Annotated in this window: 59 protein-coding genes and 1 tRNA gene (2 of these 60 only partly in view); 38 read left to right on the top strand and 22 right to left on the bottom strand. The window is 62.4% G+C overall.

Annotation, left to right across the window (positions count from 1 at the left end; genetic code table 11):
* The 3 genes from hflK to NKH59_RS16655 form a co-directional block, all read left to right on the top strand.
* Nucleotides 1–1043, top strand: the 3' portion of a protein-coding gene (gene hflK / locus NKH59_RS16665; RefSeq protein WP_352471619.1) for an FtsH protease activity modulator HflK. It extends 52 nt beyond the left edge of the window; 1043 of the gene's 1095 nt are visible here — the last part of the coding sequence; its start codon lies beyond the left edge, outside the window; the stop codon is at nucleotides 1041–1043.
* The gene (gene hflC / locus NKH59_RS16660) at nucleotides 1043–2005 is read left to right on the top strand and encodes a protease modulator HflC (RefSeq protein WP_352539565.1); all 963 of its coding nucleotides are present in this window, start codon (nucleotides 1043–1045) and stop codon (nucleotides 2003–2005) included. The genes hflK and hflC overlap by 1 nt, the downstream gene beginning before the upstream one ends.
* A 145-nt stretch (nucleotides 2006–2150) precedes the next feature.
* Nucleotides 2151–3668 (top strand): DegQ family serine endoprotease, encoded by a 1518-nt coding sequence (locus NKH59_RS16655; protein WP_352539566.1) that lies wholly within the window; start codon nucleotides 2151–2153, stop codon nucleotides 3666–3668.
* Nucleotides 3669–3715: 47 nt separating this feature from the next.
* Here NKH59_RS16655 and NKH59_RS16650 read toward each other — a convergent pair whose 3' ends face one another.
* Both NKH59_RS16650 and serB read right to left on the bottom strand, forming a co-directional pair.
* A complete protein-coding gene (locus NKH59_RS16650) occupies nucleotides 3716–4288 on the bottom strand; it encodes a GNAT family N-acetyltransferase (RefSeq protein WP_352539567.1) in 573 nt (190 codons plus the stop codon).
* Nucleotides 4285–5172, bottom strand: a complete 888-nt coding sequence (serB, locus tag NKH59_RS16645) for a phosphoserine phosphatase SerB (protein WP_353022391.1) — start codon at nucleotides 5170–5172, stop codon at nucleotides 4285–4287. Before serB ends, NKH59_RS16650 begins: the two co-directional genes overlap by 4 nt.
* On the opposite strand from serB, the gene miaA reads away from it, so the two are divergent.
* The 3 genes from miaA to NKH59_RS16630 all read left to right on the top strand — a co-directional run bounded on the left by miaA (nucleotide 5162) and on the right by NKH59_RS16630 (nucleotide 7547).
* A complete protein-coding gene (gene miaA / locus NKH59_RS16640) occupies nucleotides 5162–6130 on the top strand; it encodes a tRNA (adenosine(37)-N6)-dimethylallyltransferase MiaA (protein WP_352539757.1) in 969 nt (322 codons plus the stop codon). The genes serB and miaA overlap by 11 nt on opposite strands.
* Before the next feature lie 104 nt (nucleotides 6131–6234).
* Nucleotides 6235–7029 (top strand): GGDEF domain-containing protein, encoded by a 795-nt coding sequence (locus tag NKH59_RS16635; RefSeq protein ID WP_352501016.1) that lies wholly within the window; start codon nucleotides 6235–6237, stop codon nucleotides 7027–7029.
* Between the two features lie 131 nt (nucleotides 7030–7160).
* On the top strand, nucleotides 7161–7547 hold the full coding sequence (locus NKH59_RS16630; RefSeq protein WP_352539569.1) for an ester cyclase: 387 nt from the start codon (nucleotides 7161–7163) through the stop codon (nucleotides 7545–7547).
* Between the two features lie 36 nt (nucleotides 7548–7583).
* Here the strand turns inward: NKH59_RS16630 and NKH59_RS16625 are convergent, their stop codons facing one another.
* A complete protein-coding gene (locus NKH59_RS16625) occupies nucleotides 7584–9410 on the bottom strand; it encodes an ATP-binding protein (protein WP_352539570.1) in 1827 nt (608 codons plus the stop codon).
* Nucleotides 9411–9560: 150 nt separating this feature from the next.
* Between NKH59_RS16625 and NKH59_RS16620 the strand changes: the two genes are divergently transcribed.
* From NKH59_RS16620 to NKH59_RS16590, 7 genes are all read left to right on the top strand, one after another.
* Nucleotides 9561–10127, top strand: coding sequence for a helix-turn-helix domain-containing protein (locus NKH59_RS16620; protein ID WP_352539571.1), 567 nt, complete (start codon nucleotides 9561–9563; stop codon nucleotides 10125–10127).
* Between the two features lies 1 nt (nucleotide 10128).
* Nucleotides 10129–10440: a hypothetical protein gene (locus NKH59_RS16615; protein ID WP_352471626.1), complete on the top strand. Its 312-nt coding sequence runs from the start codon at nucleotides 10129–10131 to the stop codon at nucleotides 10438–10440.
* A gap of 22 nt (nucleotides 10441–10462) precedes the next feature.
* Nucleotides 10463–10990 (top strand): GNAT family N-acetyltransferase, encoded by a 528-nt coding sequence (locus NKH59_RS16610; protein WP_352471627.1) that lies wholly within the window; start codon nucleotides 10463–10465, stop codon nucleotides 10988–10990.
* A gap of 219 nt (nucleotides 10991–11209) precedes the next feature.
* The gene (locus NKH59_RS16605) at nucleotides 11210–12370 is read left to right on the top strand and encodes a PcfJ domain-containing protein (RefSeq protein ID WP_352539572.1); all 1161 of its coding nucleotides are present in this window, start codon (nucleotides 11210–11212) and stop codon (nucleotides 12368–12370) included.
* A gap of 352 nt (nucleotides 12371–12722) precedes the next feature.
* Nucleotides 12723–14474: an acetolactate synthase 3 large subunit gene (locus NKH59_RS16600; protein WP_352471629.1), complete on the top strand. Its 1752-nt coding sequence runs from the start codon at nucleotides 12723–12725 to the stop codon at nucleotides 14472–14474.
* A gap of 66 nt (nucleotides 14475–14540) precedes the next feature.
* Nucleotides 14541–15113, top strand: coding sequence for an acetolactate synthase small subunit (gene ilvN, locus NKH59_RS16595; protein ID WP_023676680.1), 573 nt, complete (start codon nucleotides 14541–14543; stop codon nucleotides 15111–15113).
* A gap of 542 nt (nucleotides 15114–15655) precedes the next feature.
* The gene (locus NKH59_RS16590; protein ID WP_352539573.1) at nucleotides 15656–15805 is read left to right on the top strand and encodes a hypothetical protein; all 150 of its coding nucleotides are present in this window, start codon (nucleotides 15656–15658) and stop codon (nucleotides 15803–15805) included.
* Here NKH59_RS16590 and NKH59_RS16585 read toward each other — a convergent pair.
* Complete coding sequence (locus NKH59_RS16585; RefSeq protein ID WP_352539574.1) at nucleotides 15802–16206, bottom strand: metalloregulator ArsR/SmtB family transcription factor; 405 nt, start codon at nucleotides 16204–16206, stop codon at nucleotides 15802–15804. The genes NKH59_RS16590 and NKH59_RS16585 overlap by 4 nt on opposite strands.
* A gap of 186 nt (nucleotides 16207–16392) precedes the next feature.
* Here NKH59_RS16585 and NKH59_RS16580 point away from each other — a divergent pair, with 186 nt between their 5' ends.
* The 8 genes from NKH59_RS16580 (at nucleotide 16393) to NKH59_RS16545 (ending at nucleotide 25593) form a co-directional block, all read left to right on the top strand.
* Nucleotides 16393–17349: an acyl-CoA desaturase gene (locus tag NKH59_RS16580; protein ID WP_352539575.1), complete on the top strand. Its 957-nt coding sequence runs from the start codon at nucleotides 16393–16395 to the stop codon at nucleotides 17347–17349.
* A 131-nt stretch (nucleotides 17350–17480) separates the two neighbouring features.
* Entirely contained in the window at nucleotides 17481–18077 is a 597-nt protein-coding gene (locus NKH59_RS16575; RefSeq protein WP_352539576.1) for a LysE family translocator, read from the top strand.
* A gap of 168 nt (nucleotides 18078–18245) precedes the next feature.
* A complete protein-coding gene (locus NKH59_RS16570) occupies nucleotides 18246–19493 on the top strand; it encodes an efflux RND transporter periplasmic adaptor subunit (protein ID WP_352501010.1) in 1248 nt (415 codons plus the stop codon).
* The gene (locus tag NKH59_RS16565) at nucleotides 19490–22648 is read left to right on the top strand and encodes an efflux RND transporter permease subunit (RefSeq protein WP_352539577.1); all 3159 of its coding nucleotides are present in this window, start codon (nucleotides 19490–19492) and stop codon (nucleotides 22646–22648) included. Before NKH59_RS16570 ends, NKH59_RS16565 begins: the two co-directional genes overlap by 4 nt.
* 56 nt (nucleotides 22649–22704) lie before the next feature.
* Entirely contained in the window at nucleotides 22705–23310 is a 606-nt protein-coding gene (nthA, locus tag NKH59_RS16560; protein ID WP_352501008.1) for a nitrile hydratase subunit alpha, read from the top strand.
* Complete coding sequence (nthB, locus tag NKH59_RS16555) at nucleotides 23307–23966, top strand: nitrile hydratase subunit beta (RefSeq protein ID WP_352539578.1); 660 nt, start codon at nucleotides 23307–23309, stop codon at nucleotides 23964–23966. The genes nthA and nthB overlap by 4 nt, the downstream gene beginning before the upstream one ends.
* A 19-nt stretch (nucleotides 23967–23985) precedes the next feature.
* Nucleotides 23986–24318 carry a nitrile hydratase accessory protein gene (locus tag NKH59_RS16550; protein WP_352539758.1) on the top strand — a complete coding sequence of 111 codons (333 nt, stop codon included), beginning with the start codon at nucleotides 23986–23988 and terminating at the stop codon, nucleotides 24316–24318.
* Nucleotides 24319–24465: 147 nt separating this feature from the next.
* Nucleotides 24466–25593, top strand: a complete 1128-nt coding sequence (locus NKH59_RS16545; RefSeq protein ID WP_023720791.1) for an ATP-dependent DNA helicase — start codon at nucleotides 24466–24468, stop codon at nucleotides 25591–25593.
* A gap of 19 nt (nucleotides 25594–25612) precedes the next feature.
* On the opposite strand, the gene NKH59_RS16540 is transcribed toward NKH59_RS16545, so the two are convergent.
* Nucleotides 25613–26017 carry a SpoIIAA family protein gene (locus tag NKH59_RS16540; protein WP_352450052.1) on the bottom strand — a complete coding sequence of 135 codons (405 nt, stop codon included), beginning with the start codon at nucleotides 26015–26017 and terminating at the stop codon, nucleotides 25613–25615.
* A gap of 115 nt (nucleotides 26018–26132) precedes the next feature.
* Here NKH59_RS16540 and NKH59_RS16535 point away from each other — a divergent pair, with 115 nt between their 5' ends.
* The 3 genes from NKH59_RS16535 (at nucleotide 26133) to NKH59_RS16525 (ending at nucleotide 30961) form a co-directional block, all read left to right on the top strand.
* Entirely contained in the window at nucleotides 26133–26873 is a 741-nt protein-coding gene (locus tag NKH59_RS16535; protein ID WP_352539579.1) for a pyridoxine 5'-phosphate synthase, read from the top strand.
* A gap of 96 nt (nucleotides 26874–26969) precedes the next feature.
* The gene (locus NKH59_RS16530) at nucleotides 26970–28883 is read left to right on the top strand and encodes a potassium transporter Kup (RefSeq protein ID WP_352539580.1); all 1914 of its coding nucleotides are present in this window, start codon (nucleotides 26970–26972) and stop codon (nucleotides 28881–28883) included.
* A gap of 158 nt (nucleotides 28884–29041) precedes the next feature.
* Nucleotides 29042–30961 carry a potassium transporter Kup gene (locus tag NKH59_RS16525; RefSeq protein WP_352539581.1) on the top strand — a complete coding sequence of 640 codons (1920 nt, stop codon included), beginning with the start codon at nucleotides 29042–29044 and terminating at the stop codon, nucleotides 30959–30961.
* Between the two features lie 43 nt (nucleotides 30962–31004).
* Here NKH59_RS16525 and NKH59_RS16520 read toward each other — a convergent pair whose 3' ends face one another.
* Nucleotides 31005–31895, bottom strand: a complete 891-nt coding sequence (locus NKH59_RS16520) for an SDR family oxidoreductase (RefSeq protein WP_352470195.1) — start codon at nucleotides 31893–31895, stop codon at nucleotides 31005–31007.
* A gap of 136 nt (nucleotides 31896–32031) precedes the next feature.
* Between NKH59_RS16520 and NKH59_RS16515 the strand changes: the two genes are divergently transcribed.
* Together NKH59_RS16515 and NKH59_RS16510 are read left to right on the top strand one after the other, a co-directional pair.
* Nucleotides 32032–32442, top strand: coding sequence for a winged helix-turn-helix transcriptional regulator (locus tag NKH59_RS16515; protein ID WP_352466906.1), 411 nt, complete (start codon nucleotides 32032–32034; stop codon nucleotides 32440–32442).
* Between the two features lie 74 nt (nucleotides 32443–32516).
* Nucleotides 32517–33755, top strand: coding sequence for an FAD-dependent oxidoreductase (locus tag NKH59_RS16510; protein ID WP_352539582.1), 1239 nt, complete (start codon nucleotides 32517–32519; stop codon nucleotides 33753–33755).
* On the opposite strand, the gene NKH59_RS16505 is transcribed toward NKH59_RS16510, so the two are convergent.
* Nucleotides 33703–34428: a glutathione S-transferase family protein gene (locus NKH59_RS16505; RefSeq protein ID WP_352539583.1), complete on the bottom strand. Its 726-nt coding sequence runs from the start codon at nucleotides 34426–34428 to the stop codon at nucleotides 33703–33705. The two genes, NKH59_RS16510 and NKH59_RS16505, sit on opposite strands and share 53 nt — an antisense overlap.
* 1 nt (nucleotide 34429) lies before the next feature.
* The gene (locus NKH59_RS16500) at nucleotides 34430–34735 is read right to left on the bottom strand and encodes a Rieske (2Fe-2S) protein (RefSeq protein ID WP_352470198.1); all 306 of its coding nucleotides are present in this window, start codon (nucleotides 34733–34735) and stop codon (nucleotides 34430–34432) included.
* A gap of 100 nt (nucleotides 34736–34835) precedes the next feature.
* Here NKH59_RS16500 and NKH59_RS16495 point away from each other — a divergent pair, with 100 nt between their 5' ends.
* Nucleotides 34836–35288, top strand: a complete 453-nt coding sequence (locus NKH59_RS16495) for a MarR family winged helix-turn-helix transcriptional regulator (protein ID WP_353022387.1) — start codon at nucleotides 34836–34838, stop codon at nucleotides 35286–35288.
* Nucleotides 35289–35326: 38 nt separating this feature from the next.
* Here NKH59_RS16495 and NKH59_RS16490 read toward each other — a convergent pair whose 3' ends face one another.
* Nucleotides 35327–35755 carry an anthrone oxygenase family protein gene (locus tag NKH59_RS16490; protein ID WP_352539586.1) on the bottom strand — a complete coding sequence of 143 codons (429 nt, stop codon included), beginning with the start codon at nucleotides 35753–35755 and terminating at the stop codon, nucleotides 35327–35329.
* 154 nt (nucleotides 35756–35909) lie between these two features.
* Between NKH59_RS16490 and NKH59_RS16485 the strand changes: the two genes are divergently transcribed.
* From NKH59_RS16485 to NKH59_RS16465, 5 genes are all read left to right on the top strand, one after another.
* Nucleotides 35910–36563, top strand: coding sequence for a TetR/AcrR family transcriptional regulator (locus NKH59_RS16485; RefSeq protein WP_352539587.1), 654 nt, complete (start codon nucleotides 35910–35912; stop codon nucleotides 36561–36563).
* Nucleotides 36564–36586: 23 nt separating this feature from the next.
* Nucleotides 36587–37606, top strand: a complete 1020-nt coding sequence (ilvC, locus tag NKH59_RS16480; protein ID WP_023676662.1) for a ketol-acid reductoisomerase — start codon at nucleotides 36587–36589, stop codon at nucleotides 37604–37606.
* Between the two features lie 257 nt (nucleotides 37607–37863).
* Nucleotides 37864–38841, top strand: coding sequence for a DUF3592 domain-containing protein (locus NKH59_RS16475; RefSeq protein WP_352539588.1), 978 nt, complete (start codon nucleotides 37864–37866; stop codon nucleotides 38839–38841).
* A gap of 494 nt (nucleotides 38842–39335) precedes the next feature.
* Nucleotides 39336–39857 (top strand): hypothetical protein, encoded by a 522-nt coding sequence (locus NKH59_RS16470; protein ID WP_352539589.1) that lies wholly within the window; start codon nucleotides 39336–39338, stop codon nucleotides 39855–39857.
* Nucleotides 39850–40473 (top strand): hypothetical protein, encoded by a 624-nt coding sequence (locus tag NKH59_RS16465; protein ID WP_352539590.1) that lies wholly within the window; start codon nucleotides 39850–39852, stop codon nucleotides 40471–40473. The genes NKH59_RS16470 and NKH59_RS16465 overlap by 8 nt, the downstream gene beginning before the upstream one ends.
* A gap of 10 nt (nucleotides 40474–40483) precedes the next feature.
* Here NKH59_RS16465 and NKH59_RS16460 read toward each other — a convergent pair whose 3' ends face one another.
* From NKH59_RS16460 to NKH59_RS16450, 3 genes are all read right to left on the bottom strand, one after another.
* The gene (locus tag NKH59_RS16460) at nucleotides 40484–40768 is read right to left on the bottom strand and encodes a PilZ domain-containing protein (protein WP_352470452.1); all 285 of its coding nucleotides are present in this window, start codon (nucleotides 40766–40768) and stop codon (nucleotides 40484–40486) included.
* Nucleotides 40769–40943: 175 nt separating this feature from the next.
* Entirely contained in the window at nucleotides 40944–41528 is a 585-nt protein-coding gene (locus NKH59_RS16455; protein ID WP_352539591.1) for a BA14K family protein, read from the bottom strand.
* A 49-nt stretch (nucleotides 41529–41577) separates the two neighbouring features.
* Entirely contained in the window at nucleotides 41578–41715 is a 138-nt protein-coding gene (locus tag NKH59_RS16450; RefSeq protein ID WP_352470206.1) for a hypothetical protein, read from the bottom strand.
* Between NKH59_RS16450 and NKH59_RS16445 the strand changes: the two genes are divergently transcribed.
* Together NKH59_RS16445 and NKH59_RS16440 are read left to right on the top strand one after the other, a co-directional pair.
* Nucleotides 41714–42826, top strand: a complete 1113-nt coding sequence (locus NKH59_RS16445; RefSeq protein ID WP_352539592.1) for an endonuclease/exonuclease/phosphatase family protein — start codon at nucleotides 41714–41716, stop codon at nucleotides 42824–42826. The genes NKH59_RS16450 and NKH59_RS16445 overlap by 2 nt on opposite strands.
* 7 nt (nucleotides 42827–42833) lie before the next feature.
* Nucleotides 42834–43562 (top strand): hypothetical protein, encoded by a 729-nt coding sequence (locus NKH59_RS16440; protein WP_352539593.1) that lies wholly within the window; start codon nucleotides 42834–42836, stop codon nucleotides 43560–43562.
* On the opposite strand, the gene NKH59_RS16435 is transcribed toward NKH59_RS16440, so the two are convergent.
* The 4 genes from NKH59_RS16435 to NKH59_RS16420 all read right to left on the bottom strand — a co-directional run bounded on the left by NKH59_RS16435 (nucleotide 43559) and on the right by NKH59_RS16420 (nucleotide 47141).
* On the bottom strand, nucleotides 43559–43801 hold the full coding sequence (locus NKH59_RS16435; protein WP_023720771.1) for a hypothetical protein: 243 nt from the start codon (nucleotides 43799–43801) through the stop codon (nucleotides 43559–43561). The two genes, NKH59_RS16440 and NKH59_RS16435, sit on opposite strands and share 4 nt — an antisense overlap.
* A gap of 114 nt (nucleotides 43802–43915) precedes the next feature.
* Nucleotides 43916–45133, bottom strand: coding sequence for an ABC transporter permease (locus NKH59_RS16430; RefSeq protein ID WP_352539594.1), 1218 nt, complete (start codon nucleotides 45131–45133; stop codon nucleotides 43916–43918).
* 2 nt (nucleotides 45134–45135) lie between these two features.
* A complete protein-coding gene (locus tag NKH59_RS16425; RefSeq protein WP_352539595.1) occupies nucleotides 45136–45846 on the bottom strand; it encodes an ABC transporter ATP-binding protein in 711 nt (236 codons plus the stop codon).
* Nucleotides 45847–45848: 2 nt separating this feature from the next.
* Nucleotides 45849–47141, bottom strand: coding sequence for an efflux RND transporter periplasmic adaptor subunit (locus NKH59_RS16420; RefSeq protein WP_352539596.1), 1293 nt, complete (start codon nucleotides 47139–47141; stop codon nucleotides 45849–45851).
* 111 nt (nucleotides 47142–47252) lie between these two features.
* On the opposite strand from NKH59_RS16420, the gene NKH59_RS16415 reads away from it, so the two are divergent.
* The 4 genes from NKH59_RS16415 to NKH59_RS16400 all read left to right on the top strand — a co-directional run bounded on the left by NKH59_RS16415 (nucleotide 47253) and on the right by NKH59_RS16400 (nucleotide 49542).
* Complete coding sequence (locus tag NKH59_RS16415; RefSeq protein ID WP_352539597.1) at nucleotides 47253–48158, top strand: PhzF family phenazine biosynthesis protein; 906 nt, start codon at nucleotides 47253–47255, stop codon at nucleotides 48156–48158.
* A gap of 105 nt (nucleotides 48159–48263) precedes the next feature.
* Nucleotides 48264–48339: transfer RNA gene (locus NKH59_RS16410), tRNA-Lys, on the top strand.
* Between the two features lie 162 nt (nucleotides 48340–48501).
* Nucleotides 48502–49308: a DUF4062 domain-containing protein gene (locus NKH59_RS16405; protein ID WP_352539598.1), complete on the top strand. Its 807-nt coding sequence runs from the start codon at nucleotides 48502–48504 to the stop codon at nucleotides 49306–49308.
* Nucleotides 49309–49347: 39 nt separating this feature from the next.
* Nucleotides 49348–49542, top strand: a complete 195-nt coding sequence (locus tag NKH59_RS16400) for a hypothetical protein (RefSeq protein WP_353022385.1) — start codon at nucleotides 49348–49350, stop codon at nucleotides 49540–49542.
* Nucleotides 49543–49902: 360 nt separating this feature from the next.
* On the opposite strand, the gene cobT is transcribed toward NKH59_RS16400, so the two are convergent.
* The 6 genes in view from cobT to NKH59_RS16370 are tightly spaced (at most 24 nt apart) and all read right to left on the bottom strand, a layout consistent with a single transcriptional unit that may run on beyond the window.
* Nucleotides 49903–50913, bottom strand: coding sequence for a nicotinate-nucleotide--dimethylbenzimidazole phosphoribosyltransferase (gene cobT, locus NKH59_RS16395; RefSeq protein ID WP_352539599.1), 1011 nt, complete (start codon nucleotides 50911–50913; stop codon nucleotides 49903–49905).
* Nucleotides 50914–50937: 24 nt separating this feature from the next.
* Complete coding sequence (locus NKH59_RS16390; RefSeq protein WP_352539600.1) at nucleotides 50938–51699, bottom strand: adenosylcobinamide-GDP ribazoletransferase; 762 nt, start codon at nucleotides 51697–51699, stop codon at nucleotides 50938–50940.
* Nucleotides 51696–53009, bottom strand: coding sequence for a cobyrinic acid a,c-diamide synthase CobB (locus NKH59_RS16385; protein ID WP_353022383.1), 1314 nt, complete (start codon nucleotides 53007–53009; stop codon nucleotides 51696–51698). The genes NKH59_RS16390 and NKH59_RS16385 overlap by 4 nt, the downstream gene beginning before the upstream one ends.
* Nucleotides 53006–53812, bottom strand: coding sequence for a uroporphyrinogen-III C-methyltransferase (gene cobA / locus NKH59_RS16380; RefSeq protein ID WP_352539602.1), 807 nt, complete (start codon nucleotides 53810–53812; stop codon nucleotides 53006–53008). The genes NKH59_RS16385 and cobA overlap by 4 nt, the downstream gene beginning before the upstream one ends.
* Nucleotides 53809–54573 (bottom strand): precorrin-4 C(11)-methyltransferase, encoded by a 765-nt coding sequence (cobM, locus tag NKH59_RS16375; protein ID WP_352539603.1) that lies wholly within the window; start codon nucleotides 54571–54573, stop codon nucleotides 53809–53811. Before cobM ends, cobA begins: the two co-directional genes overlap by 4 nt.
* A protein-coding gene (locus NKH59_RS16370; protein ID WP_352539604.1) for a cobalamin biosynthesis protein crosses the window boundary here: on the bottom strand, nucleotides 54570–54877 show its 3' portion. The gene runs 73 nt beyond the window's last position; 308 of the gene's 381 nt are visible here — the last part of the coding sequence; the start codon falls outside the window, past its right edge; its stop codon occupies nucleotides 54570–54572. The genes cobM and NKH59_RS16370 overlap by 4 nt, the downstream gene beginning before the upstream one ends.

The following is a 54877-nucleotide window of genomic DNA, read 5'->3' as shown; positions in this document are numbered from 1 at the left end:
ATCAGGGGCCTTGGGGTCAGGGACCAAAAGGACCCAGCGGCCCGCAGGGCTCGCCTCCCGATCTCGAGGATATCATCCGGCGCGGGCAGGACCGGTTGCGGCGCGCGCTGCCGGGCGGCGGTGGCGCGAGCCCTGCCGTGTTCGGGCTGATTGCCGCGGCGCTGGTGGTGCTATGGGCGTTCAAGGCAGTGTACACCGTCCAGCCAGATGAAGTTGCGGTGGAGCTCAGGTTCGGCAAGCCGAAGGCGGAGCTGTCGCAGCCGGGCCTGCATTTCCATTGGTGGCCCATCGAAACGGTCGAGACCGCTAACATCGCCGAGCAGCTTGTCAGCATCGGCGGCGGCAGCACCAGCGGCGATGGCCTGATGCTTTCCGGCGACCAGAACATCGTCAACGTGCAATTCTCGGTGGCCTATCAGGTTTCCGACCCGAAGGCCTATCTGTTCGACGTGTCCGACCCGGGCGGCATGCTGCAGCAGGTCGCCGAAAGCGCGATGCGCGAAGCGGTCGGCCGGCGCCCGGCGCAGGACATTTTCCGCGACGACCGGCAAGGCATTGCGGCGTCGGTGCGTGAGATCATCCAGACGACGCTGGACGGCTACAAGGCCGGCCTCAACGTCAACGCAATTTCCATCGAGGACGCCGCGCCGCCGCGCGAGGTGGCAGACGCGTTCGACGAGGTGCAGCGGGCCGAACAGGACGAGGACAAGTTCGTCGAGCAGGCCAATCAGTATTCCAATCAGAAGCTCGGCCAGGCGCGCGGTGCGGCCGCACAGATCCGCGAAGACGCGGCCGCCTACAAGAACCGGGTCGTGCAGGAGGCCGAAGGCGAGGCGCAGCGCTTCATCTCGGTCTATGACGAATATGCAAAGGCGCCGGAAGTGACGCGCAAGCGGCTCTACCTGGAGACGATGGAGAGGGTGCTGAAGGATTCGAGCAAGGTCATCGTCGAGCAAGGCAACGGGCAAGGGGTGGTTCCCTACCTGCCGCTGCCGGCATTGCAGCAGAAGGCGCCGGCACCGGCCACCGGAGGAAACCAGTGATGGCCAACCGTCTTCCCGTCATTGCGGTCATCGCCGCGGTCATCCTGTTCCTGCTCTATTCGTCGGTCTTCGTCGTCAATGCGCGCCAGCAGGCGCTGGTGCTCAGGTTCGGCGAAATCGTCGACGTCAAGAACCAGCCGGGCATCTATTTCAAGGCGCCATTCTCCTTCTTCGATGCCGACACCGTCCAGCTGATCGAAAACAGGGTCCTGCGCTTCGACCTCGACAACATCCGTGTCCAGGTTTCGGGCGGCAAATTCTATGAGGTCGATGCCTTTATCGCCTATCGTATCTCGGACCCGCGTGTGTTCCGCGCCGCGGTTTCCGGCCAGATCGAACTGGCCGAGGCCCGGCTGAGGACGCGTCTCGACGCTGCCTTGCGCCGCGTCTACGGCCTGCGCGACTTCGAGGCGGCACTCTCGGAAGAGCGCGCCGTGATGATGCGCGAGGTGCGCGATCAGCTGAGGCCTGATGCCACCTCGCTTGGCCTGCAGATCGAGGATGTCCGCATCCGCCGCACCGATCTCACGGCCGAAGTCTCGCAGCAGACCTTCGACCGCATGAAGGCCGAACGTCTCGCCGAAGCCGAGCGGCTGAGGGCGCGCGGCAACGAGGCAGCGCAGCGGATCAGGGCTCGCGCCGACCGCGAAGTGGTCGAAATCGTCGCCGAAGCGCAGAAAGAGTCTGAAATCCTGCGCGGTGAAGGTGAAGCCCAGCGCAGCGCGACGTTTGCCGGGGCCTATCAGCGCGATCCGGCCTTCTTCGATTTCTACCGGTCGATGAATGCCTATGGCACGGCGCTGAACAGCGCAGGAACGACGATGGTGCTGTCGCCGAATTCCGAGTTCTTCCGCTTCTTCCGCGACCCGGACAGCAAGGAAACGCCTGCGGCACCGGCGGCAGCACCGCCAGCACCTGCCGCTCCCGCGCCACCGGCGGCTCAGCCAAGCACCGGCCAGTAGGGCCGGTGCAGGGATAGCCGGCGTAACAGAGGATTTATTCTCTGGCGGTAGCCATAGCCGCAAACGTGCCTTATTTCTTGCCAACATGACGCGACGCGGCGTTTTTTGCCGAAGCGCTTTTTTCAGAACACCCGGAGGCCTTTCGATGACATCCACCACCCTTCTGCGTGCAGCGAGGCGGACGTTCATCGCCGGGGCCGCTGCGCTTCTGGTCGGCGCCATTGCCGTTCCGTCGTTCGTGGCGCCGACGATGGCAGCCGACGGGCCGCCCTCGGTTGCCGATCTCGCCGCCGGCCTGCTTGGCGCCGTGGTCAACATCTCGACGTCGCAGACTGTTAAAGGCACTGAAGGGCCGGGCGCAGTGCCGATGCCGCAGCTGCCGGAGGGCTCGCCCTTCCAGGACTTCTTCGACGATTTCTTCAAGAACCGTGGCGGCGACAAGGGCGGCGGCGGGCAAAAGGTGCAGTCGCTGGGCTCCGGCTTCGTGGTCGACGCCGAGCAGGGCATCGTGGTGACCAACAACCACGTCATTGCCGATGCCGACGACATCGAGGTGAATTTCTCCGATGGGGTGACGCTCAAGGCGACGCTGGTCGGCACCGACACCAAGACCGATGTCGCGGTGCTGAAGGTCGATCCGAAAGGGCACAAGCTGACGGCGGTGAAGTTCGGCGATTCCAACACGATGCGTGTCGGCGACTGGGTGATGGCGATCGGCAATCCGTTCGGTCTCGGCGGCACGGTGACGGTCGGCATCGTCTCGGCACGCAATCGCGACATCAATTCCGGCCCGTATGACGACTTCATCCAGACCGATGCCGCGATCAACCGCGGCAATTCCGGCGGACCGCTGTTCAACAGCAGCGGCGAGGTCATCGGCATCAACACGGCAATCATCTCGCCATCGGGCGGCTCGATCGGCATCGGCTTCTCGATCCCGTCGCAGCTTGCCTCGGGCGTCGTCGACCAGCTTCGCCAGTTCGGCGAGACGCGGCGCGGCTGGCTCGGCGTGCGCATCCAGCCGGTGACCGACGACATTGCCGAAAGCCTGGGCATGGCGACCGCCAAGGGCGCGCTGGTCGCCGGCGTCATCAAGGGCGGGCCGGTCGACAACGGCACAATCCAGGCCGGCGACGTCATCATCAAATTCGACGGCAAGGACATCCATGAAATGCGCGACCTGCCGCGCGTCGTGGCGGAGAGCCCGGTCGGCAAGGCGGTCGACGTGATCATCGTGCGCAAAGGGGTCGAGCAGACCGTCAAGGTGACGCTCGGCCGGCTCGAGGACGGCGAAAAGCTTGCCAGCGGCGGTGAAAACGGCAACGCCGACCAGGACGATGCCGACAAGGCGCCTGCGGTTTCGACGGCTGCCGTGCTCGGCATGACGATCGGCGAGCTCAATGAGGAGACGCGCACGAAATTCGGCATCGCCGCCGACGTCTCCGGCGTCGTCGTGACCGACGTCTCCAAGGATTCGGCGGCTGCCGAACGCGGCATCCAGCCGGGCGAGGTGATCACCGAGATCGCGCAGGAATCGGTCGCAACGCCCAAGGACGTCATGGACCGGATCGGCGCGCTGAAGGAGCAGGGGCGCAAGAACGCGCTGTTGATGCTGGCGTCGAAGACCGGCGAGCTGAGGTTTGTGACAATCCGGATGGATTGAGTCCGGAGGAGCCTGCAATGCTCTGATCTTGAAACGAAAAAGGGCGGCTAGCGGGCCGCTCTTTTTCTTGCCTGCCAGTCTGTGCGTGACAGCCTGTAGAAGACATGTCGCCTGAGTGCGGTGTGGCTGTCCGGAACACCGGGATGGTCGAAATCGGAGGCGGGGTCGGCGATCATGCCCAGGCGCTCCATAACGGCAGTGGACCGGCTGTTATCCTTGACTGCGAAGGACACGATTTCGTCGAGGCCAAGTCTTTCAAAGCCATAGGTGAGCCAGGCTTCGGCTGCTTCGGTGACATAGCCGCGGCCCCAGAATTCGGGTGCCAGCCGCCAGCCGATCTCGATCGTGCCGCGCGGCAGGAATGGCAAATGATCGGTTCCGGTTATGCCGACGAAGCCGATGCATTCACCTGTGGCTGCGATCTCAGCGGCCGCGAAGCCGAAGCCGTCGCGATCGATAGCCGCGCGCAACTCCTCCATCTTGGCGTCAGCCTGGGCGCGGTCGCGGCGAAACGGAAAGAATTCCATGACCAACTCGTCGGAATTGATGCGATGGAAGAGCTCGCGGTCACGATCTCCCCAGTTGCGCAGGATCAGGCGCTCGGTGCGGATCGGCGTCATTCGACAAATTCCTCCCGGCGATAACCCTGCAGATAAAGCAAGGCGGTGAGGTCGCCGTGGTCGATACGGATCTTTGCCTCGGCTGCCACGGCCGGCTTGGCATGCAAGGCGACGCCGATGCCGGCAAGACGGATCATGTCGAGATCGTTGGCGCCGTCACCGACGGCAATGGCATCGGCAGGCGTCAGGCCGAGGCGGGCGGAAATCTCGATAAGGGCTTCGGCCTTGGCGGCGCGGCCGAGGATCGGTTCGGCGACCAGGCCGGTGAAGCGGCGATCCTGCTCGATCAGGCGGTTGGCGCGATTTTCGTGAAAGCCGAGCAATGCTGCGATGCGGGTGGTGAAGATGTCGAAACCACCGGAGATCAGCGCCGTCCAGGCGCCATTGGCCGCCATTGTCTGGACGAGCGTGCGGCCGCCGGAGGCTAGCGTCAGGCGATTGTCGATGATGCGGTCGATGATTGCGGCATCGAGACCCTTGAGCAGCGCCACGCGCTCGCGCAAGGCCGGCTCGAATGCGATCTCGCCGTTCATCGATCGCGCCGTGATGGCGGCGACGCGATCCTTGACGCCGATCTCGTCGGCAAGCTCGTCGATGCATTCCTGGTCGATCATCGTCGAATCCATGTCGGCGATCAGGATCTTCTTGCGCCTGTTCTCGGCCGGCTGGACGGCCACGTCGATCGGTTCGGAAGCCAGCGCGGCACGCAGGCGCGCCGTTATTTCGGAAGCGTCGGCGGTCTCCGGCAAGTCGAGCTCGCAGGCGATGCCTTCGGCCAGCCAGCGAACAGCGCTTGCGCCGACCGACCGCGAGGCCATATTCGCTAGCGTCGACGTCAATGCGCGGCCGGCGGGATGGGATAGAAGCGTGGCGATCAGCGGCATCGAAAATTCCAGCGGACGGGCGGGCGAAGGCCGCCTGAAGAACGCGATCCTGATAGCCGGGCCGACCGCCAGCGGCAAGTCGGCGCTCGCACTCGACCTCGCCGAGCGCAATGGCGGTGTCATCGTCAACACCGATTCCATGCAAGGCTATTCGGTGCTCGACGTGCTGACGGCGCGGCCTGGTCCTGCCGAACTCGCCCGCGTCCCCCACTTTCTTTATGGACACGTCGATCCGTCCACCGCCTATTCAACCGGCGCCTGGTTGCGTGATGTCATAAAGCTGATCGACGACGGCACGCTTTCGGAGCGGCCAGTGATTTTCGTCGGCGGAACCGGGCTTTATTTCCGGGCGCTCACGGAAGGTATCTCGGAGATGCCCGACATTCCGAAGTCGATCCGCGACCGCTGGCGCTACGAGCTCCAGGAACAGGGCGCAGTGAGATTGCACCGCATCCTGTTGCGCGAGGATTCTGCGGCCGGCATGATGCTGAAGCCGACGGATGGCCAGCGCATCGTGCGGGCGCTGGAGGTGCTCGACGCGTCGGGCCGTTCCATCCTGGACTGGCAGGCCGCGCGTGGCCGGCCGTTGATCGACGGCAGCAGCGCGCGTTTTTTCGTCATCGAGCCGGAGCGAGCGGCTCTGGTGGAGCGGATCGATGCCCGCTTCGACCGCATGCTGGATGAGGGGGCACTGGACGAGGTGAAACAGCTTTCAGCGCTCGGCCTCGATCCCGACCTGCCGGCGATGAAAGCAATCGGTGTTCGCGAGCTTCAGGCCGCGCTGGCCGGCGCCTTCAGTTTTCCCGAGGCCATCGAGCGCGCGAAAATCGCGACGCGGCAATATGCCAAACGGCAGGCGACCTGGTTCAGGCACCAATTGGGCCCGGAATGGCAGAGATTGCGTCCTGATGGGGGGATCGACTCGATGCTCTCACTCCCTCCTTCGAGCGCAACCTGAAAAGTCGACACCGAGGGGACATTTCGCGTTGAAGTTGTCCAGGTTAACTGTCCGTAAGTTCCCGCATGCCATAAGATCGCTACGAACTTTCCAACGGGGAGCAGATGCGTTTCCACAAGGCGGAATCAGCCTTTTTCGTCTTTATTTTTGTGATCCTGGCCGCCGGCCTGGTGACGCTTTACGCCTATGGGCTCCTGCAAACCCTGGCCGCCGACATTAGCAATACGCCTTCAAAACTCGATGAAATCGTCTATCTCAACAAGCTGCTGTTTGCGACGGGCGTGCTGTTGGCGACTGCGCTGTTCTTCGGCATTTTCTTCATCTACCCGCTGATCCGAAAGCAGGCGACGGAAGAAGGCAAGCTGCGCGCCATGACCGTTTCGCTCAGCGCGCGTTCGGAGACGCTGGAGCATGCGGCGCTCACCGACAGCCTCACCGGCATGCAGAACCGGCGTTATTTCGACGATGCGCTGAAGGAATATCTCGAAGAGTTCCGCCGCATCGAGAAACCAGTAGGGCTGATGATCCTCGACCTCGACCATTTCAAGCAGGTCAACGACAGCCACGGCCACGATGTCGGCGACGAGGTGTTGCGGGCGGTCGCCAACTGTCTCAAGGACATGACACGCTATCACGACGTGGTGGCGCGCCTGGGCGGCGAGGAGTTCGCGGTGGTCACGCCCAATATGGACGCCGAGCTGCTATCCAAATTCGCCGAGCGCATCCGCAAGGCGATCGCCAACATGTCGGTGCTGACGGGCAATGTCCGACTGAAAATCACCACCAGCGTCGGGCTTGCCGTCTGGGATCGCAAGGAAACCGCCGAGGAGTTCTATCGCCGCGCCGATCGCCAGCTCTATGAGGCGAAGAGGCAAGGGCGCAACCGCGTCTGTGCCTGAATTCCGTCATTGAATTCGTGATTCCGGCCGTCTGGTATCGTTTTCTTCGTTTCCGGTGCACGCAGACCGACATCACCCCGTCAAGCTGAGATGCTGCCTTTGCGGGGCTTGCCGGAAATAGAGGTGTTGCCGTGACTAAATCCGATCTCTCCGGTCTTTACCGAGGCTATATTGCATGCCTGAACAAGCAGGATTGGCCAAATCTGGGGAGGTTTGTTCATGATGAAGTGACCCACAACGGTCGCAAGCTCGGATTGTCCGGCTATCTCGAGATGTTGGTGAGAGACTTCGACGAAATTCCGGACCTTTATTTCAACATTCAGCTATTGGTTGCCGATCCGCCTTATGTAGCGAGCCGGCTAAGCTTCGACTGCGCGCCAAGGGGAACGTTCCTTGGGCTCGATGTAAGCGGGAAGAGAATTTCGTTTGCCGAGAACGTATTTTATGAGCTTCAGAGAGGGAAAATTCGCCAGGTGTGGTCAGTTATAGACAAGACAGCCATCGAAACTCAGCTTTGATATCTGCGAGCGCTGCCTAAAAGTCGCTCGGCTCAATCATTCTGGGGGACGCAGGCCGAAGGTCGCCGGCTTGAGGCCGTAGCGCAAGTCGAAATCGTCGTTTCGCTGGGTGCGTGCGGCCGACCGCTTGCGATAGTCCGAATCGCCGGCCTGCCGGCCCGGATCGACGACTTCCGCGAAAGGCATTGCCTGTTGTGATTTCGGCACGTTGCGCAGCCGTTCGACGATCGCCACGAGGTCGACCTCGTCGCCGGTTTCGGACGGCAAGGCATTCTCGCGTTTGGCGGTGCCGGGGATCAAATCCTCGGAGAGCTTTTCGAACTTCATCCGCATCGTCGTCGCCACGCCTTCCCCGAAGGCGATAGCCTCGCGCTGGCCCATGGAAGACAGGAACGCGAGCGTCGAAGCCGAGGAATCGGCGATCGCCGAGCGGATGATCGCCTGGTCCTGCTCGTTGGCGAGCCGCATGGCAAAGAACGTCGAGCACTGCGACAGGATGGTCGGGTCGAGTTCGCCCGGGCGCTGGGTGACGACGCCGAGATAACAGCCATATTTGCGGCCTTCCTTGGCGATGCGCGACAGCGCGTGCCGCGTCGGCGCGAAACCGAGGCGCGGATCGGCCGGCATATAGCGATGCGCTTCCTCGCACAGGAAGAGCAGCCGCAGGCGGCCTTCGCTCCACAACGCCAGGTCGAAGGCCAGCCGCGCCAGGACCGAGCAAACGGAATTGACCACCTCGGACGGCATGCCGGCCATTTCGAAGCAGGTCACCGGGCGGCCGTGATGCGGCACGCGGAAGATGTTGCCGATCGTCTCGTGGATGGTGTCCTCGATCAGGCGCGAGTTGAACATGAAACGGTAGCGCGGATCGGATGCCGCCGATTCGATACGTGTCTTCAGTGACCTGAGGGTCGGGCGATCGTTCTTGCTTTCCAGCAGCCCCATGCGCTCGTCGACCAGCTTGATGAGGTCGGCAATGCGATAGGGCACCGGCGCGTCTGCGGTCAGCGCATCGGTGCTGCGCCGTAGATAGTTGCCGGAGTTCGGATTGCGGTAGAGGTTCTTGGCCGCGGGGATGAGATCGCGCAAGGCGTCGACCTCTTCCGGGACCGTCTCGCGGCCGCGAAACAGCACCTCGGCAAATTCCTCTAGCTTGAACATCCAGAAGGGCAGGTCGAGCGTCGTCGAATCGACCCTGACGCAATATTCGGGCAACGACGCGGCGAACTCGTTGTGTGGATCGAGGATGAGCACGCGCAGGTCGGGCCGGGCGGCGATCGACTTGCGCAAGAGCAGCGACACGGCGGTCGATTTGCCGACCCCGGTGGTGCCGACAATGGCGAAATGCCGCGCCAGCGTATCGTCGATGGCGATATTGGCGTCGATCGCCTCGTCCTGCGACAGCGTGCCGATGGTGATCGAATGACGACCTGCGAGATCGTAGACGGCCTGCAGGTCGCGGCTGCGGATACGATGGGCAATGGCGCCGATATGCGGGTAGGTTGTGATGCCACGGTCGAAGATCGGCTTCGCGCCGGGTTCGGCCCCGTCGCGCACCTCGCCGATCAATTCGATGCTGACCTCGATCGGATTCTGGCCCTCGCTGCTCCACGCACGATCCGACTTGCCGATTTCATAGACCAGGCCGACGGTTCGTGATGTACCGAGATTGATCGAGATCATCTTGCCGACGCTCCACAGGCCGGTGACCGTGCCTTCGATATCGTCGGCATAGGCGCTGATGGTGGCGCGCGCGCCGTCGCATTGCACGACATTGCCCAGAATGCGCTTGTCGTTCTGCTCCGCCCTGCGGCGCTCCAGCAAAGTCGGTTCCCCAATGGAGGCTTCGCGTTCAACGAGCATGGATACGCCGGTCCCTTTTCCCAAGCGATGAGCCTAGGCGAACGGGGTTAAGGTGGGATGAGGCCGGATGGTTTAGCGGACATTAAGGTGTTTGCGAAAACTGGATGAAACGGCCGTTGCTCTGTAGAAGAATTTCGATATATTGGATTAATGGATGATATAGCGAACGACATCTCCTCGACCATCGGCAGAAGAATACATACCGAAAGAGTGGCTCGAGGCTGGTCCCTGGCAGAGCTGGCGGAGCGGTCCAATGTTTCGAAAGCCATGCTGAGCACGGTAGAACGCGGCATGACCAGCCCGACGGCGGCACTCCTTGTGCGTATTGCGGCCGCCTTCGGCATGACGCTGTCCACATTGATCGCAAGGGCGGAATTGCAGGGCGGTGGCCTGCTTCGCGAACGTGACCAGCCGCTCTGGCGCGATCCGGCTACGGGTTATGTGCGGCGGCATCTTTCGCCGGTCTCCGACATACCCCTCGAACTGATCCGGATCCAGTTGCCGGCCGGCGCCAAGGTAAGTTTCCCGGCGGCGTCTTATGCCTTCATCAGGCAACAGATATGGCTGATCTCCGGGCGGCTGGAATTCACAGAGGGAGACATCGTTCACCGGCTCGAACCGGGCGACTGCCTGGCGCTCGGCGCGCCATCCGATTGCGTCTTTCACGCTCCGGGGCCGGACGCCGCCGACTATCTGGTTGCGTTGGCCAGGAGCTGAGGTGAAGGCGCGCCGTCCAAAACGCTGCGACAATGGCGGTCCGCCGCTCGACGACTATGACGGTCCGCCCTGGGGCAAGGGCGACCCCTATGTGTTTCTTGCCTGGCAGACCGCCCATGCCCAGGCATGGAAAGTGCCGAGCCGCGAGATCATGCTGATGCGGCTGCACAAGGCCGAGCGGCTGGGCCTGACCTATGAGGAATACACGCTCGAACTGCTGGAACGCGGGCGACATCTGCAAGAGGAAGACGCCGATCGCATCGCGGAAATCCGGCGGGCCAGGAAGCGGAAGCGGACCAGTCGTTTCGACTGACGGACGGCGACAGGGGAACGACATGAGTTCGATCGAAATCAGGCCACTCAGCAATGCTGACGGAACGCAAAAAATGCTGACGGAACTGCTGATCGGGACAGTCGCTGCCGGCGGCTCGGTCAGCTTCATGCATCCGTTGGTGCCGGAGATGGCCGCGGCCTTCTGGAACAAGTCGCTTCAGGCGGCCGCCAGAGGCGAAAGGGCGGTGCTTGGGGCCTGGAACGGCGAGGCTCTGGTCGGCACCATCACCTTGCTGCTCGACTGCCCTCCCAACCAGCCGCACCGGGCCGAGATCGCCAAGCTGATGATCCGCCTCGATTACCGCGGCAAGGGCATCGCAACCCGCCTGATGGAGGCGGCGGAAGCCGTTGCTGTGGAGAAAGGCCGCACGCTGTTGGTCCTCGACACGGCAAAAGAGGAGGGGGCTTCCGGGCTCTATGAAAAGCTCGGCTTCACGCTGGCCGGCGAAATACCGGATTATGCGCTGAAGCCGCATGGCGGGCTCACAGGCACCCTCATCTACTGGAAACGCGTCGGCCGGACACGCTGATGGCGACAACGATGCACCTTTGCAACACCCGTCAGACCATCGCGGGCGTGGAAAGAATAGCTCTTGCGTCAAATTGGCGGCGAGCTTAGAGAAGCCGCCCATTCTGATCCGTCGTCCTGAAAGGAGACCTGTCAATGACCCGGCGATCCAGATCGACACATTCCGTGCCGACGCTGGAATTGCGTGCGGCTGACAGGGTTCCAATCAGGAAGAACGGCCATGGCAAAGTCCATGATCCAGCGCAGGCAGGATGCCGAGCGCGAACGCATTGAAGCATATGCCGTAACGCTGCGGCGGGTTTTTCCTGTCCCGCGTCCCGCTCCGGATTTCGAGCGGGCGCTCGACGAGGCACGTCGGGGCTTTGCCGGCATGGCGATCCGCGACGGCGCGCTGTGGCGTCCAAAGCTGAAGACGCGCGACCCCGCGCGGCTGCGGCTGGCCGCGGCGCGCCATCTCTATGCGCGCTACCCGGTTACAGCCGCGCTCGAGGGGATCTGGCTGGACAGCTCGGGGTTGAATGCCGGCGAGATTGCGCTTCGCAAGGCTTGGTATACCGCAGTGGCACGTGGTGACTCGCTTTACAAGGCGGGCGCCTGTGCGTGGCTGTCTCGCAAGGAGGTGCATTGCTTCTTGAACTTGCCCGGCGATTTCACGTTCGACGAGGCATTTTGGGTGGTGATCGCCCGGTCCTACACGGATGATTCCGGGTTGGCGGCCCGACTTGCCAAGTCGAAAATCGCGCGCACGCCACGTAACGATCTGGCCTTCTGGCGCGAGGTGACACGGTTCTTCTGCGGGCAACCCGCGTCGAAGGAGGAGATCGACGATCTTTGCGACTATATCGGCGCCGTGCACCAGCGCGATGCGGCGTACAGCCTGAAGGGTCGCACGCTTGCCTCGCTGCGTCGGCAGATGCTGGAATGGCATCGAGACATTGCCGCGATCGAACGCATCGAGGCAATGCGCCGCCGCGCTGCCGGGCGGACCACGCGTACTGCCGGGACGCAGTCGCAGGGTCGCGCCTGGGACGGCTCGTGCCTGGACGACTGGGACTGGCAGCCGTCGACCAAGGAGGCAAAGGCGCATGGCGAGCGTTTCTTCGTCCGTCAGTTGAAGACAGCCGAGGATCTGGTCGCCGAGAGCCGGGCGATGCATCATTGCGTCTCGATATACGCGGCCAAATGCATCGCCGGCAATGCCTCGATCTGGGTGCTGCGGCGCTCGGCGCTGGGCAAGATCGAGCGGTTGCTGACGATCGAACTCGACCCGCAAAACCGTGCGGTGCAGGTGCGCGGTTTCGGCAATCGTCTCGCCTCGCTCGAGGAGCGCAAGATCATCGAGCGCTGGGCCAAGGCGAGGGGTGTGGTGCTCTGCGCCTGAAACGGAACACCCGCGCGGCGGAAAGGCGGCGCGGGTGCATAATGGGCGGATGTGCCGACGTCGGGCCAAGTGCACATTCGCCGTTGACAGCGGCGTCAAACCAATTCTATTGTCCGCCACCATGAAAAAGGCACTCATTCTCGTAGGAAAGCGCGTGGGCAAGGCGGTGTAACCGCCGGGCGGTGACCTCCCATGCGCAAGACACAGGCTCCCTCGGGGGCCTTTTTTATTGCCCGAAACACGACTAAACGACGAGCAATCGCCAGATGGCGAACAGTACGGGACCAGAACGATGAGCAGTGGACAGAATGAGCGGCGCGAAATGCCAAGAACTGAAATGCCAAGGAGCGAAATGACGGGTGCCGAAATGGTGGTGCAGGCGCTGAAGGACAATGGCGTCAAGCATGTTTTCGGCTATCCGGGCGGCGCGGTTCTGCCAATCTACGATGAAATCTTCCAGCAGGACGAGGTCGAGCACATCCTCGTCCGCCACGAGCAGGGCGCGGGCCACGCGGCGGAAGGCTATGCGCGCTCGACTGGCAAGGCCGGCGTCATGCTGGTGACCTCAGGGCCGGGCGCCACCAATGCGGTGACGCCATTGCAGGACGCGCTGATGGACTCGATCCCGCTGGTCTGCCTGACCGGCCAGGTGCCGACTTCGCTGATCGGCTCGGATGCGTTCCAGGAGTGCGACACGGTCGGCATCACGCGGCCCTGCACCAAGCACAACTGGCTGGTCAAGGACGTCAACGAGCTCGCGGCAACGATCCACGAGGCCTTCCATGTGGCAACGACAGGGCGCCCCGGTCCGGTCGTCGTCGACATCCCGAAGGACGTGCAGTTCGCCAGGGGTATCTATGTCCCGCCGCAGACGGCGCCGCGCACCAGCTACCAACCGAAGGTCCAGGGCGATCTGGAAAAGATCAAGGCGGCGGTCGAGCTGATGGGGGCTGCCCGAAAGCCGATCATCTATTCGGGCGGCGGCGTCATCAATTCCGGCCCGGAGGCGAGCCATCTGCTGCGCGAGCTGGTCGACCTCACCGGCTTTCCCATCACCTCGACGCTGATGGGCCTCGGCGCCTATCCGGCGTCGGGCAAGAACTGGATGGGCATGCTCGGCATGCACGGCACGTATGAAGCGAACATGGCGATGCACGATTGCGACGTCATGCTCTGCATCGGTGCGCGCTTCGACGACCGCATCACCGGGCGGCTGACGGCGTTTTCGCCGAATTCGAAGAAGATCCACATCGACATCGACCCGTCGTCGATCAACAAGAACGTCCATACCGACGTGCCGATCATCGGCGATGTCGGGCGTGTGCTGGAGGATCTGGTGCGGCTGTGGCGGGCAACCGCCAAGGCCGACAAGAAAGCGCTTCACCCGTGGTGGGAGCAGATTGCCAAATGGCGCGCGCGCGATTCGCTCGCCTACAAGATGAACCACGAGGTGATCATGCCGCAATACGCCGTCCAGCGGCTCTATGCGCTGACCAAGGACCTCGACACCTACATCACCACCGAGGTCGGCCAGCATCAGATGTGGGCGGCGCAGCACTATCATTTCGAGAAGCCGAACCGCTGGATGACCTCTGGCGGATTGGGCACGATGGGCTACGGCCTGCCGGCGGCACTCGGCGTGCAGATCGCGCACCCGGATGCGCTGGTCATCGATATCGCCGGCGATGCCTCGGTGCAGATGACGATGCAGGAAATGAGCGCGGCGGTGCAGCACGAGGCGCCGATCAAGATCTTCATCCTCAACAACCAGTATATGGGCATGGTGCGGCAGTGGCAGCAGCTGCTACACGGCAACCGGCTGTCGCACTCCTACACCGAGGCGATGCCGGATTTCGTCAAGCTCGCCGAAGCCTATGGCGGCCACGGCATTCGCTGCGACAAGCCGGACGAACTCGATGATGCCATCAAGGAGATGATCGCGGTCAAGAAGCCCGTCCTGTTCGACTGCCGCGTGGCGACGCTCGCCAACTGCTTCCCGATGATCCCGTCCGGCAAGGCGCATAACGAGATGCTGTTGCCGGACGAGGCGACGGACGAAGCTGTCGCCAACGCGATCGACGCCAAGGGTAGGGAACTGGTGTAGTCTGGTTCAAGGAAGCTGTGCGAAAACAGCAGATTAGCGCAAAAGTTTGAAATCGAGATTCATGTCATGAACGCACAGTTGCAACCGACCGGCTCCGCCTATTTCATCGCCAAGGAGACGGAAAAACCAGAGAACCACACGCTTTCGGTCCTGGTCGACAACGAGCCGGGCGTGCTTGCGCGGGTCATCGGCCTGTTTTCCGGACGTGGCTACAACATCGAGAGCCTGACGGTCTCGGAAACCGAGCACGAAAAGCACCTGTCGCGCATCACCATCGTGACGCGCGGCACGCCGCACGTGCTGGAGCAGATCAAGCACCAGCTCGAGCGCATCGTGCCGGTGCACCGCGTCGTCGATCTCACCGTGCGGTCGCAGGAATTCGGACAGGAGCGGCCATTGGAGCGGGAACTCGCGCTGGTCAAGGTCGCCGGCACCGGCGAAGCCCGCGTCGAGGCGCTCCGGCTCGCCGATGCATTCCGCGCCAGCGTCATCGATGCCAACACCGAGCATTTCATCTTCGAGATCACCGGCAAGGGCTCCAAGCTCGATCAGTTCATCGCCATCATGAAACCGCTCGGGCTGGTCGAGATCTGCCGTACCGGGGTGGCGGCGATGAACCGCGGCCCGCAAGGGATGTGATCATGATGCTCGCGGCGGCAATTCTAGCAGGCGCCGGCGCAATCGTTCTTGCGGTCACGACGGCGGCGGCCAGCTAGGAGCCGGTATTCGACAAGTCAGTGCTGCCGAAATTGTTTGAAGAAATCGACCCGCAGGGGCACACCGAGCTATTATTTCCAACAATGCCCGGCCGATATTTGGCGCAGGGCGTCGGGCGTCGATGACGCGCTCTTTTCCACGCCGGGAATAGATTACCAAGGTTGTGAGAAAGACGTCTTGGCCTGTGCCAGGCGGTGTTTCGACGGACGCAGGGGCGAAGCCTGTTTCGAGACGGCCAGGGTCATCCAGGAGCACTCGCCAGAAGACAAGCAATGGACCGAGGAGATGTTCGCCCAGGCCTGCGCAACTGGCAGTATCGGCGGCTGCACAAATCGCGGCGCGGGAATTCTCTTGGGTCGGCTTGGGCTAAACAAACTGCTTGCCGCCGGTAGTGCCAATGAATCTTGCCCTTATCGCGCACATTCAAGCTGAGCTGCAATGAGGGCGATGCCTGGGGTTGCACCATGTATGGCAGCGCCCTTCAGCATGGTGAAGGCGTCTCTGCGGACGAAGCCGAGGCGATGGCCGCTTACAAAAAGTCTTGCGAGATCGCTGTGGAATTTGACGCCTGCCGATACGCCAAGGCGCTCATGAAAACGATGCAAAGCCGCTAGGGCTTTTCAGATTTGCGCAACTGCGATCTTTGCGCTGCCTCGCCTCGACCAAGTTCTTTGCTTTCTCTCTTGATAGGGCGCGATACCGGGCAGACATCCTGAACAAATCCATTCAGCGTGTTCACAAGATTGTTCTGGACCAGAGAATAGTGGATGAACTGTCCGTGCCGCTCCTTGGCGATGAGCCCGGCCGTCTCCAGAATGCTCAAATGCTGCGAGATCGACGGCTTCGACATCTCGAAGCGCGCCGCGATCTCGCCCGCCGTTAGGGAAGAGTGCGCAAGATAGGCGAGGATCTTGCGCCGGGGCGCTGAAGATAGCGCTTCAAACACGCGCTGTATCGCGCCATTTGCGTGAGCAGCCGTTTCGGCATCCGCTGCGTGCTCTGCATCTTCGATCACTGTCTGCCACCTTGTGATGCCGAGGCGTTGGCTGCGCCTCGGTCCGCCTTTCTTATTTTCATTTAGACTATTGCCTAAATACCTAATTCACAGTAGTAGACGATTAGCTTACTGCCTAAGTAACGGACGACGCGCCAGAAGGCAAGGCTGTGGTCCGGAAATGTTCATGCAGGAGGAGGGGTACCGATGAAAACCATATCCACGGGCAGAATGATTTCCCAACAGGACAGTGACGCCGAAGACGGCAAAGTCGTGTGGGTGCCGGCAAAGTCGATCTGGGTCGGGGCGATGACGATCGCCGCCATTGTGTTGGGACCGATGACATTTAGCTGGAGTGCCTTCGCCTTATTCGTTGCGACAACGGCGGCGACAATCTGCGCCGGACACTCGGTGGGGATGCACCGTCTGCTCATCCACCGGTCGTTCAAGGTTCATATCTGGGTCGAGCATGCGCTGGTCTACCTTGGCGTGCTCGTCGGCATGGCCGGTCCTTTTGGGATGATCTATGCTCACGATATTCGTGACTGGGCTCAGCGCCAGACCGCATGTCACGATCTCCATGCCCATCGTCGGCCATTTTTCACCGATGCCTTCTGGCAGATGCATTGCGCGGTCGCTTTGCGCAATCCACCCACCTTCGTCATCGAACACTCGATCACGAATGACCGGTTCTACAAGTTCGTCGAGCGCACCTGGATGCTGCAACAACTGCCCTGGGCGATCCTCTTTTTCGCGCTTGGCGGCTGGGATTGGGTGGTATGGGGAATCGCGGTGCGCGTTTCAGTGTCGCTTACCGGGCATTGGTTGGTTGGGCATTTTGCGCACCGAGATGGGGAGCAAGGATGGCGCGTCGACGACGTTGCCGTGCAAGGATACAATTTGCCGCGTTTCGGGCTGGTAACGTTCGGCGAGAGTTTCCACGGCAACCATCACGCGTTTCCCGAGTCTGCACGGCTTGGTCTGGAACACGGACAGATCGATCTCGGCTGGCTATTCATTCAGGTTCTGGCGATCCTGGGTCTGGCGCACAGCGTCAAGATTCCGGAGAATACGCCGAGACGAAAAGGGCTGCGACGCGTGCGCCGTCAGCGCGAAACTGCCCCGAATTCAGATCTATGGTCGGTGCAGCCCTACCGCAGATAGATGTTCTCAGCGGATATTGGCCTAAGATATGAAGGAACGCTTGGGGCGCGTGGACCAACGAATTGCAATTGCACTCAGCACCTCATCGATTTAAGTCAGTATTTCAGTATTATTGATCTTTGCGATCCTCCATGACCTTCGACGCATTCCTTGCTCTGCTGGTTTATGCCTTCGTGACCTCGATCACGCCGGGTCCGAACAATTTCATGCTTTTGGCCTCGGGCGTGAATTTCGGCTTGGTCAAAACCGTGCCACACATGCTCGGCATCGGCATCGGCTTCCTCGTGCTGTTGCTTGCCGTAGGCTTCGGGCTTGGCGCCGTGTTGACGGCCTTTCCGGTCCTGCATACCGGGTTGAAGATCGCCGGCGGCCTCTACTTGCTTTATCTCGCCTCGAAGATCGCCATGTCGCGCTCGCTCGGCGGCGAAGACAAGACGAAGGGCCAGCCGATGCGCTTCATCGAGGCTGCGGCATTCCAGTGGGTCAATCCCAAGGCCTGGGTGATGGCGATTACAGCCATGGCCGTCTATACCAGTCCGGAACGCCCGTTTGTGTCGGTGGTGCTGATCGCAGCCGCTTTCGCCGTCGTCATGCTGCCGAGCATTTCGACCTGGGCCGGTTTCGGCATGGCGCTGCGCGGCTTTCTGGCGGATGCGGTGCGGCTCAAATGGTTCAACATCGTCATGGGTGTGATGCTTGCGGCGACGCTGTGGCCGATGCTGCGTTAGCTGCCGTTCTATTGTGCACTGCACATTAAATCTTCGTAATGACGGGTTTTGGCCCTTTTTCGCCTTCGGCATCCTCTATTATCTGGCAAAAGCGCGGCAAGAGGCTGCGAGTTGAGCTAGACTACGGCCACCGGATAGCGGCGTGTCGGATCGAGAGGTCTTTTGTCGATGCGCGGAAAGATCGTATTAGCGGTGATCGCTGCAGCCTGCGTTGCCGCGGCGTGGCTCTATCTTTCGCCCAGCGCAATGAGCGGTCTTCAGCAGATGCTGTCGGCGAAGCAGACGGCGACGGCGGACAAGCCCGCTGCAGCGGCAAATGCCGCGCGTACGACTTCGGTGGTTGCCGCCACCGCTACGACGGCCGATTTCCCGGTCCGGCGCTATGCCATCGGCTTTGTGTCCTCTCCTGCCGTGGTCAGCATCAACGCGCGGGTCTCGAGCCAGATCGTCGCAATCGCGGTCAAGGACGGACAGATGGTGAAGGCCGGCGACCTTCTTTTCTCGCTGGACGATCGCTCGTTGAAGGCGCAACTGGCACGCGATCAGGCGACGCTCGCAAAAGACCAGGCGCTGCTTGCCAGCGCCACGGCCGATCTTCAGCGCGCCAAAAATCTCGTCGCCAGGCAGGCCGGAACACAGCAGACCTACGATCAGGCCGTCGCGGCACAGAAATCCGCCGCGGCCACCGTCGACGCCGACAAGGCAACGATCGATGCGGACCAAATCCAGCTTGGCTTCGCCACGATCAGGGCGCCGATCTCCGGCAGGCTTGGCGCAGTCAGCGTCGCCGTCGGCGATCTCGTCACCACCAGCAACGGCAGCAGCACGTCGACTCCACTGGTGACGATCACGCAGGTCGACCCGCTGCAGGTGAACTTCAATCTCCCCGAAAGCGATCTTGCCTTGCTGCACAAGGCGCTGGCAGCGCCGCGGCAAGGTGCGGTGACGCTGACCAAGGACGGCGACCCGAAGCCGGTCGGTAAGGGAACGCTGGATTTCGTCGATTCCAGCGTAGACACGGCGTCCGGCACGATCGCAACGCGGGCCAGTGTGCCCAACGCCGATCTTTCGCTATGGCCGGGCCAATACGTCAACGTCGTGCTCGATGCCGGCATCATGCCACAAATGACGTCCGTTCCGACGGTCGCCGTCCAGCCCAGCCAGAAGGGCCCGTTCGTCTATGTAATCAAGCCGGACAACACCGTTGAAATGCGGCCCGTGCAGGTCGCGCTGACAGAAGGCACCAACACCGCAATCAGCCAAGGATTGAAAAGCGGCGAGCGTGTCGTCGTCGAGGGTCAGACCAAACTGAAGAACGGCGCGGCGGTGCGCGAAGGCAAGGCTTCGACCGGCACAGGCGATCGGGCGGCTCCGAAGGTTGCCGAGGCTGACCGGACGGGCGGAACACAGCCATGATTTCCGAATTCTGCATCCGCAGGCCCGTCGCCACGCTGCTCATGTCGTTCGCCCTGGTTCTGGGCGGACTATTTGCTTACAAATTCCTGCCGGTCGCGGCGCTGCCAAGCGCCGAATTTCCGGTTGTCAACGTCTCGGCCTCGCTGCCCGGGGCTTCGCCGGAAACCATGGCGACCTCGGTGGCAACGCCTCTGATCAAGCAGTTTGCCACTATCGCTGGCATCGATTCGATCTCGACGACCAACTCGCTCGGCTCGACCTCGATCGCCATTCAGTTCGTACTCAACCGCGACATCGATGCAGCCGCCGCCGACGTGCAGGCAGCGATCGCACGTACGCAACGACAATTGCCGCCGGAGATGACCAGCCCGCCGAGCTACCGCAAGGTCAATCCAGCCGACGCGCCGATCCTGCTGATGTCGCTGGTCAGCGACACAATTCCGCTGACTGATCTCGACGCGTTTGCCGAGAATGTGATTTCGCCGTCGCTGTCGACGATTGACGGCGTTGCGCAGGTGTCGATCTACGGGCAGCAGAAATATGCCGTGCGCGTCCAGATCGATCCGACGGCGCTCGCCGCACGCGGCATCTCGATCGACCAGCTGCAGACGGCCATTGCCTCGGCCAACAGCAACACGCCGCTCGGCGTGCTCAAGAACAACAAACAGCAGCTGACGATCACCGCGAACACGCAGCTGAACGATGCGGCGGGATTCTCCAACATCATCATCGCCACCAAGAACGGCCATCCGGTGCGGCTCGGCGAGGTGACCCGCGTCATCGATTCGGTCGAGACCACGACGACGGCAAGCTGGTATGACGGCACCCGCGCCATCATTATGGCGGTGCAGCGCCAGCCGGATGCCAATACCGTCGACGTCGTCGACCGCGTCAAGGCGATGCTGCCTTCCTTCGACGATCAGATGCCGGCAGCGGCGAGCATCCAGTTGCTAAACGACCGCTCGACATCGGTCCGCGAGGCGGTCGATGACGTGCAGTTCACGCTCCTGCTCACCATCGCGCTGGTGGTGATGGTGATCTTCCTGTTCCTGCGCCGAGTGACGGCGACGGTCATTCCGGCGGTGGCGGTACCGATTTCGCTCATCGCCACGCTGGGTGTAATGTACCTGTTCGGCTTTTCCATCGACAACGTCTCATTGATGGGGCTGACGCTGGCGGTCGGCCTTGTCGTCGACGATGCAATCGTCATGCTCGAAAACATTTTCCGCCATATGGAGGAGGACGGGCTCTCGGCCCTCGAGGCGTCACTCAAGGGCGCGCGCGAGATCGGCTTCACCATCATCTCGATCTCGATCTCGCTGGTCGCCGTGTTCATTCCGGTGCTTTTGATGGGCGGCGTGATCGGGCGCATCTTCAACGAATTCGCGGTGGTGGTGACGGTCGCCATCCTGGCGTCGATGTTCGTCTCGCTGACGCTGACGCCGATGCTGTGCTCGCGGCTGTTGTCATTATCGAAAGCCGAGCAGAAAGCAGCGCATGGCGAGGACCATAGACAAAACGTCTTCATGCGGGGCTATGACAGGCTGCTGACATCCTGCCTGCACCACAATTTCCTTGTCTTCCTTGTCTTCCTCGTGACCGCCGGGCTGTCGGTGTGGCTGATCCAGATCTCGCCGAAGGGCTTCTTTCCGCAGGAGGATATCGGCCAGGTCTCGGTGACGACCATCGCGCGCCAGGACATTTCGTTTGACGCGATGGTGAAGCTGCAGGGGCAAGTGGCGGATGTCTTCACCCATTCGCCCTACGTCGCGCATGTCGGTTGGTCGGCGGGCAGTGGAAACAATGCGCTCAACCAGGGCCAGCTGTTTGTGCAGCTGAAAGACAAGGACCACCGACCGAACATCGACAAGGTGCTTACGGACCTGCGGCGCCAGCTGGCCAATGTGCCCGGCATCGAAACCTACATGCAGCCGGTGCAGAACCTGCGGCTCGGCGCGCGTTCTTCGGCGAGTGCCTACCAGCTTGCCGTTCAGGGCCTCGATACCGGCCTGACGAACGTCTGGGCGCAGAGGCTGACGGACGCGATGGCTGCCGATCATGCCGCCTTCACCGACGTCACCAATGACCTGCAGAACAACGCGCTACAGGCGACGCTGGTGATCGACCGCGACAAGGCGGCGAACCTCGGCGTCGATACCGACACGCTGCGCTCCAGTCTCTACGGCGGTTTCGGCACCCAGCAGGTGTCGACCATCTTCGGTTCGGCCGACAGCTACGACGTGATCATGGAGCTCGATCCGAAGATCGAGTGGTCGCCCGAGCGGATGCTGGCCATCAAGGTGAGAACGGCGAGCGGCAGCCTGGTGCCGCTCGGTGCGTTCGCCCGCGTCGATCGGACCGCCGGTGCTTTGACCGTCAACCAGCTCGGCCAACTTCCGGCAGTGACCATCTCCTACAATCTGCCGCAAGGCGTGGCCCTCGGCGACAGCGTGAGCCACATCAACGCGCTGAAGGACAAGATCGGCATGCCGCCGACGATCTCGACCGCCTTCTCGGGCACGGCCAAGACGTTCCAGGATTCGCTTTCCAACCAGGGGCTGCTGATCGGCGGCGCGATTCTGACCATCTATATCGTTCTCGGCATGCTCTATGAGAGCTTCATCCACCCGCTCACCATCCTGACCGGGCTTCCATCGGCGGTGCTCGGCGCGCTGGTGGCACTGCGGCTGGCGGGGATGGATCTGTCGGTGATCGCGGTGATCGGCATCCTGATGCTGATCGGCATCGTCAAGAAGAACGGCATCATGATGATCGACGTGGCGCTGGAACTCAGGCGCGAGGGGATGTCGCCCGTCGAATCCATCCACAAGGCCTGCCTGATGCGCTTCCGGCCGATCATGATGACCACGCTTGCCGCGCTGATGGGTACCATCCCGATCGCGCTCGGCACCGGCGCCAGCGCGGAACTGCGTCAGCCTCTCGGCGTGGCCGTGGTCGGCGGTCTTGTCGCCTCGCAGGCACTGACGCTGTTCGTCACGCCCGTCATTTACGTCTACATGGAGCATTTTTCCGGCTGGCTGGTCAGGCTGTGGGCGCGGCGCCGGGGTGAGCCGAGCCCGGTCGAAGCGGTCGACCAGCCGTCACTGTTCGACGAGGAGGAAGAACCGGTGCCGCAAAAGGCGGCAGCCGAATAGCGCTGGCCCAAGCCGTAGTGCTTGCGGCCGGGGGTCCGCGATCGTAATTTGACGCCATGCCGCACAATCACGACCACGACAACGAGCTTGATCCTTTTGCGGCGCGGGTGCGCGCGCTGGAGACGATTCTCACCCGCAAAGGCCTGATCGATCCGGCGGCGATTGATGTTATCGTCGACACCTATGAGACCAAGATCGGGCCGCGCAACGGCGCAAAGGTGGTGGCGAAGGCCTGGGTTGATCCCGGGTTTGCCGCATGGCTGAAGCGTGATGCGACGGCGGCAATCGAATCGCTCGGCTACACCGGCCGGCAAGGCGAGCACATGCAGGCGGTGTTCAACACGGCCGACACGCACAACCTCGTCGTCTGCACGCTATGCTCCTGCTATCCGTGGTCGGTGCTCGGCCTGCCGCCGGTCTGGTACAAGGCGCCGCCCTACCGTTCGCGCGCAGTGATCGATCCGCGCGGCGTGCTCGAGGAATTCGGTCTGACCTTGCCGGCGAGGACGACAATCCGGGTGTGGGATTCGACCGCCGAGCTGCGCTATCTGGTGGTGCCGATGCGCCCCCGGGGTACGGAGGGCTGGGATGAGGCAAGGCTCGCCGATCTGGTGACGCGCGATGCCATGATCGGCACGGCGTTGGTGCGGGAACCGGCATGAACGGGCCGCAGGATCTCGGCGGCCAGATGGGTTTCGGGCCGGTCGCGCCCGAACCTGACGAACCCTATTTCCATGCCGATTGGGAAAGGCGGGCGCTGGGCGTGACGTTGTGCGCCGGCGCCATGGGCGCCTGGACCATCGACGAGAGCCGGCACGCGCGGGAATCGCTGCATCCAGCGGATTATTATGCCTCCAGCTACTACCAGATATGGATCAAGGCGCTGGAGGTGCTGCTCAAACGCCATGGTTTCGTCAGCGACGGGGACCTGACTACGGGCGACGCAGTCGACCCGGCAGCGACACCCAAACGGGTGCTGAAGGCTAAGGACGTTCCGGCGGTGCTGGCCAAGGGCGGGCACTGCGATCGGCCTGTCGCCGCGCCTGCGCGGTTCAAGGCGGGCGACCCCGTGCGAACCAAGAACTTTCATCCGACCGGCCACACCAGGTTGCCGCGCTATGCACGCGGCAAGCGAGGCGTCGTCGAGGCTGTGCGCGACGGCTTTGTCTTTCCCGACACCAATGCGCACGGCCAGGGCGAAAACCCGCAATGGGTCTATACGGTGGCCTTCACCGGCGGCGAAATCTGGGGCGAGGGCGCCGATCCGACACTCGTCGTGTCGATCGATGCCTGGGAGAGCTACCTTGAGCCGGCGTGAGACGGGCTCAGTCGCCGCCATGCTGCCCGCCGGTTTCGAGGCGCCTGTGTTTGCCGAGCCGTGGCAAGCAGAGGCCTTTGCCATGACGGTAGCACTGCACGACAACGGGCTGTTTTCGTGGAGCGAATGGGCGGATGCTTTGTCGGCAGAGGTGAAGCGGCCGGGCGCCGCGCGCGACGGTCACGATTACTACGAGCACTGGCTGGCAGCGCTGGAAAAGCTGCTTTTGGCCAAGGGCGTTGCCGGAAAGCGCGACGTCGATGCGCTCGCCGCTGCCTGGGAACGCGCCGCGCATGCAACGCCGCATGGCAAGCCGATCCAGCTGGAGAACGATCCACAGCGGGCCGGGTAAGCTGCGGTCGCCTGGCCTTGTTCTCTTTACGTTCCTGTTCGTCACTGATAGCCTGACCCTGTCGCAGCGGCGTGATTGCCGGCGATGAAAATTGATGGTGACGGCAGTCACCTTGTCTTTCCCTCGCGAATCCGGTCTGTCGCGCTGATGGAATTCTCCCCTCAACAGGACGAAGCGCTGAAGGCGGTGGCCGGCTGGCTGAAAGCCGGCAAGCCGCAGCTGTTCCGGCTGTTCGGCTATGCCGGCACCGGTAAGACGACGCTGGCGCGCTATTTCGCCGAGCATGTCGACGGCCAGGTGCAGTTCGCCGCGTTTACGGGTAAGGCGGCGCAGGTGCTGCGTTCCAAGGGCGCGGTCAATGCCCGCACCATCCATTCGCTGATCTACCGGCCGAAGGGCGAAGAATCGGTAGCGGACGAGGTAACCGGCAAGACATCGATGTCGCCGACATTTTCGCTCAACCGGCAGAGCCCGATCTCGCGCGCCAAGCTCGTCGTCATCGACGAATGCTCAATGGTCGACGAGCAACTCGGCCGTGACCTGATGAGCTTCGGCACGCCGATCCTGGTGCTCGGCGATCCCGGCCAGTTGCCGCCAATTTCCGGCGGCGGCTTCTTCACGGACCATGAGCCGGACATTCTGCTCACCGAAATCCATCGCCAGGCGCGAGACAACCCGATCATCCGGCTTGCGCTCGACGTGCGCGAGGGCCGCGAGTTCATGCGCGGCGACTATGGCGCGGCGCAGGTGATCGGCAAGGAAGACGTCACCCAGGAACTGGTGCTGAAGGCGGACCAGGTGCTGGTCGGTACCAACCGCACGCGCCGCCGTTATAACCAGCGGCTGCGCGAGCTGAAGGGGTTCAACGCCGATTATCCGCAAGCCGGCGACAAGCTGGTCTGTCTGCGCAACGATCCGGCCAAGGGACTGCTCAACGGCTCGCTGTGGAAGGTGATGACCTCGTCGCGCGAGACGGTCAAGCCCGGCATCAATCTGCTGGTCTCACCGGAGGAAGACGACCCGGATCGCGGCGTCGCCAAGATCAAGCTGCTCAAGGCCGCATTCGAGGATCCCGACGCCGACATTCCCTGGCAGCAGAAGAAGCGCTTCGACGATTTCGATTACGGTTACGCGCTGACCGTGCACAAGGCGCAAGGGTCGCAATGGAACGAGATCGTGCTTTTCGACGAAAGCTGGGCATTCAAGGAAACTCGCCAGCGTTGGCTCTACACCGCGATCACGCGCGCGGCCGAACGGCTGACGATCGTCCGATAGGGCTGTCAGGTCCGTCGTATCAGCGCTGGGCGATCGGTCTGGCGTCAAGCCATTCCCAGGCGGCGGCTTCGTCCTTGGCCTCGAAATGCCGGAGTTCGATAGGCAAAGAGGCAGGCAAAAAGGCTCTTGCCTCCGGTATCCAGTTCGGCTCACCGATCGCCGCGCAGCGGCCGATATGCTCCACGGCATGAGCTATGCCCTGTTCGATCGTCTCGTCCGATACGTCGGCCCAGTCGACACCCTCATGGTCGATCAGGCGCACCAGCACGTCGATTTTCGGATGCAGCGCATAGGCCGCCTCCAGCAATCCGAACAGGTTTTCGGCGTCAGCCGCTGCGACATGGCCGACGACATCTATGGCGAAAAGATCTTCGCGATCGGTGTCGATGCGGCGAACCGCCGGCACGGCCTCGAGAAAATTCAACAGGGAACTCCTTGGGCTCGATTTTCTTCGCACACCTTGGAACACCTGAAACCCTCTGTCTGTTCCCGTTAAAGGCGGTATAGATGCGCGCCAAGATCAGCCTGGAGCCGTGCAAATGCCTGCAAAGCTTTCCGTCAACCTTAATGCCATCGCCATGCTGCGCAACCGACGCGACCTGCCGTGGCCAAGCGTGACCGGGCTTGGACGCATTGCCCTTGCTGCCGGCGCGCATGGGCTGACGGTGCACCCGCGACCCGACGAGCGGCACACCAGGCATTCCGATCTGCCTGAGATCAGGGCGCTGATCGACGACGAGTTCCCGAATGCGGAATTCAACATCGAGGGCTATCCGACCGAGGATTTTCTGGCGCTTGTGGAAAAGCATCAGCCGGAGCAGGTGACGCTGGTGCCGGACGACCCGGCGCAGGCGACTTCCGACCATGGCTGGAACTTCGCCGCCGAGGCTGCGTTCCTGACACCGGTCGTCAAGCGCCTGAAGAAGGGAGGCTTTCGCGTATCGCTGTTTTCCGATCCGGATCCCGCTGGCGTGAAAGCCGCTCGCGACACCGGCGCCGACCGGATCGAACTCTATACGGGTCCATATGGCAGCTATCATTCCGATTCGGCAAAAGCGGCGAAGGAATTGGAGAAATTGGGAAAAACGGCGGATGCCGCACTGGCTGCAGGGCTCCAGGTCAATGCCGGGCACGACCTTGTGGTGAGCAATTTGCCGGCGCTGGCCAGGCGCATCCCGGCATTGGCCGAAGTCTCGATCGGACATGGGTTGACAGCCGATGCGTTGGAGTATGGCATGGCCGCAACGGTCAGGCGGTTTCTGAAGGCTTGTGGCTGGTAGAGAAAGGCGAGCCGATAGGCCATGCGTTCCCGGCACGGCAGCGCGTCCTTTCCATCCCGCAGCATAGAGCGCCGCACGTCTATGGGAGTGTCGTCCATGGCCCTTGCCCACGCTGGTAGCGAGGCAGAACCCATCGAACAATCCAGCCACTCCAAGGCCGAGCAGCACAGCACCAGAGTTTTGATGCTGGGCGCGTTGGGCGTGGTTTACGGCGATATCGGCACGAGCCCAATCTACGCGTTTCGGGAAGCGCTGCACGCATCGTCGGGACCGGTAGCGCGCAACGACGTCCTTGGCGTGCTGTCGCTTATCGTCTGGGCGCTGACGATCATCGTCACGATAAAGTACGTCGCTTTCGTGCTCAGAGCCGACAACAAGGGTGAGGGCGGCACGCTGTCGCTGATGGCACTTGCGCGCAACGCTTATCCAAAGGGAGCCCGGTTCATTCTGGGGATCGGACTTTGCGGCGCGGCGCTGTTTTTCGGCGACGCCATCATAACGCCGGCCATCTCCGTGCTTTCGGCGGTCGAGGGCCTGGAAGTGGTGACCCCGACGCTGGAAACTTATGTTGTTCCGATCACGCTGATCATCCTGGCAATGCTTTTTGCCGTGCAACGCTTTGGCACCGGCAGGGTGGCGGCCGTGTTCGGACCGGTGACGGCAGCGTGGTTCCTGGCGATCGGTGCCGCCGGGGTCTACCATCTGCTGGACGACCCGTCGGTCCTGCTGGCGATCAATCCCTATTACGCGGTCGCTTATCTGGCCAATACGCCCACCGGTGCGTTCGTCACGGTCGGGGCTGTGTTCCTGGCGGTCACCGGGGCCGAAGCCCTTTATGTCGATCTCGGCCATTTCGGCCGCAGGCCGATCGTGCTGGCGTGGTTCTCCGTGGTGTTCCCTTGTCTGCTCCTCAACTATTTCGGACAAGGCGCGTTCGTTCTGGCCAACGGCGGCAAACCCACCAATCCATTCTTCCAGATGCTGCCGGATTGGGCGCTAATGCCCATGGTTGGGCTGGCCACGGCAGCGACGGTGATCGCCAGTCAGGCGGTGATCTCCGGCGCTTTCTCGCTGACGCGGCAGGCGGTGCAGCTCAATCTGCTGCCACGTATCGAGGTGCAGCATACTTCCGAGATGCAATCCGGCCAGATCTACATGCCGCGGGTCAATCTGGTGGTCGCGCTCGGCGTGATGCTGCTGGTGGTCGGCTTTGGCAGTTCGAGTTCGCTGGCTTCCGCCTATGGCATTTCGGTGACTGGCGAAATGCTGATGACAACCATCCTGTTGTTTGTGGTGATGCGGTTCCGGTGGAAATGGCAGCTTGCACTGGCAGCCGCGCTCACACTGCTGTTCGGCACGATCGATACTGGATTTTTCCTCGCAAACGTCGTCAAGATCCTCGAAGGCGGGTGGGTGTCGATCACGGTCGCCTGCGGCATGGGGCTGATCATGTCCACATGGATACGCGGCACCCGCTATTTGTTCGACAAGACGCGCCGGAACGAGATCCCGCTGGATTTCCTCGCCGGCAATCTGCTGAAGAAGAAGCCGCATCTGGTGTCGGGCACCGCGGTGTTCCTGACGAGCGATCCGCTGAGCGCGCCGACCGCGCTGATGCACAGCCTGAAGCACTACAAGGTGCTGCACGAGCAGAACGTCATCCTTTCGGTGGTGACGGCACCGCAGCCGGTTGTGCCCGACAGCGAGCGCGTCAAGATGGAAATGGTCAACGAGCTGTTCATGCGGGTGACGCTGACCTTCGGCTACATGGAGCAGCCCAACATCCCGCGTGCGCTGGCGATCTGCCGCAAACAGGGCTGGAAGTTCGACATCATGACGACGTCCTTCTTCCTGTCGCGGCGCTCTCTCAAGGCCTCGCCCAATTCCGGCATGCCGGTCTGGCAGGACAAGCTGTTCATCGGGCTGGCGCGCTCGGCGGCCGATGCAACGGAATATTTCCAGATCCCGACCGGACGCGTCGTCGAGATCGGGACGCAGGTGGCTATTTAAAAACGTGTCCGTTGCGACATTCCAGGTGGTCTGCCGATCGGACTGAGTCTGCCAAGTCGTGGAGGGCTCGCAATATCGGGACGGAGCCATTACGTGACGGCACTTGATATTGCAGCGCAGCAAGCGTAGAGCACCGCCCGCTTACCGGAGTGTCGTCCATGGCCCTTACCAATGCTGGTAACGAGGCAGAACCTGTCGAACAATCCAGCCATTCTGAGGTCGAGCAGCACAGCACCAAGGTGCTGATGCTGGGCGCGCTCGGCGTGGTTTACGGCGATATCGGTACCAGCCCGATCTATGCATTTCGCGAGGCGTTGCACGCATCGGCCGGTGGCAACGTCGCCAACCGTGGCGACATCCTTGGCGTGTTGTCGCTGATCATCTGGTCGCTGACGATCACCGTCACCATCAAATACATCATGTTCGTGCTCCGCGCCGACAATCGAGGCGAGGGCGGGGTGCTGTCGCTGATGGCGCTGGCGCGCAACAGTTTCCCGACCCGCTCGGCGGTGATCCTCGGCATCGGCATCGTCGGCGCGGCGCTTTTTTTCGGCGACGCAGTCATTACGCCGGCGATCTCGGTGCTATCGGCGGTCGAAGGTATGAACGTCGTCACGCCGACATTCCAGCCCTATGTGGTGCCACTGACACTGGCCATCTTGGCGATCCTGTTTGCGGTACAGCGATTCGGCACCGGCGGCGTAGGTTTGGTGTTCGGGCCAGTCACCGCGCTGTGGTTCCTGGCCATCGGCCTTTCCGGCATTAACCACATCATCGCCGATCCGGAAATCCTGCTGGCGATCAGCCCGCATTACATCGTGTCGTTCCTGGTCAACTCGCCCGATGTCGCCTTCGTCACGGTTGGTGCGGTCTTCCTCGCCGTCACCGGCGCCGAGGCGCTCTATGCCGACCTCGGCCATTTCGGCCGCAAGCCGATCGTACTCGCCTGGCTGGCAATCGTGTTTCCTTGTCTGTTGCTCAACTATGTCGGGCAAGGCGCCTTCGTGCTGGCAAATGGCGGCGTTGTCGGTCATCCATTCTTCGAGATGAACCAGGGCTGGACGCTTATTCCGATGGTCGTGCTGGCGACGGCGGCGACCGTCATCGCCAGCCAGGCGGTGATCTCCGGCGCTTTTTCGCTGACCAGACAGGCGGTGCAGCTCAATATGCTGCCGCGTTTCGTTATCCAGCATACGTCGGAAAAACAGTCGGGCCAGATCTATCTGCCGCGCATCAACCTGATGCTGGCGCTGGTGGTGATGTTGCTGGTGGTCGGCTTCGGCGAATCCAGCCGCCTGGCCTCGGCCTACGGCATTTCGGTGACCGGCAACATGCTGGTGACGAATGTGCTGCTTTTTGTTGTGATGACGCGCATCTGGAAATGGCCGCTCGGCGTCGCGATCGCCTTGATGGCCGTGTTCGCCTTCGTCGATACCGGCTTCTTTGCCGCCAACATAGTCAAGGTGTTTGAAGGTGGCTGGGCATCGCTTGCCATCGCCGCAGTTATCGTGATGACTATGTGGACCTGGATCCGCGGCAGCCGCTATTTGTTCGACAAGACGCGCCGGAACGAGATCCCGCTGGATTTCCTCGCCGGCAATCTGCTGAAGAAGAAGCCGCATCTGGTGTCGGGCACCGCGGTGTTCCTGACCAGCGATCCGCTGAGCGCGCCGACCGCGCTGATGCACAGCCTGAAGCACTACAAGGTGCTGCACGAGCAGAACGTCATCCTTTCGGTGGTGACGGCACCGCAGCCGGTTGTGCCCGACAGCGAGCGCGTCAAGATGGAAATGGTCAACGAGCTGTTCATGCGGGTGACGCTGACCTTCGGCTATATGGAGCAGCCCAACATCCCGCGTGCGCTGGCGATCTGCCGCAAACAGGGCTGGAAGTTCGACATCATGACGACGTCCTTCTTCCTGTCGCGGCGCTCTCTCAAGGCCTCGCCCAATTCCGGCATGCCGGTCTGGCAGGACAAGCTGTTCATCGGGCTGGCGCGCTCGGCGGCCGATGCAACGGAATATTTCCAGATCCCGACCGGACGCGTCGTCGAGATCGGAACGCAGGTGGCTATCTGAGCAAACGGCCGTGCCCTTCGAAGGGCACGGCCATTTGTCAGGCTCAGCTCACCAGAGCCGCCTTGTTTGCTTCAAGAAATTGCTTCAGCGGCCGCGGCTTCCTGCCGGACAGCGTCTCGATCGCGTCCGTCACCATGCTGATGCGGCCGGAGCGTGTGTTGGTGTCGAAGGAAACGATGACAGGCGCGAAACCTTCGGGGACGCCGGCTGCCTTCAATCCCCCGGTCAGCGCTTCGTCCGAAAGCTGGACGACCTCGATCGGCTTGCCGGTAACTTCGGTGACGAGGGCTGCAATCTCGGCCATCGTGTGGGCCTTGGGGCCGGTCAGCGTGTATGTCGTGCTTTCGGTTCCGCTCGAAGCAAGGCTGGCGGCGATCGCCGCGGCCATGTCGTCGCGCGCGCCATGGGCAATGCGGCCGTCTCCGGCGGATGTGTACCACTGCCCCGACGCGATGGCGTGCGGCAGCGCCATGAACAGGTTCTCCTGATACCAGCCGTTGCGGAAGATGGTGTAGGGGATACCGCTCGCCTTGATCGCCTGCTCGGTGCCGTGGTGATCAGGCGCAAACAGTACCGGCGATCCTGGCTCCGGACTGGGCATCGACGTGTAGAGCAGATGCGAAACGCCGGCGCTTTTTGCTGCGGCGACCGCAGCCTCATGTTGCTTCAGGCGCTTGCCCGGAACGGCGAGCTCGTTTGTCGAAATGATCAGAACCCTGCCCGCACCGGTAAATGCACTGGCCAACGACGTGGCGTCGTCGAAGTCGACTGCCCGGATGGTGACGCCTCGGGCTGCCAGATCGGCCAGATTTTCCGGGTTGCGGGTGGCGGCGATGATGCGCTGAGGGGAGACCTTGAGCGTGTCAAGCAGATGATTAATGACGCCGCGGCCAAGCTGGCCGGAGGCGCCGGTGACGAGAAGGGTGTCGGTCATGAGATGTCCTGACGTTGCGCCGGAGCGGCGGGTGCATATGTTAGTCTCAAAAAGAGACCAGCACTAAAATAGGAATTGACCCATCCTCGTAAAGAAGGCAGTTTTGCGGGAGGTAGGCACACCCAGGGAACCAGCCATGGACGGCAAGATCGTCAATCTGAGATCGAAGCTCGAGATATACAAAGCAGGCAGCGGTGGCGGAAACCTTGCGGATTGCCCGGTTCGCGACGTGATCCAGGGCATAAGCAATAAATGGAGTTCACTGTTGATGGAGGCCTTGGCCGAGAAGCCGTACCGCTTCGGCGAATTGCGGCGGCTGGTGCCCGATATTTCACAGCGCATGCTCACCCAGACGCTGCACGATCTGCAGCGCGACGGCTATGTGCATCGCCAGGTGTTCCCGACCAAACCGCCGAGCGTCGAATACAGCCTCACCGATCTCGGGCGCTCGATGTTTGGACCCTTGCATCAGCTGATCCAATGGGCCGAGCTCAATCACGGCGCTGTACGCGAGGCACGGAAGGTTTTCGATGCTGCCGAAGGCTGAGCCCCCAGGCCGAGACGGCGGCTTGATTTAGCGGCGGTGCTGAAGGATTGTCCGGCCCGGGTTGGGGCGGGCAGATGGGCAATTCTCTGGACATCGCGATTGCCGGCGCCGGGCCGGCTGGACTTGCCGCCGCGCTCTATCTCACGCGCGCCGGACATAGGGTCATCATCTTCGAGCGCTTCGACCAGCCACAACCGGTCGGGTCCGGGCTGATCCTGCAGCCGACCGGGCTGACGGTGCTTGCCGATCTCGGCCTGCTCGATGACATTCTGGCGCTGGGCAGCCGCATAGACCGCCTGCATGGTGCAGATGCCAAGACCGGCCGCACAGTGCTCGACGTCCGCTACGATGCCCGGAGTGGCGGCCGCTTCGGGCTGGCGGTGCACCGCGCGGCTCTGTTCGGCGTGCTTTTCCGCGCCGCCCGGCGCCAGGCGCTCACCATTGAGACAGGTATCGAGCTCGAGACGCTGGAAACCGGCGAGCGGGCAACATTGATCTGCGGCAACGGACAACGGATAGGGTCGTTCGACCTGGTAGTGGATGCCAGCGGTTCGCGCTCCAAACTGCGGCGGTGCGTGAACAATCCGGGCGAACCGCGATCGCTCGCCTATGGCGCGTTCTGGGCATCGCTTGGCTGGCGCGGCGAGGGTTTCGACGAGCACGCGCTGCTGCAGCGCTACGACAGCGCGAGCGTGATGATCGGCGTGCTGCCAATCGGCCGGCCCGAGCCGGATGCCCAGAAGATGGCGGCATTCTTCTGGAGCCTCAAGCCGGCGGATGCCGAGCGCGTCTGGGCGGCAGGTCTCGAGGCATGGAAGGCGAGATTGGTCGGGCTGTGGCCTGAATGCGCGGCCTTCATCGACCAGATCGACAGTTTCGAGCAGCTCTCGCTGGCGCGCTATGGCCATCACACGATGAAGACGCCAGCCGGACGGCGATTGGCCGTTATCGGCGACGCGGCCCATTCAACGAGCCCGCAGCTCGGCCAGGGCGCGAACATGGCGCTGCTCGATGCAGCCGCGCTCAACTACGCACTAATAGGAACGGACCGTATCGATACTGCACTGGAGGCCTATGTCCGGACACGGCGATGGCATGTGCGGGTCTTCCAGGCGCTGTCGCTGGTGCTGACGCCGTTTTATCAATCGGACTCGATTGTGATGCCGTTCGTCCGCGACAGGCTGGTGGCGACGCTGGCAAAAGTCCCGCCGGCGCCGCAGTTTCTTGCTTCCATGGTTACAGGAACGGTGCTCAATCCATTCAAGCCGATAGGGCTTGCGGAAGCGCTGTGGCCGGATCGTTTTGGCGGATGATTTCCGAAAGGTGCGAACCCTTAGCCTGCAAGAATGCATGGAGGCGTTGCGGATGATCGGGAGCGACCGCGCCCTTCACGGATGGGCGTTTGCGCAACGCCTCGCGCCACACCTGGACATGCGGCTTTCCGTCCAGGATGCCGAAATCGCCGATCCGGTCGAAGGCGTCGAAATAGCGAAAAATCGGGCCGTAGACCGCGTCGACCAGTGAAAAGCGCTCGCCGTCGAAGCATGGCCCAGCCGCGCCGTTCGCCAGTTCCACTTCCAGGCGATCGAACATTGCTGCCAGAGCCCCGCGTTCGGCGATGAAGGCGGCTTCGGTGAGAGCTGAATAGAAGCGGCCGATGGCATTGAGGATTGCCGAGCCGAACTCGATCCAGGCGCGATGCCGGGCACGGGCGTAGGGGTCGGTGGGATGCAGCGGATTGGGCTGGGTTTCCTCGAGGAATTCGAGGATGACGAGCGATTCGAAGATCACCGTTTCCTGGCCGTCATGCTCAACGCGGAGCAGCGGCACCTTGCCGAGCGGCGATATCGCCTTGAACCAGGCAGGCTTGTTGGCGAGATCGACCGTGATGCGTTCGAACGGCACGCCCTTTTCGCGAAGCGAAATCGCCGCGCGCTGCACATAGGGGCAAAGATGATGGCTGACGAGAGTGAGCTTGTCGGTCATCTCACTCCCCCCAGACATAGTTCAAAGCACCGTCCTCGACGCGGGTGGAGAGGAACATCAGGCGGGAGCCCTTCGGCGCCGGGCCTTCGAGGCGATCACCGTTCGCCATGTCGAACGAGGCGCCGTGCCACTGGCAGACGAGCTTGCCGTCCTTGCAGTCGAGCGGGCCACCGAAATGCAGGCAGACGTTGGCGGCGGCGCGGATACGCTCGCCGCTGCGGTAGACATGGACCTCGCGGCCGAAAAACGGAGCGATGAGGCTGCCTGTTTCCGGAATGTCGGCGATCTTGCAGATTTCATGCTTCATCGGAATTGCCTCTCGTGATTGATGCGATTGCATCTATATAGATGCACTTGCATCGATCGTCAAGCTTGATGCAATTGCATCTATCGCCTACGATGCAATCATGACCGGGATTCCTTCAGCTCCAGCCATCAAGGCCTGGGCTCGCCTGATGCGGGTTTCGCGCCAGTTGTTGGAAAGAGCCGAGGACGCGCTGAAGGACAGTGGCCTGCCGCCGCTTGCCTGGTACGACATCCTGCACGAGCTTGCCGAGGCGGGCGAGGGCGGATTGCGGCCGTTCCAACTCACCGAGCGCACCCTGTTTGCGCAGTACAACATCTCCCGGCTGCTGGCGCGGCTCGAAGCCGACGGGCAGGTCGAGAAGCTTCCAGTTGCCGATGACGGCCGCGGGCAAACAGTCCGCGTCACAGACAAGGGACGCGAGACGCGCCGCCGCATGTGGGCTGTCTACGGCCGGTCGATCGCGGAGTTGGTCGGCTCCCGGCTTTCCAATGTTGAACTGGACGCGCTGTCAGCTCTGCTTGGGCGCCTGCGAGATCCGCCCGCCCTGGAGTGACACGCCTTCATGACGAAGATGGCGACCGATTGGCGAGGTCAGGCACTGCCCAAGAGGAATGCCAACGTCGCCAGAACGCCAAGCCCGACGCGGACCAGATGCAGATTGCCCCATTTGGCGATCAATGTCCGAGCTTCAGGATTGACGGAGTTCGCGTCCATCGCCTCCAGCAACCTGTTTGCCGGCATCATCACCAGCAGCGTCCATGGCCAAGGCAGGATGATCAGCACGGCGCCGGCCAGATAAGCGAGATTGCCAGTCAGCCACCACGCGACGAGGCCAAGAAAACAGGCGATGACGGCAATCGAGGCCTGCATGGCGGCGCCGCGCTTGTAGGAAGGCTGCCATTCCTGCAGCAATGCTTTGTCCTCGAGGCGAAGCCGCGCCGGCTGTTCGGCGACGCTGACGTAGATAGCCGCACCCGCGAACACTGCGGTAACGGTCAACGCAAGCAATCCGGCGAGCATGATCAGTGTCTCCCGTGATGCCCCGCATGGAGCAAGCTACAGAAATAAAGGCTTGCGTCGGGTCGGGCAATACGCCATAAAGCCGAACCGTAACGTACGGTACGCATCGAGCTCGTATCTGAACTGCGGTGAGTTTGCCTCCTGAGGAAAAACTGTGTTGCACGCTGTGACCGACATCGAAACCAGCGAGGCGCTGACGGAGCGGCAGAAGGACGTGCTCGACGCCGCCCTTCGCCTGCTGGTCGAAGAGGGCGATCAGTTGACCATGACCGCCGTGGCGCGGCGGGCGAGCTGCTCGAAGGAGACGCTCTACAAATGGTTCGGCGATCGCGACGGGCTGTTGACGGCAACGGTACAATGGCAGGCGTCCAAGGTGCGGGTAGTGCCGGTCGACCGCAAGGGGCTCGACCTCCCTTCGCTGACGGCGAGCCTCGAACGCTTCGCTTCGGACTGGCTCAAGGTAATTTCGAGCGACACCTCGATCGCGCTGAACAGGGTGGCGGTCGGCCATGCTAGTTCGGGGAAGGACGATCTCGGCGCCATCGTGCTGGAGAACGGCCGCTTCGCACTGGCCCGGCGCCTTAAACCGGTGCTGGAGGCAGGCAAGGAAGCTGGTTTCCTCGAGTTTTCCGACGCGGAGACGGCGTTCCGCACCTTTTTCGGGCTGGTCGCCCGCGACGTGCAGATCCGCCTGCTGCTTGGCGACCGGCTGGAATTGACTGATGCGGCGATCGGCGGCGATGCCGTCCGGGCGACGCAGCAGTTTCTCGCTCTTTACGGGGCAAAAACCGGGCCGCAAGGCCTCTGAATTCAAAACGGGAAGGAACAAAAATGCGTGTCTATTACGATCGCGATGCCGATCTCAACCTGATCAAGGGCAAGAAGGTCGCCATCATCGGCTATGGCAGCCAGGGCAGGGCGCATGCGCTCAACCTTAAGGATTCCGGCGTCAAGGACATCGCCATCGGCCTCAAGGCCGGCTCGGCGACCGCCAAGAAGGTCGAGGCCGACGGGCTCAAGGTGATGAGCGTAGCCGATGCCGCCAAGTGGGCCGACCTGATGATGATGGCCACGCCGGACGAGCTGCAGGCCGACATCTACAAATCCGAGATCGCGCCGAACATCCGCGATGGCGCAGCGATCGCCTTTGCCCACGGCCTCAACGTGCATTTTGGCCTGATCGAGCCCAAAGCTTCGGTTGACGTCGTGATGATCGCGCCGAAGGGGCCTGGCCATACGGTGCGCGGCGAATACCAGAAGGGCGGTGGTGTGCCGTGCCTGGTCGCGGTCAACCAGGACGCTTCGGGCAATGCGCTCGACCTGGCGCTCTCCTATGCCTGCGGCGTTGGCGGCGGCCGCTCGGGTATTATCGAGACCAATTTCCGCGAGGAGTGCGAGACCGACCTGTTCGGCGAGCAGGTGGTGCTGTGCGGCGGCCTAGTCGAATTGATCCGCGCCGGCTTCGAGACACTGGTGGAAGCCGGCTACGCGCCGGAAATGGCCTATTTCGAGTGCCTGCACGAGGTCAAATTGATCGTCGACCTGATCTATGAAGGCGGCATTGCCAACATGAACTACTCGATCTCGAACACCGCCGAATGGGGCGAATATGTCTCGGGCCCGCGCATCATCACCGCCGAGACCAAGGCCGAGATGAAGCGCGTGCTGAAGGATATCCAGACCGGCAAGTTCACCTCGGAATGGATGCAGGAATACCGCGCCGGCATGTCGCGCTTCAAGGGCATCCGCCGCAACAACGACAGCCACCAGATCGAGGAAGTCGGCGCCAAGCTGCGCGCGATGATGCCGTGGATTTCGAAGAACAAGCTGGTTGACAAGGCCAAGAACTGAAGGACATCCACGTTCGTTTCGTTACCCGTCCTCGGGCTTCGCCCTGCGGGCGCGTGGGAATTTCCATGAACAAGCTGGTCGACAAGGCCAAGAACTGATCGCAATTTCATTGCCGATCAAGAAAGGCCGGCGGAGCGATCCGCCGGCCTTTTCGCATCAAGATCGTGTGGTTTCCAGGCTTCTGGACAGGCGCACTATCCTCATCACCGTGATATGCCTGTGCGGGGCATGGCACAAAAGTGCCAAGGGGGTGAGAGTTGGAACTCAAATTTCTGTTGATCGGGTTTGCCTGCGCGGTTGCCGGCATGCTCTCCCTCGTCACCTTGCTGAAATGGTGGGAGGTTAGGGCGGTCAGCCGCTGGTCTCCGACGCCGGGAAAAATCATCTCGTCGCGGGTCGAGGCCCGCGAGGTGACCAGTTCGGGATCCGGTTCGGACAGCAGAGGGTCGACCGAAATCCGCAACTTCCCGGCAATCACCTTCGAATACAAGGTGAACGGCAAGACATTTCGCAGTTCGCACTACAGCGTGCAGGAGAACCTTGGAAACTTTGCAGTGGCGGAAACCCTTGCGAAATTTCCAAACGGGGCCGGCGTAACCGTCTTCTACAATCCGGCCGATCCAGCCAAGGCGGTGATCGAACGCACCATGCCCGACGGCTCCTTCAAGTTCATGGTCCAGCTTTCGGCCGGGCTGGTGGTCGGCGCGCTTGTATTGGTCTTCTCCGTCGGCGGCGTCCTCGAAGCGATCCGGCCGTTTTTGCCCAGGCCGCAGAACCTCGGCGCCGCTGCCCTGCTGCTTTTCATGGGATTGTTTGTCCTGCGCATGGGCTTTGCCCAGAAGTCACTTGCGGAACAGGCGGCCAAATGGCCGATCACGGCAGGACGCATCGATGCTTCGGGCCTGCGGAAATTCGAGACCCGCGACAGGTCCGGAGGCGGCTATCGGCCCTGGCGGACAGTCTTCAAATCCCGCGTCGTCTACAGCTATAGCGTCGCCGGCCAGCGCTACGCCGCCGATCGCATCGCGTTCGGCGCAAACGTGACGGCTTCGCTGCCGAGCCTCGTCAGCGGTCGATCGCAGCGCTACCTCCAGGGCGACAAGGTCGAGGTCCACTACGATCCCGACAACCCGGTTGCAGCGGTTCTCGAATGCAGGGTGAGCGGGCTTTGGCTCCTGTGGGTCTGCGCAGTTGGCCTCCTCGGTGGAGCCGCGCTGCTGGTAGGCGTCATCTGAAGCTGCTGTCCTAGGCTGCATATCCAGCGGAAAAAGACGCCTGTCTTCAGCATCTGACAAGAACTCCGCTGTCGAAGCCAGGCCATGTCAATCTCACCGTCGCCCCGTCGACCACAATATGGATGACACGGGAGAACGGCTCTTCGGCCGATGGGTCGGATCCGTAGCATTGGCTGGCCCGAGCCACCCAGCCCGTAGGCGTCTTGAGAAACGATGCGTGTTCGCAGCCGAGAGCAGGGACCGACAGCGCGTCGCGGTACAATGTGTAGACAGTCTGGCGTTGAACATCCGCAACGGCGGTACAGTTCGATCTGTCCCCGGACCATGTGCCCACATAGGGTTCCGTGGCAAAGGCGCTGCCGCACGTAAATGTTAAGATCGAAATGAGCATCAAGAGATTTCGCATCATCGATTCTTTCTTTTCGACGCGGCCTTGGGCCATGCTAAAGCATCGATGCTCAAACTTCACAATGATGCTGCTCCAAGGGACTTAAATGATCATCCGCAAAGCAGCAGCTATTTTTCTGAGCATGCTGAGCCTGTTGCAAGCAGCGAACGCAACAGAATGTTCGCTCAGCCATGCGACCTATCGCGAGCCGCGTTCGGGAGCGACGATACAGTTCCGGCCAACCAACAACGAGCCGGCCGCGCTGACGACCGAGGTCTTTTCGTTGATCGTGCCCAACACCGACATTCGTCTGCCGTCGGACATTACCTGGACCAATGGCAAGTACTCCTTTCCTGTGGGCACGATCCGGCACACCTGCACCGACGACGATCGTGAGGCTGGTCTCGAGGACGGCACCGGGCTGTGCAGAGTGTGGGATGGGCAGGTCTATGCGTTCAATGCAGGCGGTGCCGAGCAGTTGAATTCCCGCGAAGCCTCGCCGGCACCGGCAGGGTTGCTGTTGCCTGACTTCGGCGCGATTTTTACCGAATGGCCCGATTTCGCCAATGCCAATCCCGATGGTTCAGCCTGGGATGCCTTTACCTTGTCGGGTTGCAGCGATGAATAGCAAGAGACTGCCGGCCTGCATCTGCGCCCTGCCGGTCCTTGTTGCCATGGCAACCGGCGCTCGCGCCGACCAAGGCAAGCCGTCGCGTCCGCCTGTCGACAAATGCACCTGGGAACGGCTGGCGGACAGGGATGTCGGGCTGGCTGCCTGGGTGCAGCGTTGCGATTTCGGTCTTCGCCGGATTCATTTCGAGCTTGGCGGCAATGCTCTTGCCATCAAATACAGCGACGGCGGGCCGGCCGATCCTGTCGTCGAAGTCTTCGATATGCTGCCTGGCGAGGCCGCCGATGCTGCGTTGCAGCGCATTTTTACGGAGAAGACCGAGAAAGCCATCAGCACACGTTGCGTGCTCATGCCTTACACCGAAGGGGCGACGCCCGCGCGCATCCTCCGGTATGTTTTCAGTCCCAATGCCGCCTATCGTGAGGAATTGAAGACCGTCGCCAACCCTGACGAGGTCGGCGTACCGCCTTGCGGCGAATGGGGCGAAGCCCCGGACGGCATTCAGTATTTCGAGGTGCAATCACCCGAACTGCGAAAGCTTCTATTCGTTCGCGTCGGCCAGGATGAGCCGCTGTTTGACGAGCAGACACTGCGAGTCCTGCCACCCGGATAGCGCCGGGATCTCAGCCGTAGTGCCAACTGGGCTTTGGTTCGGTACCGGTGAACATCACGCCGATACGATCCTCGCGGCGCCAGCGGACCACGGCCTTGTAGGCAATGCCGTCGGTCGGAACATAGAGCAGGAACTCATCGGGCACGCGCGCGTCGATCGAGACCTTCAATTCGGCGCCGCCGGCGTGCATGTTGCGCAGCGTGCATGTGACCTCGGAATTGCTCACGCCGGTCAGGATCGTCGCGCCCTTCAAGACGCGCTGCCGGTGTTTGTCCCTCTGTTCGTCCTCGGCCATCGCACGCAATCCAGCCATTTTTCGCGTCTCGGGCGTTCTGATCGGGAGGATTATTAGACCTGCCTGATAAAAATAGCGTTATCAGCAGTCGGGACTGGGCGATGTTCGCGGTTCCTGGCTGGAAGAAAAAGGCGCCGCGAAGCACGGCGCCGAATGATGCTTGTTGTCGGCCTGCTTACCTATAGGGCGAGTAGCATTGCTGGCGCGGCCCGTAATAGGGCTGGAAGGTGTTGTCCCAGGCGCGGTACGACCGGTAGCGATTGTAACACCATTGAACATGTGCACTGGAAAGCCGCCCTGCGCGATAATAGCGGCGCGGTGGCGGCGCGTCGTAGTAGTTGTAGCTGTTGTACAGGCTGCCAAGGCCGAGGCCCAGGCCCAAGCCAAGAATCGCGGCACCCGCACCATCATCATAGTAGCCGCCGCGGTAATGGCGGCGATGGTGGCGCCAGCGCCAGCTGTCGTCCCAGCCGCCATTGTCCCAGTGTCTCGAAAAATGACGGCCGCGGAAATTGTGGGACCGCCATCTCCAATCGTCGCCGCCGTGCCATTGCCGAAAGCCGCGATTGCGCCAACGCCAGATCTGCCTGTCATTGCCGCCTGCCCAATCTTCACGAATTTGCACGATGTCGGCAGCGTTGCCCGCCACCGGCAGCAGGGGTTTGGGCATCGGCCCGGCAAGCGACGGGGCCGAGAGGCTGGCGATCAGACCGAGGGCCATCAGCCCGGATCTGACGGAAGATAAAAAGAGCGGTTTCATCGCACTCTCCGAAATTCAGGCCCCACGCCCAGAAACCTCGGGGAAGGGCCTATTGATGGAACTTTCCATCTGAACGGAAGATGAACAAAAAGGTTCCGTCAACCATGGCGAGCGCGCGATCAATCAGAGCCGCCTGGTTTCTGCGCCCTTGTTTTCGGGCGCGCTTGCGGGCAAAGCTCAAAGCCATGTCGCTGCGCCTTGCCACCTTCAACGTCGAAAACCTAATGAACAGGTTTGATTATTCCGGATACCGCAATCAGCTCAACGAAGATCGCACACTGGCGCTTTTCGACATCCAGAGCGAGGCCGAATACAAGATGCTCGAGCAGGCGCGGGCGATCGCGCAGTCCGACGACACGCGCCAGTTGACGGCGCTGGCGATCGCGGCCACCCGCGCCGACATCATCTGCATGCAGGAAGTCGACAATATCGAGGCGCTGAGGGCCTTCGAATATGGCTATCTGTTCAAGATGGTGGGGCAAGGCTACCGGCAGAAATACACCACCGCCGGCAATGATTCGCGCGGCATCGACGTCGCCGTGATGATGCGCAACGAGACCGCGCAGGGCCAGCCAATCGAATTCGTGCGCATGACTAGCTACGCCTATGTCACGTTCGAGCAATTCGGCCTGCACACGGCGGAATTGGCAGCGCTTGGTCACCAGGCCAATGAACGCATCTTCCGACGCGACTGCCTGGAAATCGATCTGACAGTCGCTGGCGCGCCGTTGACGCTGTATCTCGTGCATTTCAAGTCGATGGGCTCGCCCCGTAACGGCCTCGACGGCCGCGAGGCGACAATGCCGCTGCGCATCGCCGAGGCGCAAGCGGTGCGCCGGATCATCGAGGAGCGCTTCGGTAAGGATAATGCCGCCGACAAGCGCTGGGCAATCTGCGGCGACATGAACGACTACCGGCAGCGCGTGAAGATCACTGGCGATGTTTTCGACGGCCATCGCTTCGAGGTGATCGACGAGACCCGGTCCTGCATCGACGTGCTCACTGCCGGCGGTTTTTGCGAAAACACGGTCGAGCGGCGGCCGGAAATGGACCGCTGGACTTTCTATCACACGCGCGGACCGGAAGAGCGGCATCTCTGCCAGCTCGACTACATCCTTTTGTCGAGGGCGCTAGCCAGGCAGAACGCCACCGCCGTTCCCGATATCATCCGTAGCGGGCAGCCTTGGCGCACCATATTTCCGGCGGGCCAGGAGGTCGAGCGCTTCCCACGCGCCGGGTGGGACCGGCCGAAGGCATCCGACCATTGCCCAGTAGCAATTGCCCTCGACATGGTGTGAGACAGGCGTGAGTTTCGATTTGCCGCGCAACGTCATCCTGCCGGTCGATGCCATCGACGTCAGGCTCGATTCCGGCCCGCATCCGTTCGAGCGCGATCATGCCGACGCGATCGCGGCAAACTGGCGGCGTGAGACCGCGGCCAAGCCGGCGCTTTTCGACGGCACCGTGGTGCTGCTTTCCGCTCTCAGCTATCGCGACAATCGCCTAGTCGGCCGTTGCCATGCGGTGCGTTATTCGACCTTCATGCTTTGGCGCAGCAATCGACAGGTGCCTGGCGCCGAACATGCCTACGCGCACGCCATGCTGGTCGCCGGCGACAACGCGTTGGTGGCGATCCGTATGGCACCGCATACGGTCAATGCCGGGCGCGTCTACTTCGCCGCCGGTTCGTTCGAGCCAACCGATTTCCGCGACGGCATTGTTGACGTCGACTTCAACATGATCCGCGAGGTACTGGAGGAAACCGGGCTCGATCTATCAGGTGCGACACGCGGCAGGCGCCATTACGCCCTGTCGACGGCAACCGGCACGGTGATCTTTCGCCGCTACCGCGAGACGGCCTCCGCCGACGACCTCGCACAGCGGATCAGTGCATTCGTCGCCGCCGAATCAGAGCCTGAAATCGAAGGCCCTGTAATCATCCGCAATGCCGCCGATCTGCCGGACGGGCTGATGCCGCATATGAGACCGCTGATCGAATGGCACTTTGCGAGCGAGCAAGGTTTCCAACTCTAACGCCGTAGCCTACCTTCAATAGCCTTGCGGTCGTTGCGGGCGGCAACAAAATACAACAGCACGCCGAGACCCAGGAGCGCCCCCATCGCTGTTCCCATCGTCTGCCCAATTACCTGCTGGAAGTCAGCGGTGACGCGATCGGGATTCTCCATCCCATAAAGGATCAAATTCCACCAAAGCCCTGCCAAGGCGGCTTCGACGATCACAATCGCCAGAGCCAGTCGCGCTTTCTTGCTCATCCATTGTTCCCCCCTTAGTCCCCAACAGCATTGTTATCATTGCAGAATGTGCTGCGACAAGGGCAGGTTGCATAAAAAATTGGCAGCGTCTGGAGGCGACACTTGCTGCAATGCCTATTCATGCCTCAGCGCGTCGATCGGGTTAAGCCGCGCGCCGCGCAGCGCCGGGAAGAAGCCGAACACCATGCCGATCAGCGCGGAAAAGCCGACAGCAAGCAGGATGACCGCCGGGCTTGGCGCAAACGGGATCGTCAGCGTCAGCGAGGCGAGGCCGGCAAGGGCCAGGCCGATCAGGATGCCGATGATGCCGCCAAGCAGCGACAGCACGGTTGCCTCGACCAGGAACTGGATGAGGATGTGCTTTTCGTGGGCGCCGATGGCGAGCCTGATGCCGATCTCGCGCGTGCGCTCGGTTACCGACACCAGCATGATGTTCATAATGCCGATGCCGCCGACGAGCAGGCTGACGCCGGCGACGGCACCGAGCATGCCAGTCATGGTGGTGGTCGCGCTGGCCATGGCATCGGCGATCTGGGTCATGTCGCGGATCGAGAAATCATCGTCGCGGTCGGGCGTGATGCGGCGTGTGTCGCGCAAGATGTCCTCGACGCGCTGCTGCAGCACCGTGGTTGGCGTACGGTCGTCGGCGGCGACATAGATCGAATCGATGTCGCGATTGCCGGCAATGCGACGCTGATAGGCGGCGAGCGGCATCAGCACGACATTGTCCTGGTCCTGGCCGAAACCGGTATAGCCCTTCGGTTCGAGCAAGCCGATGATCTTGCAGGAAGTGCGGTTGACGCGGATGATCTCGCCTTCAGGGTCGCCGGCGCCGAAGAACTGCTGGCGCACCGTCTCACCGATGAGGCAGACGCCGGTGCCCGAGCGGGTTTCCGAATCGCTGAACGGGCGGCCCAAAACCAGCTTCCAGTCGCGGGCATCGAGATAGGCGCTGTCGGTTCCGGTGACGCCCGAGGTCAGGCTTTCGGTGCCGAAAATGACGCGCACCTGCTTTTGCGACGCCGGCGAGATGGCACGCGCGCCGTCCAGATGCGCGACAAGCGCTGCGAGATCTTTGTCGCCCAGCGGTCGGACGACCTGATCGAGCCCTCCAGGTCCGCCAGGCCCGGCCGGACGGCCGGAACGGATGACGAGCAGATTGCTGCCGAGCTTGGAAATGTCGGATTTGACCTTCTCGGTGGTGCCCGAGCCGATGGTCAGCATGGCGATGACGGCGGCGACGCCGATGACGATGCCGAGCAGCGTCAGGAACGAGCGCAGCACGTTGCGGCGGATGGAGCGGAGCGAGAGGCGAACGGTTTCCCAGATCATGGCTAGGCCATCTCGAGATTGGCTGTGTCCAAGGCGACATGGCCATCGAGGAAACGGATCGTGCGCTGCGCATAGCCGGCAACATCGGCTTCGTGCGTGACCATGGCGATAGTCAGCCCGAGCTCGCTGTTCAGCTGCGTCAGGAGTTCCATGATCTCGTGCGTGCGTGCGGTGTCGAGATTGCCGGTCGGCTCGTCGGCAACGAGCAGCGTCGGCCTGGTGACGATGGCGCGGGCGATCGCCACGCGCTGCTGCTGGCCGCCGGACAGCTCGGCTGGCGTATGATGCTCGCGGCCGACAAGGCCGACCTCGGCAAGCGCCTGCATGGCAAGGCCGCGACGCTCGCGGGCACCAACGCCGCGGTAGATCAGCGGCAGTTCGACATTCTCCGCCGCCGTGGTGCGCGGCAAGAGGTTGTAGCCTTGGAAGACGAAGCCGACATAGAGGTTGCGCAGTACGGCGCGGCGATTGCGATCGAGACGGCCGGCGTCGATGCCTTCGAAGCTGTAGGTCCCAGCGGTCGGCGTGTCGAGGCAGCCAATGATGTTCATGGCCGTCGATTTGCCCGAACCGGACGGGCCCATAATGGCGATGAATTCGCCGCGCCTGATGGCGAGGTCGACGCCGGCCAGCGCATGCACCCGGGCTTCGCCCCGGCCATAGCTTTTCCAGACCTTGTCGAAGCCTATGAGGGTGGTCGCGCCCGATGCCACGATCAGCTCCGCTGCTGCGAGGCGGTAATGACTTGCGCGCCTTCCTCCAGGCCGGAGACGATCTCGGTCAGTTCTCCGTCTGTCGAGCCGACCCTGACGTTGACCGGATGCGGCCGCCCATTCTCCAGCACGTAGAGCGTGCGCGAGCCGTCGGTGGGCTTCGCCGCCGCCTGGTGCTGGCGGTTGCCGCCGGGGCGTCCCATGCGGCCGGTGAACAGGTCGGTGAGGCTCCAGCCGCGCTCCGCCGTCTGCGCCGGCCGGTAGCGGAAGGCGATCGATGGCACGGTGAGCACGTTCTTGGCCTGCTTGGTGACGACCGAGACGGTGGCTGTCATGCCGGGCCGCAACAGAAGCTCGCTATTGTCGACGTCGAGCCTTGCATCATAGGTAACGACACCGTCGGTGGTGACCGAGGCATAGGAAATGTCGCGGATTTCGGCGTCGAATGGCCGTTCGGGGAACGCGTCGACGGTGAAGCGCGCATGCTGGCCGGGTTTGACGGCGCCGATATCGGCCTCGTCGACCGCAGCCTTCAATTCCATGTTCTTCAAATCCGCGGCGATGACGAACAGCACCGGCGCCTGCAGCGAGGAGGCGACCGTCTGGCCGGGGTCGACCGAGCGCGTCAGTATGATGCCGTCGATCGGAGCGTAGATGGTACTCTTGGCAAGATCCGTCTGTTGCGCCTTGAGATCGGCATTGGCCATGGCGAGGTTGGCTTTGGCGATATCAAGCGCCGCCTTCGAGCGGTCGCGGGTGGCGGTTGCCGCTTCGAGCGACTGGTCCGTCGCCATGCCGCGCTTGGTCAGTTGCGCCGCGCGCACCAGCGCCTTTTCGTTTTCGGCCAGGGTCACGGTGGCGTCCTCGACGCTCGCCGCCGCTGCCTTGGCGGAGGCCTGGGCGCGCTCGATCTGCACCTCCAGCTTTGCGGTGTCGAGCGCGGCCAGCACATCGCCCTTCTTCACCAGCTGGTTCTCGTTGACCGAAACCGAGCGGACGACGCCGGAGAGTTCGCTGGAAATATCGACCTGGGTGAGAGGCTGCAGCGCGCCGGTAGCCGAAACGGCGACGGTAAGGTCGGCCATGGCGGCCAGTGTCGTGGTATACTCGATCTTGGCGGGCGAGCCCGCATACCACTGGTAGCCGACGACACTCGCGGCGACGGCAAGCAGTGCGAACACTGCGTAACCCCAACCGCGACGGCGTTTTGTCTTCAGGCCCTGGTGGTCGAGCCCGAGCGCCGTCTCGATGGCGGAAGCGGATTCCGTCTTTGGCAGATTGACAATCTGGTCCACGCCGGACCCCTATGTTCAGTGATATCGCATCAGTGCACAAATCAGGCCTTATGGTTCAAAATTCAAATTAAATTTCGCTCATGTTGGGAATGAGGCAGAGGACTTACTGAGATGCAACCGCGGAATTACTTGCTTTACGACGTATTCACCACCAACCGGCTGGCCGGCAATCCGCTGGCCATCGTGCTCGACTGTGACGGGCTCAATGTTGCGGCGATGCAGGCGGTGGCGCGCGAGTTCAACCTGTCCGAAACCGTCTTCGTGCTGCCGCCAGACAACCCGAAGCACCGGGCCCGCATCCGTATCTTCACGCCCGACTATGAAATGCCGTTCGCCGGCCACCCAACCGTCGGCTCCGCGATAGCGCTCGCCGAAATGGCGGGAGAGGCCGCCGGCATCTTCGTGCTCGAGGAGAATATCGGTCCGGTGCGCTGCGCTGTCAGCAAGCACGACGGTTCGACCTTTGCCGAGTTCGACCTGGCGAAACTGCCGGCGCAGCTGGCATTGTCGGCCGATCCCGAGGCGATCGGCGCGGCCCTTGGCCTTGGGCCGCACGAGATCGGCTTCGAGAACCACCGCGTTTCGTTCTGGTCGGCGGGCGTGCCCTACGTGACCATCCCCGTCGCCAATCTGGAGGCGGCCGCCCGGATCAGGCTGGACAACCAGGCCTGGTCGGAGCTCGCACCACGCAAGAGCGATTGGGCCTTCGCCAGCCCCTATGTCTATTGCCGCGAGACGGTGCATCACGACAGCGCCTTCCATGTCCGCATGATGGTGCCCGGCAATCCGTCCTACGAAGACCCGGCGACCGGGTCGGCGGCGGCCGCGTTCGCTGGCGCGATCATGCATTTCGACGGCCCGACCGACGGTGTTTCACAACTGTGGATCGAGCAGGGGCTGGAGATGGGCCGGCCTTCGCGCATCCGCCTCGAACTGAATGTCGAAGGCGGCAAACTGGCGGCCGCCCGCATCGGCGGCCATGCGGTCAAGGTGACTGAAGGCAGGCTTTTTGTTTGACGGGCGCGGCACTTCGGCGATTTGTCGGGAAATGAATCCCACGGGGCTGGACATGGCGGATATCGGCGGCTATATGCCCGCCAACGCCGGTTTTGCCGGCCGAGTGGGTGCGTAGCTCAGTTGGTAGAGCAGCTGACTCTTAATCAGCGGGTCCACAGTTCAATCCTGTGCGCACCCACCATTTTCCGCTGATTTTTCAACAAGCCATATCTTTTTCTGGAAATCCGGAAACAGTCCGGTATTGTATTGATTTCATTTCATTATTTATAGCTGGACTGTTTCCGAGGCGAATTGGTCGGAAACTGTTGACGGAACAGTCGGCGGCGTTTGGGGAGGAATTTGGTTGGCTTACTCAGTTAGGCATCAGGTGTTCATCAGTTCGACATTTGCCGATCTAAAGGAGGAGCGGGCCGAGGTAATTCAGGCAATTTGGGAACTGGATTGCATCCCAACCGGGATGGAAGCCTTTGTCGCTTCGAACGAAAGCCAATGGGATGTGATCAAGAGGGTGATCGACGAATGCGATTACTATGTCCTGATCATTGGCGGCCGATATGGCTCCGTTACCGATGAAGGCATTAGTTACACAGAGAAAGAGTATCGCTACGCAAAGAAGACCGGCCTTCCTGTGCTCGCCTTCATTCATGGAAAGCCAGACGAGATATCTGTCGGAAAAACGGAGAAGGACGAGACATTACGGAAAAAACTAGAAGCATTCCGCTCCGAGATTATGAAGGACTACCCTATCCGGGAATGGTCCAGCGCTTCGGAATTGGGAGGATTAGTGTCACGCTCGTTAATTCGCGAGATCAAGATCAATCCTCGCCCGGGGTGGATCAGGAATGACGGGTCTTCGCCTATTGCGTTATTGGAGCAAATAAACAGATTAACCGAAGAAAATAGTAAGCTAAGAGAAACATATCCAAAGAATATTGATAACGAAGTTGACGATACTCTTGAATCCGGAAAAAGTGAAACTACACTTGAAGGAGTTAGGTATCTTAGAGATATTAACACGTATGCTTCCTCTTACCACAAATGGAAATGCACCGCATCTTGGGATGCTATTTTCCAAGATATTGGACCGGCCCTAATAAACGAGGCATCAGAAGACGACATGAAGAGCCTCATTTCCAGATTCCATAGCTAGGATAAAATCGATCAAGAGAACTATGAGGCAGCAGGTCAAGTGGTTATTAGTATAGAAACTTGGAGTGAAATCTTAATTCAATTTCGAGCTTTGGGGCTTTTAGAGCAAGGCGTAAAAAAGCGCGGGGTAAACGACAAAAATAGCTACTGGAAGATCACTGAGAGAGGAGACAAGAACCTCGTTAATTTATTGGCGAAGAGAAAAATGGCAAAAGGATTCGAAGAATTGATCTGAAATATAAGCTTATATCCTTAAGCATTCAGCCCGTCACTTATCGCTATCGTGAATCTCTCCAGCTCTCGCCTTCATGGTGTGTTTCATCGCTACAAGCAAAATCCCGATGCTTCACCCTCCCGCCTCTAGCCTTAACGATCCTCATCACCCTCTGCGCATTGGCTTGGTTCTCGTTGTCGGACATGAAGTCCGCGGCGACCACGTTTCTGAGGCGGCTCGGCGGTGCCACCCGTTCACAGTCCGCACAGTAAAATCACTGCTAGTTCTTTCCGCACAAGGCATTTCTCCTCCGCCCGCCTTGATCAAACGCGACGCCTCCGCTCGGCGCAAGGGCCGGTTAACCGCACCCTCTGCGAGCGCCTACTTCTCCGACACGCCGGCCTCTGCAAAGCTTGCCATGCGGGCGTGGCATTCCAATGCCGAGCGGACGATGTTGACCGCGAGGCAGGCGCCGGAGCCTTCGCCGAGCCGCATGCCGAGGTCGAGCAAGGGCGGCAGGTCGAGTGCCTCCAGCAGCCGGCGATGGCCGGATTCAGCAGAGACGTGAGCGGCCAGTGTGTGAGCGAGGCCGGCAGAATACAATCTCGCCAAGGGTGCCGCGGCGGCGGTGCAAACGAAGCCGTCGAGCAATACCGGCACGCCGAGATGGCGCGCCGCCAGCGTCGCACCAAGGATCGCTGCAAGTTCGCGGCCGCCGAGGGCTGCTGCTATCTTCAGGGGGTCAGCTAGCGCCGGGGCATGGCGCTTCAGGCCGGCCTCGATGGCGACGATCTTGCGCACGAGGCCGGCATCGTCGACGCCTGTGCCACGCCCGGTCCATCGCTCCGCGCCGCCGCCGAACAGCGCGGTCGAGATGGCCGCCGCCGGCGTGGTGTTGCCGATGCCCATTTCGCCGAAGCAGACGAGGTCGAGATCCCTGCTGATCGCGTCGTAGCCGGCGGAGACAGCGGCGAGGAAGGCCTCGTCGTCCATCGCGGGCTCTTGCGTGAAGTCGCCGGTCGGACGGTCGAGGTCGAGCGGGATGACGTCGAGTTCGGCGCCGGCGACGCGGGCAAGCTGGTTGATGGCGGCGCCGCCGCCGGCGAAATTCGCCACCATCTGCACGGTGACCTCCGACGGGAAGGCCGACACGCCTTGCGCGGTGACGCCGTGATTGCCGGTGAAGACCAAGACCTTGACACGGTCGAGCTTTGGCATGTCGCGGCCCTGCCAGCGCGCCAGCCAGGCGACTATCGTCTCCAGCCGGCCAAGGCTGCCTTGCGGCTTGGTCAGCGTGTCCTGGCGGCGGGCGACGGCATTGGCCGCGGCGTCGCTGCCAATGGGCAGGTCGAGGCAGGCGGCGCGCAGTTCATCGAGCGATTTGAAAGGCATGGGGGCAAAATCTCCGAAACAGAGTCAGGAAAGGGAAACGGAAGCGACGAGCAGGATTGCGATCTCGCCCAGCTGCTGCAGGGCACCGACGGTGTCACCGGTCTGGCCGCCGACCTGGTTCAGGCAAAGCGCCCGGAACGCGGCAAACAGAAACGCAAGCAGGACGAGCGCCAAGATGGCAGCGCCGACCCCAAGCGTTAGCAGCGCGATCGCACCGAGCGCGGCACCGACACCCGCGGTTTCGGCGGTGACTAAGCCTGCATCAGCCGAGAGGCCGTCGGCGCGGGCCGGCGGCAGCAGGTGCATGAAGGCGCCGAGCAGGCCGCGCGAGCCCGCATGCGCGGCAATGAGGGCCCAGAAGACATGGGCCGGGCCGGCGAATCCAGAGAGCACGCTCCAGCGGATCAGCAGCGAGATGCCGAGCGCGCAGGCGCCGTAGGCACCGATGCGGCTGTCGCGCATGATCTCGAGTTTGCCGTCGCGTGTCTTGCCGCCGCCAAAGCCGTCGGCGACATCCGAAAGCCCGTCTTCATGCAGGCAGCCGGTGGCGAGCAGGATCGCGGCAAGGGTCAATGCGGCAGCGGGAGCCGTGGCAAGGCCGAGCCTTGTGCCCACGGCGTAGACCAGCCCACCGACAACAGCGACGGCGAGGCCGGCAACGGGTGCAGCCCAGATCGCAGCGGCAAGGCTGCGGCCACGGAAGTCGGCTCGCGGCAGCGGCAGCCGGGTAAAGAAGACGAGGCAAAGCGCGATATCATCGAGAATTTGCTGTTGCGAGGCCTTCATCCGCCCCTCGCAATGGCATGGAAGAACGTGCCGCTGACATTGCCGCGCCGGTAGCCCGAGGCGCCGAGCGGATTTCCTTGACCGTCGGCGAGGTCGGCCAGCGGCTCGTCATTGCCGGTCGCAATCATCTGCGCGTAGTGGAATTCATGGCCGCGGATCAGCGTGCCTTGGCTGCCGAGCGGACAGCCGGACCGCAGCCGCGCCTCGCGGTAGCCGAGATTCATCTTGCGCTTGGCGAAGCTGGTCGAATGGCCGAGGAGGCCAAGCATCCGATGCGTCTCGCCCGACGCGTCCTCGAGCGCTTCGCCCAACACCATGAAGCCGCCGCACTCGCCGTGCACCGACCGCGTGGCGGCGAACCGCGCCGTGCCGGCCCTGAAATTCGCCGCGGCCGCGAGGCGGCCGGCATGAAGCTCGGGATAGCCGCCGGGCAGCCAGCAGACATCGCAATCGTCGCCTGGCGCCTCATCGGTGAGCGGCGAGAACGGAACGATCTCGGCGCCGGCCTTGCGCCAATGCGCGGCAACGTGCGGATAGAGGAAGGTGAAGGCGGCGTCCTCGGCCAATGCGATGCGCTGGCCGGGCGGCGGCAGCGCGTCGTCGAAATTGCCCGGCGCGGGCGTGAATGGCGCCGCCAGCGCCATGATGGCCTCGAGATCGAGCGAGCGCTCGACCATGTCGGCCAGCCGGTCGAGATGCGCCATCAGATTCTCATATTCGCCGGCCTGGACGAGGCCGAGATGGCGCTCGGGCAGGTTGAGCGAGGGATCGCGCAGGATGGCGCCGACGACAGGCAGGCCAAGTGCCTCGATGGCATCGCCGCATAGCCGGCGGTGGCGCTCGCTGCCCAGCCGGTTGAGCACGACCCCGGCCATGCGCACATCGGGGTCATAAATAGCAAAGCCCTTGGCGACGGCCGCCGCCGTGGTCGACTGTCCGGAGACGTCGAGCACCAGCAGCACCGGCAGGCCATAGAGCCGGGCGAGATCGGCGGCCGAGCCGGAACGGCCCAGAGCAGCAGGGATCCCGTCGAACAGGCCCATGGCGCTTTCGAGGAAGATGAAGTCGGCGTCCTCGGTCGCTTCGCCGGCCAGTGCGTTGAGCAGGGCGGGCGGCATTGCCCAACTGTCGAGATTGATGCCGGACAACCCGGTGGCGGCGGTGTGGAAGCCGGGATCGATATAGTCCGGGCCGGATTTGGCGCCGCGCACTTTCAGGCCGCGCCGGGCGAGGGCGCGTAGAATGCCGATGGTGACGCTGGTCTTGCCCGAGCCCGAGCGCGGCGCGCCGATGATGATGGCGCGGGTCATGGCTCACCCGCCAGTGCCGCGCGCATCCCGACGATCCCGCCGACGACGATCAGCGCCGGCGAGGTCAAGCCGGCTGCGGCCGTTTCCTCGGCAATCGTCGCGAGCGTGGCGACGACGATACGCTCCTGCGGCGTCGTCGCGGCAACGATGGCCGCGGCGGGCGTCGAAGATGGCAGGCCGCCCTCGAGCAGCGAAGCGGCGATCAGCGGCAGGTTGGCCATACCCATATAGATGACCACCGGCTGGCCGGTGCGAGCGATTGCCGCCCAGTCGAGATCATCATCGGTGCCGGCGGCATGGCCGGTCGCCAGGATCAGCGCCTTGTTGATGCCGCGCATGGTGCCGGGAATGCCGGTCGCGGCCAGCGCGCTGAGGCCGGACGTCAGGCCAGGCAGGATGCGGAACGGGATAGTTTCCCCGGCCAGCGCCAGCGCCTCTTCGCCGCCACGCCCGAAAATATAGGGGTCGCCGCCCTTCAGCCTGACGACGCGCCGGCCCGCGCGCGCCAGCCGGACCAGCAGAGCGGTTATGTCGTCCTGCTTCATCGACGGCTTGCCGCCGCGTTTGCCGGCATAGAACAGTTCCGCGCCCTCGGCGACGGCGACGACCGCGGGCGAGACCAGCGCGTCATAAACCAGCGCGTCGCACTGTCCGAGGGCGGCCAGCACTTCCAGCGTCAGGCAGCCGGGATCGCCAGGGCCGGCACCGGCTAGCCAGACGTGACCGGGCTCCAGCTGGCGCGGCTTGAAGTTCAGCCGGGTGAGCGCCTGCTCGACCGTAGTGTTTCTATTGCTGCCGCTCACAATCCGTCCCGTCCGCGAAAGCGCCGCTGGTAATGCGCGTCATACAGTGAACTTTCGCCAAAGCCTTCGGCCGCCAGCGAGCGGCCGACGAAGATGATTGCCGTGCGTTCCATCGGATCGGCGGCCAATTGCGCCTCGATGGTGGCCAGCGTGCCGGTCAGCACGCGCTCGTCCGGCCAGGAGGCACGGAAGACGACCGCGACCGGGCAGTCGGCGCCGCAATGCGGCGTCAGCTCGGCGACGACGCGGTCGATGGCGTGGATGGCAAGGTGGATGGCCAGCGTGGCGCCGGTGCGGCCGAAGCCGGCCAGCGTTTCGCCGGGCGGCATTTTCGAGGCGCGGCCGGAGATTCGGGTCAACACCAGGCTTTGCGCGACTTCTGGAATGGTCAGCTCGCGGCGCAGCGCTGCCGCCGCAGCGGCGAATGACGGCACGCCCGGCGTCAGCGTGTAGGGAATGCCGTGCTTTTCCAACCGGCGGATCTGCTCGGCAACGGCGCTCCACACCGAAAGATCGCCGGAATGCAGGCGGGCGACATCATTGCCGGCCGCGTGGGCGGCCAGATATTCGGCCTCGATCTCGTCGAGCGACATCGGCGCGGTGTCGATCAACCTCGTTCCGGGCGCGCAGTGCTGCAACAGCTCGGGCGCGACGATCGATCCGGCATAGAGGCAGACGGGACAACTGCCGAGCAGGCGGCTGCCGCGCAAGGTGATGAGGTCGGCAGCACCCGGGCCGGCACCGATGAAGTGAACGGTCATGCCGCCTCTCCGCTGATGGCGATGGCGCAAGTGACAGCACCGAGCACGGTGCGCGGCCCGAGCAGTTTTGCGCCTTTGCCGGCGGCGGCAAGCGCCGAGGCTTCGGAAACTGACGGCGTGCCGGCATGCTCCTGCGATAGGTCGGAACGGCTGGTCGTAGATGCGGCTTTGAGTTCGTCCTGCCCGACAACGATTACCGGAAGGCGGAGTTCGCGTCCGGCGTCGAAGATTGCCGCCTCATCCTGCTTGAGAGACGCGGTCGCGAGGGCCGAAAGCGCGGGCAGGGCAAGCCCGTGCGCCTCCA

It is taken from the genome of Mesorhizobium sp. M0998 (assembly GCF_040318885.1).
In the GTDB taxonomy this organism is placed as follows: Bacteria; Pseudomonadota; Alphaproteobacteria; order Rhizobiales; family Rhizobiaceae; genus Mesorhizobium.
Note: the sequence above shows the minus strand (reverse complement) of the source record. Positions and strands in the feature narration are given on the sequence as shown.

Excerpts from the sequence above, each read along its gene's own strand:
- NKH59_RS16455 (WP_352539591.1), bottom strand. The coding sequence starts at position 41,528 with ATGAAACCGCTCTTTTTATCTTCCGTCAGATCCGGGCTGATGGCCCTC.
- nthA (WP_352501008.1), top strand. The coding sequence starts at position 22,705 with ATGCCGCACAATCACGACCACGACAACGAGCTTGATCCTTTTGCGGCG.
- cobT (WP_352539599.1), bottom strand. The coding sequence starts at position 50,913 with ATGCCTTTCAAATCGCTCGATGAACTGCGCGCCGCCTGCCTCGACCTG.
- NKH59_RS16505 (WP_352539583.1), bottom strand. The coding sequence starts at position 34,428 with ATGACCGACAAGCTCACTCTCGTCAGCCATCATCTTTGCCCCTATGTG.
- NKH59_RS16470 (WP_352539589.1), top strand. The coding sequence starts at position 39,336 with ATGATCATCCGCAAAGCAGCAGCTATTTTTCTGAGCATGCTGAGCCTG.
- NKH59_RS16575 (WP_352539576.1), top strand. The coding sequence starts at position 17,481 with ATGACCTTCGACGCATTCCTTGCTCTGCTGGTTTATGCCTTCGTGACC.
- ilvC (WP_023676662.1), top strand. The coding sequence starts at position 36,587 with ATGCGTGTCTATTACGATCGCGATGCCGATCTCAACCTGATCAAGGGC.
- NKH59_RS16415 (WP_352539597.1), top strand. The coding sequence starts at position 47,253 with ATGCAACCGCGGAATTACTTGCTTTACGACGTATTCACCACCAACCGG.
- NKH59_RS16490 (WP_352539586.1), bottom strand. The coding sequence starts at position 35,755 with ATGCTCGCCGGATTGCTTGCGTTGACCGTTACCGCAGTGTTCGCGGGT.
- NKH59_RS16605 (WP_352539572.1), top strand. The coding sequence starts at position 11,210 with ATGGCAAAGTCCATGATCCAGCGCAGGCAGGATGCCGAGCGCGAACGC.
- NKH59_RS16610 (WP_352471627.1), top strand. The coding sequence starts at position 10,463 with ATGAGTTCGATCGAAATCAGGCCACTCAGCAATGCTGACGGAACGCAA.
- NKH59_RS16565 (WP_352539577.1), top strand. The coding sequence starts at position 19,490 with ATGATTTCCGAATTCTGCATCCGCAGGCCCGTCGCCACGCTGCTCATG.
- NKH59_RS16625 (WP_352539570.1), bottom strand. The coding sequence starts at position 9,410 with ATGCTCGTTGAACGCGAAGCCTCCATTGGGGAACCGACTTTGCTGGAG.
- cobM (WP_352539603.1), bottom strand. The coding sequence starts at position 54,573 with ATGACCGTTCACTTCATCGGTGCCGGCCCGGGTGCTGCCGACCTCATC.
- NKH59_RS16650 (WP_352539567.1), bottom strand. The coding sequence starts at position 4,288 with ATGACGCCGATCCGCACCGAGCGCCTGATCCTGCGCAACTGGGGAGAT.
- NKH59_RS16460 (WP_352470452.1), bottom strand. The coding sequence starts at position 40,768 with ATGGCCGAGGACGAACAGAGGGACAAACACCGGCAGCGCGTCTTGAAG.
- NKH59_RS16525 (WP_352539581.1), top strand. The coding sequence starts at position 29,042 with ATGGCCCTTACCAATGCTGGTAACGAGGCAGAACCTGTCGAACAATCC.
- ilvN (WP_023676680.1), top strand. The coding sequence starts at position 14,541 with ATGAACGCACAGTTGCAACCGACCGGCTCCGCCTATTTCATCGCCAAG.
- NKH59_RS16500 (WP_352470198.1), bottom strand. The coding sequence starts at position 34,735 with ATGAAGCATGAAATCTGCAAGATCGCCGACATTCCGGAAACAGGCAGC.
- NKH59_RS16390 (WP_352539600.1), bottom strand. The coding sequence starts at position 51,699 with ATGAAGGCCTCGCAACAGCAAATTCTCGATGATATCGCGCTTTGCCTC.
- NKH59_RS16465 (WP_352539590.1), top strand. The coding sequence starts at position 39,850 with ATGAATAGCAAGAGACTGCCGGCCTGCATCTGCGCCCTGCCGGTCCTT.
- NKH59_RS16655 (WP_352539566.1), top strand. The coding sequence starts at position 2,151 with ATGACATCCACCACCCTTCTGCGTGCAGCGAGGCGGACGTTCATCGCC.
- NKH59_RS16600 (WP_352471629.1), top strand. The coding sequence starts at position 12,723 with ATGACGGGTGCCGAAATGGTGGTGCAGGCGCTGAAGGACAATGGCGTC.
- NKH59_RS16635 (WP_352501016.1), top strand. The coding sequence starts at position 6,235 with ATGCGTTTCCACAAGGCGGAATCAGCCTTTTTCGTCTTTATTTTTGTG.
- NKH59_RS16520 (WP_352470195.1), bottom strand. The coding sequence starts at position 31,895 with ATGACCGACACCCTTCTCGTCACCGGCGCCTCCGGCCAGCTTGGCCGC.
- hflC (WP_352539565.1), top strand. The coding sequence starts at position 1,043 with ATGGCCAACCGTCTTCCCGTCATTGCGGTCATCGCCGCGGTCATCCTG.
- NKH59_RS16535 (WP_352539579.1), top strand. The coding sequence starts at position 26,133 with ATGCCTGCAAAGCTTTCCGTCAACCTTAATGCCATCGCCATGCTGCGC.
- NKH59_RS16495 (WP_353022387.1), top strand. The coding sequence starts at position 34,836 with ATGACCGGGATTCCTTCAGCTCCAGCCATCAAGGCCTGGGCTCGCCTG.
- NKH59_RS16435 (WP_023720771.1), bottom strand. The coding sequence starts at position 43,801 with ATGAGCAAGAAAGCGCGACTGGCTCTGGCGATTGTGATCGTCGAAGCC.
- serB (WP_353022391.1), bottom strand. The coding sequence starts at position 5,172 with ATGCCGCTGATCGCCACGCTTCTATCCCATCCCGCCGGCCGCGCATTG.
- NKH59_RS16385 (WP_353022383.1), bottom strand. The coding sequence starts at position 53,009 with ATGACCCGCGCCATCATCATCGGCGCGCCGCGCTCGGGCTCGGGCAAG.
- NKH59_RS16570 (WP_352501010.1), top strand. The coding sequence starts at position 18,246 with ATGCGCGGAAAGATCGTATTAGCGGTGATCGCTGCAGCCTGCGTTGCC.
- NKH59_RS16445 (WP_352539592.1), top strand. The coding sequence starts at position 41,714 with ATGTCGCTGCGCCTTGCCACCTTCAACGTCGAAAACCTAATGAACAGG.
- NKH59_RS16620 (WP_352539571.1), top strand. The coding sequence starts at position 9,561 with ATGGATGATATAGCGAACGACATCTCCTCGACCATCGGCAGAAGAATA.
- NKH59_RS16550 (WP_352539758.1), top strand. The coding sequence starts at position 23,986 with ATGCTGCCCGCCGGTTTCGAGGCGCCTGTGTTTGCCGAGCCGTGGCAA.
- nthB (WP_352539578.1), top strand. The coding sequence starts at position 23,307 with ATGAACGGGCCGCAGGATCTCGGCGGCCAGATGGGTTTCGGGCCGGTC.
- NKH59_RS16430 (WP_352539594.1), bottom strand. The coding sequence starts at position 45,133 with ATGATCTGGGAAACCGTTCGCCTCTCGCTCCGCTCCATCCGCCGCAAC.
- NKH59_RS16515 (WP_352466906.1), top strand. The coding sequence starts at position 32,032 with ATGGACGGCAAGATCGTCAATCTGAGATCGAAGCTCGAGATATACAAA.
- NKH59_RS16510 (WP_352539582.1), top strand. The coding sequence starts at position 32,517 with ATGGGCAATTCTCTGGACATCGCGATTGCCGGCGCCGGGCCGGCTGGA.
- NKH59_RS16590 (WP_352539573.1), top strand. The coding sequence starts at position 15,656 with ATGTATGGCAGCGCCCTTCAGCATGGTGAAGGCGTCTCTGCGGACGAA.
- NKH59_RS16580 (WP_352539575.1), top strand. The coding sequence starts at position 16,393 with ATGAAAACCATATCCACGGGCAGAATGATTTCCCAACAGGACAGTGAC.
- NKH59_RS16450 (WP_352470206.1), bottom strand. The coding sequence starts at position 41,715 with ATGGCTTTGAGCTTTGCCCGCAAGCGCGCCCGAAAACAAGGGCGCAGA.
- NKH59_RS16545 (WP_023720791.1), top strand. The coding sequence starts at position 24,466 with ATGGAATTCTCCCCTCAACAGGACGAAGCGCTGAAGGCGGTGGCCGGC.
- NKH59_RS16530 (WP_352539580.1), top strand. The coding sequence starts at position 26,970 with ATGGCCCTTGCCCACGCTGGTAGCGAGGCAGAACCCATCGAACAATCC.